Source organism: Pseudomonas sp. FW300-N2F2 (genome assembly GCF_017351655.1).
GTDB classification, from domain to species: Bacteria; Pseudomonadota; Gammaproteobacteria; order Pseudomonadales; family Pseudomonadaceae; genus Aquipseudomonas; species Aquipseudomonas fluorescens_AA.
On record NZ_JACNDQ010000001.1, the window covers coordinates 287,373 to 342,548 of the forward strand.

General features: G+C 61.3%; 54 protein-coding genes, 4 tRNA genes and 1 pseudogene (2 of these 59 running past the window's edge). 36 read left to right on the forward strand and 23 right to left on the reverse strand.

Annotated features, from left to right (window positions below):
* A protein-coding gene (locus J4E63_RS01325; protein ID WP_057451579.1) for a DUF3015 domain-containing protein crosses the window boundary here: on the reverse strand, window positions 1-66 show its 5' end (the start). It extends 423 nt beyond the left edge of the window; the window shows 66 of its 489 coding nt (coding positions 1-66); its start codon is at window positions 64-66; its stop codon lies beyond the left edge, outside the window.
* A gap of 274 nt (window positions 67-340) precedes the next feature.
* On the opposite strand from J4E63_RS01325, the gene J4E63_RS01330 reads away from it, so the two are divergent.
* From J4E63_RS01330 to J4E63_RS01345, 4 genes are all read left to right on the forward strand, one after another.
* A complete protein-coding gene (locus tag J4E63_RS01330) occupies window positions 341-2,779 on the forward strand; it encodes a Lon protease family protein (RefSeq protein ID WP_060740549.1) in 2,439 nt (812 codons plus the stop codon).
* A 327-nt stretch (window positions 2,780-3,106) separates the two neighbouring features.
* Entirely contained in the window at window positions 3,107-3,448 is a 342-nt protein-coding gene (locus J4E63_RS01335) for a hypothetical protein (protein ID WP_013694243.1), read from the forward strand.
* Between the two features lie 132 nt (window positions 3,449-3,580).
* Complete coding sequence (locus tag J4E63_RS01340; protein WP_047230159.1) at window positions 3,581-4,069, forward strand: TIGR00645 family protein; 489 nt, start codon at window positions 3,581-3,583, stop codon at window positions 4,067-4,069.
* A 203-nt stretch (window positions 4,070-4,272) separates the two neighbouring features.
* Complete coding sequence (locus J4E63_RS01345; protein WP_003205746.1) at window positions 4,273-4,890, forward strand: FKBP-type peptidyl-prolyl cis-trans isomerase; 618 nt, start codon at window positions 4,273-4,275, stop codon at window positions 4,888-4,890.
* A gap of 134 nt (window positions 4,891-5,024) precedes the next feature.
* Here the strand turns inward: J4E63_RS01345 and J4E63_RS01350 are convergent, their stop codons facing one another.
* From J4E63_RS01350 to J4E63_RS01360, 3 genes are all read right to left on the reverse strand, one after another.
* Window positions 5,025-5,282 carry a hypothetical protein gene (locus J4E63_RS01350; protein WP_003205743.1) on the reverse strand — a complete coding sequence of 86 codons (258 nt, stop codon included), beginning with the start codon at window positions 5,280-5,282 and terminating at the stop codon, window positions 5,025-5,027.
* 205 nt (window positions 5,283-5,487) lie between these two features.
* Window positions 5,488-5,829: a zinc ribbon domain-containing protein YjdM gene (locus J4E63_RS01355; protein WP_053123983.1), complete on the reverse strand. Its 342-nt coding sequence runs from the start codon at window positions 5,827-5,829 to the stop codon at window positions 5,488-5,490.
* A gap of 197 nt (window positions 5,830-6,026) precedes the next feature.
* Entirely contained in the window at window positions 6,027-6,995 is a 969-nt protein-coding gene (locus tag J4E63_RS01360; RefSeq protein WP_192263799.1) for a polyprenyl synthetase family protein, read from the reverse strand.
* A gap of 239 nt (window positions 6,996-7,234) precedes the next feature.
* Here J4E63_RS01360 and rplU point away from each other — a divergent pair, with 239 nt between their 5' ends.
* From rplU to J4E63_RS01385, 5 genes are all read left to right on the forward strand, one after another.
* Entirely contained in the window at window positions 7,235-7,549 is a 315-nt protein-coding gene (gene rplU, locus J4E63_RS01365) for a 50S ribosomal protein L21 (protein WP_003176051.1), read from the forward strand.
* 35 nt (window positions 7,550-7,584) lie between these two features.
* Window positions 7,585-7,842, forward strand: a complete 258-nt coding sequence (gene rpmA, locus J4E63_RS01370; RefSeq protein WP_003205738.1) for a 50S ribosomal protein L27 — start codon at window positions 7,585-7,587, stop codon at window positions 7,840-7,842.
* Between the two features lie 190 nt (window positions 7,843-8,032).
* The gene (cgtA, locus tag J4E63_RS01375; RefSeq protein WP_060740551.1) at window positions 8,033-9,256 is read left to right on the forward strand and encodes an Obg family GTPase CgtA; all 1,224 of its coding nucleotides are present in this window, start codon (window positions 8,033-8,035) and stop codon (window positions 9,254-9,256) included.
* Window positions 9,257-9,547: 291 nt separating this feature from the next.
* The gene (gene proB / locus J4E63_RS01380) at window positions 9,548-10,666 is read left to right on the forward strand and encodes a glutamate 5-kinase (RefSeq protein ID WP_072411890.1); all 1,119 of its coding nucleotides are present in this window, start codon (window positions 9,548-9,550) and stop codon (window positions 10,664-10,666) included.
* 9 nt (window positions 10,667-10,675) lie between these two features.
* Window positions 10,676-11,140, forward strand: a complete 465-nt coding sequence (locus tag J4E63_RS01385; protein WP_192263796.1) for a CreA family protein — start codon at window positions 10,676-10,678, stop codon at window positions 11,138-11,140.
* 170 nt (window positions 11,141-11,310) lie between these two features.
* Here the strand turns inward: J4E63_RS01385 and rpsT are convergent, their stop codons facing one another.
* The gene (gene rpsT, locus J4E63_RS01390) at window positions 11,311-11,589 is read right to left on the reverse strand and encodes a 30S ribosomal protein S20 (protein WP_003185593.1); all 279 of its coding nucleotides are present in this window, start codon (window positions 11,587-11,589) and stop codon (window positions 11,311-11,313) included.
* Between the two features lie 254 nt (window positions 11,590-11,843).
* On the opposite strand from rpsT, the gene murJ reads away from it, so the two are divergent.
* The 6 genes from murJ (at window position 11,844) to ispH (ending at window position 19,384) form a co-directional block, all read left to right on the forward strand.
* A complete protein-coding gene (gene murJ / locus J4E63_RS01395; RefSeq protein ID WP_207280819.1) occupies window positions 11,844-13,382 on the forward strand; it encodes a murein biosynthesis integral membrane protein MurJ in 1,539 nt (512 codons plus the stop codon).
* Window positions 13,383-13,511: 129 nt separating this feature from the next.
* On the forward strand, window positions 13,512-14,450 hold the full coding sequence (gene ribF, locus J4E63_RS01400; protein WP_207280825.1) for a bifunctional riboflavin kinase/FAD synthetase: 939 nt from the start codon (window positions 13,512-13,514) through the stop codon (window positions 14,448-14,450).
* Between the two features lie 13 nt (window positions 14,451-14,463).
* Window positions 14,464-17,295 (forward strand): isoleucine--tRNA ligase, encoded by a 2,832-nt coding sequence (ileS, locus tag J4E63_RS01405; protein WP_207280831.1) that lies wholly within the window; start codon window positions 14,464-14,466, stop codon window positions 17,293-17,295.
* Complete coding sequence (lspA, locus tag J4E63_RS01410; RefSeq protein WP_207280833.1) at window positions 17,288-17,800, forward strand: signal peptidase II; 513 nt, start codon at window positions 17,288-17,290, stop codon at window positions 17,798-17,800. Before ileS ends, lspA begins: the two co-directional genes overlap by 8 nt.
* Window positions 17,793-18,230, forward strand: coding sequence for an FKBP-type peptidyl-prolyl cis-trans isomerase (fkpB, locus tag J4E63_RS01415; protein WP_060740558.1), 438 nt, complete (start codon window positions 17,793-17,795; stop codon window positions 18,228-18,230). The genes lspA and fkpB overlap by 8 nt, the downstream gene beginning before the upstream one ends.
* Before the next feature lie 206 nt (window positions 18,231-18,436).
* Window positions 18,437-19,384 carry a 4-hydroxy-3-methylbut-2-enyl diphosphate reductase gene (gene ispH, locus J4E63_RS01420; protein ID WP_060740559.1) on the forward strand — a complete coding sequence of 316 codons (948 nt, stop codon included), beginning with the start codon at window positions 18,437-18,439 and terminating at the stop codon, window positions 19,382-19,384.
* On the opposite strand, the gene J4E63_RS01425 is transcribed toward ispH, so the two are convergent.
* On the reverse strand, window positions 19,338-19,877 hold the full coding sequence (locus J4E63_RS01425; protein WP_207280835.1) for a GspH/FimT family pseudopilin: 540 nt from the start codon (window positions 19,875-19,877) through the stop codon (window positions 19,338-19,340). The two genes, ispH and J4E63_RS01425, sit on opposite strands and share 47 nt — an antisense overlap.
* Window positions 19,878-20,096: 219 nt before the next feature.
* Here J4E63_RS01425 and J4E63_RS01430 point away from each other — a divergent pair, with 219 nt between their 5' ends.
* From J4E63_RS01430 to J4E63_RS01465, 8 genes are all read left to right on the forward strand, one after another.
* Window positions 20,097-20,570 carry a GspH/FimT family pseudopilin gene (locus J4E63_RS01430; protein ID WP_207280838.1) on the forward strand — a complete coding sequence of 158 codons (474 nt, stop codon included), beginning with the start codon at window positions 20,097-20,099 and terminating at the stop codon, window positions 20,568-20,570.
* Window positions 20,567-21,028, forward strand: coding sequence for a type IV pilus modification protein PilV (pilV, locus tag J4E63_RS01435; protein ID WP_060740562.1), 462 nt, complete (start codon window positions 20,567-20,569; stop codon window positions 21,026-21,028). Before J4E63_RS01430 ends, pilV begins: the two co-directional genes overlap by 4 nt.
* Window positions 21,025-21,738 (forward strand): PilW family protein, encoded by a 714-nt coding sequence (locus tag J4E63_RS01440; RefSeq protein WP_207280840.1) that lies wholly within the window; start codon window positions 21,025-21,027, stop codon window positions 21,736-21,738. The genes pilV and J4E63_RS01440 overlap by 4 nt, the downstream gene beginning before the upstream one ends.
* A 14-nt stretch (window positions 21,739-21,752) precedes the next feature.
* Entirely contained in the window at window positions 21,753-22,223 is a 471-nt protein-coding gene (locus J4E63_RS01445; protein WP_207280841.1) for a PilX N-terminal domain-containing pilus assembly protein, read from the forward strand.
* The gene (locus J4E63_RS01450) at window positions 22,210-25,308 is read left to right on the forward strand and encodes a pilus assembly protein (RefSeq protein ID WP_207280842.1); all 3,099 of its coding nucleotides are present in this window, start codon (window positions 22,210-22,212) and stop codon (window positions 25,306-25,308) included. Before J4E63_RS01445 ends, J4E63_RS01450 begins: the two co-directional genes overlap by 14 nt.
* Before the next feature lie 9 nt (window positions 25,309-25,317).
* Window positions 25,318-25,719 (forward strand): type IV pilin protein, encoded by a 402-nt coding sequence (locus J4E63_RS01455; RefSeq protein WP_207280843.1) that lies wholly within the window; start codon window positions 25,318-25,320, stop codon window positions 25,717-25,719.
* Between the two features lie 57 nt (window positions 25,720-25,776).
* Entirely contained in the window at window positions 25,777-26,877 is a 1,101-nt protein-coding gene (gene thiO, locus J4E63_RS01460; protein ID WP_207280844.1) for a glycine oxidase ThiO, read from the forward strand.
* Between the two features lie 1,395 nt (window positions 26,878-28,272).
* Complete coding sequence (locus J4E63_RS01465; protein ID WP_207280845.1) at window positions 28,273-28,638, forward strand: DUF6124 family protein; 366 nt, start codon at window positions 28,273-28,275, stop codon at window positions 28,636-28,638.
* Between the two features lie 164 nt (window positions 28,639-28,802).
* On the opposite strand, the gene J4E63_RS01470 is transcribed toward J4E63_RS01465, so the two are convergent.
* From J4E63_RS01470 to J4E63_RS01485, 4 genes are all read right to left on the reverse strand, one after another.
* Window positions 28,803-30,149 carry a sigma-54 dependent transcriptional regulator gene (locus J4E63_RS01470; protein ID WP_207280846.1) on the reverse strand — a complete coding sequence of 449 codons (1,347 nt, stop codon included), beginning with the start codon at window positions 30,147-30,149 and terminating at the stop codon, window positions 28,803-28,805.
* On the reverse strand, window positions 30,146-31,735 hold the full coding sequence (locus tag J4E63_RS01475; RefSeq protein WP_192263762.1) for a nitrogen regulation protein NR(II): 1,590 nt from the start codon (window positions 31,733-31,735) through the stop codon (window positions 30,146-30,148). The genes J4E63_RS01470 and J4E63_RS01475 overlap by 4 nt, the downstream gene beginning before the upstream one ends.
* Complete coding sequence (locus J4E63_RS01480) at window positions 31,725-31,958, reverse strand: PP0621 family protein (protein WP_092172422.1); 234 nt, start codon at window positions 31,956-31,958, stop codon at window positions 31,725-31,727. Before J4E63_RS01480 ends, J4E63_RS01475 begins: the two co-directional genes overlap by 11 nt.
* 125 nt (window positions 31,959-32,083) lie before the next feature.
* On the reverse strand, window positions 32,084-33,100 hold the full coding sequence (locus tag J4E63_RS01485; RefSeq protein WP_046065043.1) for an outer membrane protein assembly factor BamD: 1,017 nt from the start codon (window positions 33,098-33,100) through the stop codon (window positions 32,084-32,086).
* A 150-nt stretch (window positions 33,101-33,250) separates the two neighbouring features.
* Between J4E63_RS01485 and rluD the strand changes: the two genes are divergently transcribed.
* The 9 genes and pseudogenes from rluD to J4E63_RS31130 all read left to right on the forward strand — a co-directional run bounded on the left by rluD (window position 33,251) and on the right by J4E63_RS31130 (window position 40,111).
* On the forward strand, window positions 33,251-34,213 hold the full coding sequence (gene rluD / locus J4E63_RS01490) for a 23S rRNA pseudouridine(1911/1915/1917) synthase RluD (protein WP_192263756.1): 963 nt from the start codon (window positions 33,251-33,253) through the stop codon (window positions 34,211-34,213).
* Window positions 34,210-34,935: a peptidoglycan editing factor PgeF gene (gene pgeF / locus J4E63_RS01495; protein WP_207280850.1), complete on the forward strand. Its 726-nt coding sequence runs from the start codon at window positions 34,210-34,212 to the stop codon at window positions 34,933-34,935. Before rluD ends, pgeF begins: the two co-directional genes overlap by 4 nt.
* Window positions 34,936-35,064: 129 nt before the next feature.
* Complete coding sequence (gene clpB, locus J4E63_RS01500) at window positions 35,065-37,629, forward strand: ATP-dependent chaperone ClpB (protein ID WP_053125348.1); 2,565 nt, start codon at window positions 35,065-35,067, stop codon at window positions 37,627-37,629.
* A gap of 299 nt (window positions 37,630-37,928) precedes the next feature.
* Window positions 37,929-38,004, forward strand: a tRNA-Asn gene (locus J4E63_RS01505).
* A gap of 7 nt (window positions 38,005-38,011) precedes the next feature.
* Window positions 38,012-38,088 (forward strand) — tRNA-Pro (locus tag J4E63_RS01510).
* Between the two features lie 5 nt (window positions 38,089-38,093).
* Window positions 38,094-38,169, forward strand: a tRNA-Lys gene (locus J4E63_RS01515).
* A gap of 93 nt (window positions 38,170-38,262) precedes the next feature.
* Window positions 38,263-38,339 (forward strand) — tRNA-Pro (locus J4E63_RS01520).
* A gap of 146 nt (window positions 38,340-38,485) precedes the next feature.
* Window positions 38,486-39,256, forward strand: a pseudogene (locus J4E63_RS31125) (MCP four helix bundle domain-containing protein); the annotation flags it as partial.
* A complete protein-coding gene (locus J4E63_RS31130) occupies window positions 39,248-40,111 on the forward strand; it encodes a methyl-accepting chemotaxis protein (protein ID WP_371915892.1) in 864 nt (287 codons plus the stop codon). The pseudogene J4E63_RS31125 and the gene J4E63_RS31130, both read left to right, overlap by 9 nt.
* Before the next feature lie 152 nt (window positions 40,112-40,263).
* Here J4E63_RS31130 and J4E63_RS01530 read toward each other — a convergent pair whose 3' ends face one another.
* The 4 genes from J4E63_RS01530 to J4E63_RS01545 are packed head-to-tail and all read right to left on the reverse strand — an operon-like array spanning window position 40,264 to window position 42,999.
* Window positions 40,264-41,562 (reverse strand): NAD(P)/FAD-dependent oxidoreductase, encoded by a 1,299-nt coding sequence (locus J4E63_RS01530; protein ID WP_192263746.1) that lies wholly within the window; start codon window positions 41,560-41,562, stop codon window positions 40,264-40,266.
* A gap of 60 nt (window positions 41,563-41,622) precedes the next feature.
* Window positions 41,623-41,796 carry a DUF3094 family protein gene (locus J4E63_RS01535; RefSeq protein WP_039593877.1) on the reverse strand — a complete coding sequence of 58 codons (174 nt, stop codon included), beginning with the start codon at window positions 41,794-41,796 and terminating at the stop codon, window positions 41,623-41,625.
* Window positions 41,797-41,848: 52 nt separating this feature from the next.
* On the reverse strand, window positions 41,849-42,376 hold the full coding sequence (locus J4E63_RS01540) for an MOSC domain-containing protein (RefSeq protein ID WP_060740575.1): 528 nt from the start codon (window positions 42,374-42,376) through the stop codon (window positions 41,849-41,851).
* Window positions 42,373-42,999, reverse strand: coding sequence for a DUF1780 domain-containing protein (locus tag J4E63_RS01545; RefSeq protein ID WP_025215531.1), 627 nt, complete (start codon window positions 42,997-42,999; stop codon window positions 42,373-42,375). Before J4E63_RS01545 ends, J4E63_RS01540 begins: the two co-directional genes overlap by 4 nt.
* A gap of 133 nt (window positions 43,000-43,132) precedes the next feature.
* Here J4E63_RS01545 and J4E63_RS01550 point away from each other — a divergent pair, with 133 nt between their 5' ends.
* Window positions 43,133-43,819 carry an energy-coupling factor ABC transporter permease gene (locus J4E63_RS01550; protein WP_060740576.1) on the forward strand — a complete coding sequence of 229 codons (687 nt, stop codon included), beginning with the start codon at window positions 43,133-43,135 and terminating at the stop codon, window positions 43,817-43,819.
* 63 nt (window positions 43,820-43,882) lie between these two features.
* On the forward strand, window positions 43,883-44,098 hold the full coding sequence (locus J4E63_RS01555; protein ID WP_053125334.1) for a hypothetical protein: 216 nt from the start codon (window positions 43,883-43,885) through the stop codon (window positions 44,096-44,098).
* Here the strand turns inward: J4E63_RS01555 and yacG are convergent.
* The 5 genes from yacG to pilB are packed head-to-tail and all read right to left on the reverse strand — an operon-like array spanning window position 44,095 to window position 48,712.
* Window positions 44,095-44,301 carry a DNA gyrase inhibitor YacG gene (gene yacG, locus J4E63_RS01560; RefSeq protein WP_057450865.1) on the reverse strand — a complete coding sequence of 69 codons (207 nt, stop codon included), beginning with the start codon at window positions 44,299-44,301 and terminating at the stop codon, window positions 44,095-44,097. The two genes, J4E63_RS01555 and yacG, sit on opposite strands and share 4 nt — an antisense overlap.
* The gene (gene coaE / locus J4E63_RS01565; RefSeq protein ID WP_072411773.1) at window positions 44,298-44,921 is read right to left on the reverse strand and encodes a dephospho-CoA kinase; all 624 of its coding nucleotides are present in this window, start codon (window positions 44,919-44,921) and stop codon (window positions 44,298-44,300) included. The genes yacG and coaE overlap by 4 nt, the downstream gene beginning before the upstream one ends.
* Complete coding sequence (locus J4E63_RS01570; RefSeq protein ID WP_207280852.1) at window positions 44,921-45,790, reverse strand: A24 family peptidase; 870 nt, start codon at window positions 45,788-45,790, stop codon at window positions 44,921-44,923. The genes coaE and J4E63_RS01570 overlap by 1 nt, the downstream gene beginning before the upstream one ends.
* A gap of 1 nt (window position 45,791) precedes the next feature.
* The gene (locus J4E63_RS01575; RefSeq protein ID WP_207280854.1) at window positions 45,792-47,009 is read right to left on the reverse strand and encodes a type II secretion system F family protein; all 1,218 of its coding nucleotides are present in this window, start codon (window positions 47,007-47,009) and stop codon (window positions 45,792-45,794) included.
* Between the two features lie 2 nt (window positions 47,010-47,011).
* Complete coding sequence (gene pilB / locus J4E63_RS01580; protein ID WP_207280856.1) at window positions 47,012-48,712, reverse strand: type IV-A pilus assembly ATPase PilB; 1,701 nt, start codon at window positions 48,710-48,712, stop codon at window positions 47,012-47,014.
* 223 nt (window positions 48,713-48,935) lie between these two features.
* Between pilB and J4E63_RS01585 the strand changes: the two genes are divergently transcribed.
* On the forward strand, window positions 48,936-49,343 hold the full coding sequence (locus tag J4E63_RS01585; protein ID WP_207280857.1) for a pilin: 408 nt from the start codon (window positions 48,936-48,938) through the stop codon (window positions 49,341-49,343).
* 267 nt (window positions 49,344-49,610) lie between these two features.
* The gene (locus tag J4E63_RS01590) at window positions 49,611-49,964 is read left to right on the forward strand and encodes a BON domain-containing protein (RefSeq protein ID WP_103310593.1); all 354 of its coding nucleotides are present in this window, start codon (window positions 49,611-49,613) and stop codon (window positions 49,962-49,964) included.
* 311 nt (window positions 49,965-50,275) lie between these two features.
* On the opposite strand, the gene J4E63_RS01595 is transcribed toward J4E63_RS01590, so the two are convergent.
* The 4 genes from J4E63_RS01595 to acs form a co-directional block, all read right to left on the reverse strand.
* Window positions 50,276-50,572: a DUF2845 domain-containing protein gene (locus J4E63_RS01595; RefSeq protein ID WP_060740581.1), complete on the reverse strand. Its 297-nt coding sequence runs from the start codon at window positions 50,570-50,572 to the stop codon at window positions 50,276-50,278.
* Between the two features lies 1 nt (window position 50,573).
* Complete coding sequence (locus J4E63_RS01600) at window positions 50,574-53,507, reverse strand: DUF748 domain-containing protein (RefSeq protein ID WP_207280859.1); 2,934 nt, start codon at window positions 53,505-53,507, stop codon at window positions 50,574-50,576.
* A gap of 121 nt (window positions 53,508-53,628) precedes the next feature.
* Complete coding sequence (locus tag J4E63_RS01605) at window positions 53,629-54,645, reverse strand: class I SAM-dependent rRNA methyltransferase (protein WP_060740583.1); 1,017 nt, start codon at window positions 54,643-54,645, stop codon at window positions 53,629-53,631.
* Window positions 54,646-54,803: 158 nt separating this feature from the next.
* Window positions 54,804-55,176: the 3' portion of an acetate--CoA ligase gene (gene acs, locus J4E63_RS01610; RefSeq protein ID WP_207280861.1), read on the reverse strand. It continues 1,565 nt past the right edge of the window; the window shows 373 of its 1,938 coding nt (coding positions 1,566-1,938); the start codon falls outside the window, past its right edge — the gene reads right to left on this strand; it ends in the stop codon at window positions 54,804-54,806.

Sequence of the window (55,176 nt, forward strand, 5' to 3'; positions counted from 1 at the left end):
CGGCGCCTGAGCCATGGCGTTGAGGGATACAGCGGTGAAGAGAGTACCGAGAAGAATCCGTTTCATAGCTATGTTCTCTTTATGTGCATACCAATGGACAGGGTCTGGCCCCTACAGCTGCCAGTGGGCCGGTTATTGTTCCAGCCGCGCACTTTGGAGTTTAGGCACGATCCCAGGGTTCCGTGACATTTTGCAAAAACATTACTGGGGATCGCCTGTTTACGGAGCCCCGCCCGGGGTTTTCCCATTGACTATGCTTTGGTCTGAGGCGCTCCTTGCCAGTCAGGTGCAGGCAGCGCCAGAATGCCGCTATCTGCCCCGCCTGATGTAAGGAAGCCCGATGCCTGATCCTGTTGCTGCCAGCTTGCGTCTAGCGCCCGAAGCGCTGACCCGTCCGTTTTCCGCTGAACAGTTCAGCTTCTCTACCACCAATGATCTGGAGCCCTTTCGCGGTGTGCTTGGCCAGGAACGTGCGGTCGAAGCCTTGCAGTTCGGCGTGGCCATGCCGCGCCCCGGTTACAACGTATTCGTCATGGGCGAGCCCGGCACCGGCCGGTTTTCCTTCGTCAAACGCTACCTCAAGGCCGAAGGCAAGCGCCTGCAGACCCCGGCGGACTGGGTCTACGTCAACAATTTCGATGAGCCCCGCGAGCCCCGTGCCCTGGAGCTGCCGTCCGGCACGGCGGGTGCGTTCATCGGTGACATCAACGGCTTGATCGACAACCTGTTGGCGACCTTTCCGGCGGTGTTCGAGCACCCGTCCTACCAGCAGAAAAAAAGCGCCATCGACCGCGCTTTCAACCAGCGCTACGACCGGGCCCTGGATGTGATCGAGCGCCTGGCGCTGGAGAAGGATGTCGCGCTGTACCGTGACAGCAGCAACATCGCCTTCACGCCGATGAGCGAAGGCAAGGCCCTGGACGAGGCGGAATTCGCCCAGTTGCCGGAGGCCGAGCGCGAGCGTTTCCACGAGGACATCTCCGGCCTGGAAGAGCGCTTGAACGAAGAGCTCGCCAGCCTGCCGCAATGGAAGCGCGAGTCCAGCAACCAGTTGCGCCAGCTCAACGAAGAAACCATCACCCTGGCCCTGCAACCGTTGCTGGCGCCGCTGTCGGAAAAGTACGCGGAGAACGCCGCGGTCTGCGGCTACCTGCAAGCCATGCAGGTCTATCTGCTCAAGACCGTGGTCGAGCAACTGGTGGACGACAGCAAGACCGACGCCATTGCCCGCAAGCTGCTGGAGGAGCAATACGCGCCAAGCCTGGTGGTCGGGCATCCGTCCAGCGGTGGCGCGCCGGTGGTGTTCGAGCCGCACCCGACCTACGACAACCTGTTCGGCCGGATTGAATACAGCACCGACCAGGGCGCGCTCTACACCACGTACCGACAGCTGCGTCCGGGTGCCTTGCACCGGGCCAATGGCGGTTTCCTGATCCTTGAAGCGGAAAAAATGCTTGGCGAGCCGTTCGTTTGGGATGCGCTCAAGCGCGCCCTGCAATCGCGCAAGCTGAAGATGGAGTCACCCCTGGGGGAGCTGGGACGGCTGGCCACGGTGACCCTGACGCCGCAGCACATCCCGTTGCAGGTCAAGGTCGTGATCATCGGCGCCCGTCAGCTCTATTACGCCTTGCAGGACCTGGATCCGGACTTCCAGGAAATGTTTCGCGTGCTGGTGGATTTCGACGAAGACATCCCGATGGGCGACGAGAGCCTGGAGCAGTTCGCCCAGTTGCTCAAGACTCGCACTTCAGAAGAAGGCATGGCGCCACTGACCGCCGATGCAGTGGCGCGCCTGGCGACCTACAGTGCCCGGCTGGCCGAACACCAGGGGCGCTTGTCGGCGCGTATCGGCGACCTGTTCCAACTGGTCAGCGAGGCGGACTTCATTCGCCAACTGGCCGGTGACGAGATGACCGATGCCGGCCATATCGAACGCGCCCTAAAGGCCAAGGCCACCCGCACCGGACGCGTCTCGGCGCGGATCCTCGACGACATGCTGGCGGGGATCATCCTGATCGACACCGCGGGTGCGGCCGTGGGCAAATGCAACGGCCTGACGGTGCTGGAGGTCGGCGATTCGGCGTTTGGCGTGCCGGCGCGGATTTCCGCCACGGTGTACCCGGGCGGCAGCGGCATCGTCGACATCGAGCGGGAGGTCAACCTTGGCCAACCGATCCACTCCAAAGGCGTGATGATCCTCACCGGTTACCTGGGCAGCCGTTATGCCCAGGAATTCCCGCTGGCGATCTCGGCCAGCATTGCCCTGGAGCAATCCTACGGCTACGTGGACGGCGACAGTGCATCCCTGGGCGAGGCGTGTACGCTGATCTCGGCCCTGTCGAAGACGCCGCTGAAGCAGTGCTTTGCCATCACCGGCTCGATCAACCAGTTCGGTGAAGTGCAGGCGGTGGGTGGGGTCAACGAGAAGATCGAAGGCTTCTTCCGCCTCTGCGAAGCCCGGGGGTTGACGGGGGAGCAGGGGGCGATCATTCCCCAGGCCAACGTCGCGACGCTGATGCTCGACGAGAAAGTGCTGGCCGCCGTGCGCGCCGGGCAGTTCCACGTCTATGCGGTGCGTCAGGCCGACGAAGCCCTGAGCCTGCTGGTGGGCGAGCCTGCCGGTGAGCCGGATGAAAACGGCGAGTTCCCGGAGGGCAGCGTCAACGCCAGGGTGGTGGAGCGGCTGCGGGTGATCGCGGAAATGATCAGCGAAGACGACATCAAGGAAGCGGAAAAGGAACTGGCGCAGCAGGCCTTGGCGGAGGCCAAGCCGGCTTGATGTTCTCCTGACCGCCGCAAGACCCCTGTGGAAGTTCCTTGTGGGAGCGAGCTTGCTCGCGATAGCGGAGTTTCAGTCACTTATCAGTCGACTGTCACACCGCTATCGCGAGCAAGCTCGCTCCCACAATTTTTGGGGCGGTTTCAAAAAAACGCCGCCACTTTGGCGTCAATATTCACACTATGACCGCTCGGCGTATTCTGGTCTTGAAAGCCCGTGGGACCGGAACTTTTCTTCTATCCTCAGCTCAAGGATAACGAGAGTCATCATTGGATCGAAACAGCCTCTTCCCGAGACTGAATACCGGATCTACCGAGGGGCGCCGCCATGTCGCGCAACCTTTGCCTCACTCGTCAATGCCTGGGCCTTGTCACCCGTATCGAATGCGCCATCCGCCCCCTGGCGGGAGATACCGGTATGTGGACCTTGCTCTTCGCCGCCGGAATGGCTGGCGAACAACCCTCCGCCATCAAGGCCCAGGGGCCATTTCCCGGCCCGACTGCCGCCGAATCCATCCTCGATACCATTGTGCAGAGCCTGACCTTGCACGGCTATGAGCTGGCCGACGACCCGCAGATCTGGTCCTTGCACATGCAGGCCCAACTGCGTGAAATCAATGGAGGCCGTTGTCGCAATGTCGGCGGCTTCGAGTTTCGTCCGCTGCATTGAAGGCCATCGCCGCACGGGCACTCGCAGAAAAATTTTGACACAAGAGCAGGGACCAGGGATGGCCCCGGCATTTGTGGGGCAGGTCGTGGCTGATATACTCGCCGCGATTTTTCAGCCCAGGTGTGAGACTCAATGGAACGCTTTATCGAAAATGCAATGTACGCCTCCCGTTGGCTGCTGGCGCCGATCTATTTCGGGCTGTCCCTGGGCTTGCTGGCCTTGGCGCTGAAATTCTTCCAGGAAGTCTTTCACATCATCCCCAATGTGTTCGCCATGGCCGAGTCCGAGCTGATCCTGGTGCTGCTGTCGCTGATCGACATGGCGCTGGTGGGCGGCCTGCTGGTGATGGTGATGATATCCGGCTACGAGAACTTCGTTTCGCAACTGGACATCGATTCCGACAAGGAAAAGCTCAACTGGCTGGGCACCATGGACTCTTCATCGCTGAAGATGAAAGTCGCCGCCTCGATCGTGGCCATTTCCTCCATCCACCTGCTGCGCATTTTCATGGACGCCAAGAACGTCGATCCCGAGCACCTGATGTGGTACGTGATCATCCACATGACCTTCGTGGTCTCGGCCTTTGCCATGGGGTACCTGGACAAACTGACCAAGCACTGAGGCCCGTTCCTCGCGCTGGCGCAACGCCCGCCTGGCGAACTGCAGGCGGGCGTTGTCGTTTCTGGCGGATTGCTTTGACGTGAGGGCTCGTCACCCGCCGTGGCATCTGTGCTAGTCTGCTCGCCCTTTTGGTTCCGGGCGCTCCGGGAGGCGCTGTGTCACGCACGGCAACTCTCGAGCCGTCCGCACAGCGGAGCAGCATCATGTCCGAAGTTAACCTGTCCACCGACGAAACCCGCGTCAGCTACGGCATTGGCCGTCAGTTGGGCGACCAACTGCGCGACAACCCGCCACCGGGTGTCAGCCTGGATGCCATCCTGGCCGGCCTGACCGACGCGTTCGCCGGCAAGCCAAGCCGCGTGGGCCAGGACGAGATGTCCGCCAGCTTCAAGGTCATTCGTGAAATCATGCAAGCCGAAGCAGCCGCCAAGGCTGAAGCCGCTGCGGGTGAAGGCCGTGCGTTCCTGGCGGAAAACGCCAAGCGTGAAGGCATCACCACCCTGGCTTCCGGCCTGCAGTTCGAAGTGCTGACCCAGGGTGAAGGCGCCAAGCCGACCCGTGAAGACCAGGTGCGTACCCACTACCACGGCACCCTGATCGACGGCACTGTGTTCGACAGCTCCTATGATCGTGGCCAGCCAGCCGAATTCCCGGTAGGCGGCGTGATCCCAGGCTGGACCGAAGCGCTGCAACTGATGAATGCCGGCAGCAAATGGCGCCTGTACGTGCCGAGCGAACTGGCTTACGGCGCTCAAGGCGTTGGCAGCATCCCGCCGCACAGCGTGCTGGTGTTCGACGTCGAGTTGCTGGACGTGCTGTAAGACCCTGTCCGGTTTTACCGCCGGACAAAAAACTGTGGGAGCGAGCTTGCTCGCGAAAGCGGACAGTCAGTCGACATGCTCGTTGCTGACACACCGCCATCGCGAGCAAGCTCGCTCCCACAGGTTATTTTTGCTCATCCGTGAAACCTGCCGCTGAAATCACCCGTAGGGCGCAATGCCCGGGCATAGCAGAACAGGAACAGATTGCGCACCAGCTCCTTGAGCACCAGCGGCTCACTGGAGTTGAGGCTGTTGAGGTCCAGGTCTCCTTGGTCCTGCAGTTCGTTCAAGGCTTCTTCTTCAAGCACCGCACAGACTTCCCCGGTTTCCCGATGCAGGATCCTGAGGTAGGGATGTGGGCGGTCCAGCCAGGCATCGATCAAATAAGTCATGGTTCTCATCTCCTTGATGGGTTCGATGAGAATAATTCTTATTCGCTAAATAGCAAGTCTCTATTGGCGTTGCGATTGTTTTTCTGACGATGGGTTGTGCCAGCTCAAGGCGGTTGGCGCCTGGCTAATGCTCGAGAAATTGGGCTGAAGCGGGGAGGGTGAAGCTCCATCCCACACGCGGGGCATGGGATGGAATACAGCCGAATCAGACTTTTCTGACGAACTCGGATTTGAGTTTCATCGGGCCGATGCCGTCGATCTTGCAATCGATATCGTGGTCGCCATCGCACAGGCGGATATTCTTGACCTTGGTGCCGACCTTGACCACCAGCGAGGTGCCCTTGACCTTGAGGTCCTTGATCACGGTGATGGTGTCGCCGTCCTGCAAGACATTGCCGACCGAATCTTTCTTCACGGTGTCGTCGGACGCCGCTTCAGCTTCGCCGCTGGCGGACCATTCGTGGGCACACTCCGGGCAGACCAGCTGGGTGCCGTCTTCGTAGGTGTATTCGGAATTGCATTTCGGGCAGGGAGGCAACGTGCTCACTAAGGTTCCTTGGGTATCAGGAGGGCAAAAGGGCGCACATTATATAGGGTTTTAGGCCGCAAAGGGCAGGGCGGTGAAATCCCTTGTGGGAGCGAGCTTGCTCGCGATAGCGCTGGATCAGCAACATTGGCGCTGATTGACACACCGCTATCGCGAGCAAGCTCGCTCCCACAGGTTTCCCGCAGGTTTTCATGCAATCAGTGAGTGCGGGCCACCGCAAACTCACTCAGCTCCACCAGGGCATCGCGGTATTCGCTGGGTGGCAGGGCGTCGAGGCATTTGATCGCGCGGGCGACGTAATCCCGGGCCAGTTTCGCGGTGTACTCCAGCGAGCCGGAAGCTTCGACCGCGATACGGATGCTTTCCAGGTCTTCGATCCCGCCTTTCTGGATCGCCTGGCGTACCAGCGCCGCCTGCTCTGGCGTGCCTTCGCGCATGGTGTAGATCAGCGGCAGGGTCGGCTTGCCTTCGGCCAGGTCGTCACCGACGTTCTTGCCCAGGGTCTCGGCGTCGCCCTTGTAGTCGAGCAGGTCGTCGACCAACTGGAAGGCCACGCCCAGGTGATCGCCAAAGGTGCGCAACGCTTCGCTCTGCTCGGTGCTGGCGCCGGCCAGGGCAGCGGCGCTGTGGGTCGAGGCTTCGAAGAGCATCGCGGTCTTGCCGCGGATGACTTCCATGTAGGTCTCTTCGGTGGTGCTGGCATCGCGTACCTTGGACAACTGCAGCACTTCGCCTTCGGCGATGATGCGCGTGGCCTGGGACAGGATCTTCATCACCGGCATCGAGCCCAGCTCGACCATCATTTCGAACGAGCGCGAATACAGGAAGTCGCCTACCAGCACGCTCGGGGCATTGCCCCACATGGCGTTGGCGGTCGAACGGCCACGGCGCATGCCGGACATGTCGACCACGTCGTCGTGCAGCAGGGTTGCGGTGTGCAGGAATTCGATGGTGGCGGCCAGCAGGCGCATGTCGTCGCCTTCGCGACCCAGGGCCTTGCCGCACAGCAGCACCAATAAAGGACGCAGGCGTTTACCGCCCGCCGAAGTGATGTAGTCGCCGATTTTCGATACCAGAGGCACGCGGGAAGTCAGCTGCTTCTTGATGATGCCGTCGACGGCGCTAAAATCGTCCGCCACCGCGCGGTAGAAAGCTTGGGGTTGCATCAGCGACAGGTGCTCCAGAAGGGTTGCGCGGCATGCTAGGACCCACGTCCGCAGGTGTCAAGGCGCGATAGACGGCTACTTGCAAGGCTCTCGTGGCTTGCGTACAATCGCGCACCCTGAACTTCCTGGGCAGCACCTGCCTTACGCAATTGCATCCGGGCCTTCCAGCCCATGCAGCCATGCCAGCCAATACCTCTTCTTATAAAGCGCTGGGTGAGCAGGATTATCGGAGAAATACCATGTCGTACGCAGTAATTGTTACTGGTGGCAAGCAATACAAGGTCGCCCCAGGTGAATACCTGAAGATCGAAAAACTGGAAATCGCTACCGGCGAATCCGTGACTTTTGATCGCGTTCTGTTGGTCGCCAATGGCGATGACGTGAATATCGGCGCTCCAGTCGTTGCTGGCGCTACCGTTGTGGCTGAAGTGATCTCCCAAGGTCGTCACGATAAAGTCCGCATCATCAAGTTCCGTCGTCGTAAGCACCACATGAAGCGTATGGGCCACCGCCAGTGGTACACCGAGATCAAAATCACCGGTATTCAGGCTTAATTTCAGCCTAATTCCTCACTAGGAGAATTGAACTCATGGCACACAAAAAAGCTGGTGGTAGTACCCGTAACGGTCGCGACTCAGAAGCCAAACGCCTTGGCGTGAAGATGTATGGCGGCCAGGCTATCAAAGCAGGCAACATCATCGTGCGTCAGCGCGGCACCCAATTCCACGCTGGCTACGGCGTGGGCATGGGTAAAGATCACACCCTCTTCGCTAAAGTCGAAGGCGTGATCAAGTTCGAAGTAAAAGGCGCCTTCGGTCGTCGTTACGTAAGCGTTATCGCAGCTTAATTGCGAGACCGCTGGAAAAGCCCTGTCTTGCGACGGGGCTTTTTCGTTTGTGGGGTGAGTCTCTTGCAAAACTGTTTGTATGGGCTGTCGGCGCTGCGGTTGGGGCGTGTCATCAGGTCGCTGCGCTCATTTTTGCAAGAGTCTTATGTCTTGTTTTTTTGGCTCGTCCGTATGGCGAGAGGCGTGTGTCATGAAGTTTGTTGATGAAGTATCGATTCGAGTGAAGGCCGGCGACGGCGGCAATGGTTGCATGAGTTTCCGTCGGGAAAAATTCATTGAAAACGGTGGCCCGAACGGCGGTGATGGGGGTGACGGCGGCTCGATCTACATGCTCGCCGACGAAAACCTCAACACCCTGGTGGACTACCGTTACACCCGGCACTTCGATGCCGAGCGTGGCTCCAACGGCGGCAGCACCGACTGCACCGGCAAGAAGGGCGAAGACCTGATCCTGCGCGTGCCAGTCGGCACCACGGTGATCGATTCGGCCACCCAGGAAGTGATTGGCGACCTGACCAAGGCTGGCCAGCGTCTGCTGGTCGCCCATGGCGGCTGGCACGGCCTGGGCAACACCCGTTTCAAGTCCAGTACCAACCGTGCGCCGCGCCAGACCACGCCAGGCAAGCCCGGCGAGCAGCGTGATCTGAAGCTGGAAATGAAAGTGTTGGCCGACGTGGGCCTGCTGGGCCTGCCGAACGCCGGTAAAAGTACTTTCATTCGCTCGGTGTCGGCGGCCAAGCCGAAAGTGGCCGATTACCCGTTCACCACCCTGGTGCCGAACCTGGGCGTGGTCAGCGTCGACCGTTGGAAGAGTTTCGTGATCGCCGACATTCCAGGGCTGATCGAAGGGGCTTCCGAGGGCGCGGGCCTGGGGATTCGTTTCCTCAAGCACTTGTCCCGTACCCGTCTGTTGCTGCACCTCGTCGACATGGCGCCGCTGGATGAAACCGATGCCGCCGATGCTGCCGAAGTCATCGTCAACGAGCTGACCAAGTTCAGCCCGGCCCTGGCCGAGCGTGATCGTTGGCTGGTGCTGAACAAGTGCGACCAGATCCTCGAAGAAGAACACGAAGAGCGGGTCAAGGAAATCGTCGACCGCCTGGAGTGGGAAGGTCCGGTCTATGTGATCTCGGCCATCGCCAAAGAAGGCACCGAGCGCCTGTGCCACGACATCATGCGTTACCTGGAAGATCGGGCCGACCGCCTGGCCAACGATCCGGCCTACAAGGAAGAACTGGCCGAGCTCGACCAGCGCATCGAAGACGAGGCCCGTGCCCAGCTGCAGGCGCTGGATGACCAGCGTGCCCTGCGTCGCAGTGGCGTCAAGTCGGTCCATGACATCGGTGACGATGATTGGGACGAAGAAGATGTGGATGACGAAGACGGTCCGGAAATCATCTACGTTCGCGACTGATCTTGTGCTGATACCACTCAGCTGAAACCAGGGCCTGCAGGGGCCCTGTGGGAGCGAGCTTGCTCGCGAAAGCGATCTGTCAGTTGGCATAGTCGTTAGCTGACACGCCGCTATCGCGAGCAAGCTCGCTCCCACTGGTTCAAGTGTTTCAGCGCAGTGTTATCATCGCCGGCAAGCCGGTTCCCAAGGCGCCGCTCATTCGAGCGGCGTTTTGGTATCTGTAAAACGCAAATACGAATAATCCCATGGGCGGCGCTGGGTCGCGCCGTTCGCTGGCAAAGGTTGAAGATGATGCGGAGCAAGGTGACGGGTGCGCGGCGCTGGGTCGTGAAGATCGGTAGCGCACTGCTGACGGCGGATGGCAAGGGGCTGGATCGCCAGGCAATGGCGGTGTGGGTCGAGCAGATGGTGGCCCTGCATGAGGCTGGCGTCGAGTTGGTGTTGGTCTCTTCGGGGGCTGTGGCAGCCGGTATGAGCCGTTTGGGCTGGACGTCGCGACCCAGCGCGATGCATGAACTGCAGGCGGCCGCCGCCATCGGCCAGATGGGCCTGGTGCAGGCTTGGGAGTCGAGCTTTGCCGAGCACGGTCGCCATACGGCGCAGATTCTGCTGACCCATGACGACCTGTCCGACCGCAAGCGCTACCTCAATGCCCGTAGTACCTTGCGAGCGCTGGTGGAGCTGAAGGTCATCCCGGTGATCAACGAGAACGACACGGTGGTCACCGACGAGATCCGTTTCGGCGATAACGACACCCTGGCCGCGCTGGTGGCGAACCTGGTGGAGGCGGATCTGTTGGTGATCCTCACGGATCGCGACGGCATGTTCGACGCCGATCCGCGCAATAACCCCGATGCCAAGCTGATCTACGAAGCCCGTGCCGACGACCCGGCGCTGGACGCGGTGGCGGGCGGCACGGGTGGTGCGCTGGGGCGCGGCGGCATGCAGACCAAGCTGCGTGCGGCGCGTCTGGCGGCGCGCTCCGGGGCTCACACTATCATTGTCGGCGGTCGGCTGGAGCGGGTGCTGGATCGTCTGAAGGCGGGCGAGCGCATCGGCACTTTGCTGTCCCCTGAGCGCGGCATGCTGGCGGCGCGCAAGCAATGGCTGGCCGGGCACCTGCAAACCCGTGGCACGCTGGTGCTGGATGCGGGTGCCGTGACGGCGTTGTCCCAGGGCAACAAAAGCCTGCTGCCGGTGGGTGTGAAGCTGGTCCAGGGCAGTTTCCGTCGCGGCGAAATGGTCGTGTGCGTGGCGCCGGACGGTCGCGAGATCGCCCGTGGTCTGGCCAACTACAGCGCCCTGGAAGCGCAGAAAATCATCGGTCAATCGTCTGATGCGATTGTCGGTCTGTTGGGTTACATGGCGGAGCCTGAACTGGTCCACCGTGACAACCTGATCCTCGTCTAAGGAAAAATCATGGGTTTGGCAAAAGGATTGATCGGCTTGCTGCTGGCGGTACCGCTGTTGGCGTCGGCCGAGGAAATTGGCCAGGTGTCGACGGTGTTCAAGTTTGTCGGGCCGAACGACCGGATTGTGGTCGAGGCATTCGATGATCCCAAGGTGGATGGCGTGACCTGTTACCTGTCGCGGGCCAAGACCGGCGGTGTGAAGGGCGGCCTGGGCCTTGCCGAGGATCGCGCCGAAGCGTCCATCGCCTGTCGCCAGGTCGGGCCCATCAACTTCAAGGGTGAGCTCAAGGATGGCGAGGAAGTGTTCAAGGAGCGTACTTCCCTGGTGTTCAAGACCATGCAAGTGGTGCGCTTTCTCGACAAGAAGCGCAATACGCTGGTGTACCTGGTCTACAGCGACCGCGTGATCGAGGGCAGCCCGCAGAATGCGGTGACGGCTATCCCGATCTTGCCGTGGGCTCGTACTCAATAATCAACACATAGCCCTGTGGGGACGAGCTTGCTCGCGATGGCGGTATCAGTAACAGCGATTTTTCTGATGCTCCGCCATCGCGAGCAAGCTCGCTCCCACAATGTTCTGAATGAAGAATCCCGGGCAATAAAAAACCGACCCTGAGGTCGGTTTTTTAATGAGCGTGTCGCTTAGGCAGCAGCGGCAACGTTCAGGGCCTTTACGTGGCCATTCAGGCGGCTCTTATGGCGAGCAGCCTTGTTCTTGTGGATGATGCCTTTATCGGCCATACGGTCGATAACTGGCACAGCCAGAACGTAAGCAGCTTGAGCTTTTTCAGCGTCTTTTGCGTCGATGGCCTTGACTACGTTCTTGATGTAGGTACGGACCATGGAACGCAGGCTGGCGTTGTGGCTGCGACGCTTCTCAGCCTGTTTTGCACGTTTTTTGGCGGAAGGTGTGTTGGCCACCGTCGAGCTCCTCGAAAGACTTTTTGGGAAATAGCAAACAAAATAGGCCGCGAATCATGCCGATGAGTTGAAGTCTTGTCAAGGGCGGGTGACGCGTTCCGCTGAATGGCAGGTGCTGCGCACCGAAGGATTTCTTTCCGGCGTGCGACCTGTAAACTCGCGGGCTTTGGCTCTGCACTGTTTAGCGGCGCGGAGTATCGCACAAGTGGGCGCGTTGTTCGCCTGCTGTTTATCGACAGGCAAAAACTCTTTTCATGAATCTGCTCAAATCGTTGGCCGCCGTCAGCTCTATCACGATGCTTTCCCGCATCCTGGGGTTCGTTCGCGATACGCTGATCGCACGGATTTTCGGCGCCGGGATGGCGACGGACGCCTTCTTCATCGCCTTCAAGCTGCCCAACCTGCTGCGGCGGATCTTCGCCGAGGGGGCGTTCTCCCAGGCCTTCGTGCCGATCCTGGCGGAATATAAAAGCCAGAAAGGCGATGAGGCAACCCGCACATTCATTGCCTACGTCACCGGTCTGCTGACCTTGGTGCTGGCGCTGGTCACGGCCGCCGGCATGCTCGCCGCGCCCTGGGTGATCTGGGCCACGGCGCCAGGCTTCACCGACACCCCGGAAAAATTCCAGCTCACCACAGACCTGCTGCGGGTGACCTTTCCTTATATATTGCTGATTTCCCTGTCGTCCCTGGCCGGGGCGATCCTCAATACCTGGAACCGCTTTTCCGTGCCGGCCTTTGTGCCGACCCTGCTCAACGTCAGCATGATCGTCTTCGCCGTGTTCCTGACACCGTACTTCGACCCGCCGGTGATGGCTCTGGGCTGGGCGGTGCTGGTGGGTGGCCTGGCGCAACTGCTCTATCAACTGCCGCACCTGAAAAAGATCGGCATGCTGGTGCTGCCGCGGCTGAACCTGCGCGACAGCGGCGTGTGGCGGGTGATGAAGCAGATGCTGCCGGCGATCCTCGGGGTGTCGGTGAGCCAGATTTCCCTGATCATCAACACCATCTTTGCCTCGTTCCTGGTGGCCGGTTCGGTGTCGTGGATGTACTACGCCGACCGCCTGATGGAGTTGCCGTCCGGCGTGCTGGGCGTGGCCCTGGGCACGATCCTGCTGCCCACCCTGGCCAAGACCTACGCCAGCCAGGACCGCCACGAATACTCGCGAATTCTCGATTGGGGCCTGCGCCTGTGCTTTGTGCTGGTGCTGCCATGTTCCCTGGCGCTGGGGATCCTGGCCGAGCCGTTGACCGTCTCGTTGTTCCAGTACGGCCAGTTCAATGCGTTCGACGCCTTGATGACCCAGCGTGCGCTGATCGCTTACTCGGTGGGCTTGCTCGGGATCATCGTGATCAAGGTGCTGGCGCCAGGGTTCTACGCCCAGCAGAACATCCGCACGCCGGTGAAGATCGCCATTTTTACCCTGGTGATGACCCAGTTGTTCAACCTGTTGCTGATCGGTCCGTTGGCTCATGCCGGCCTGGCCCTGGCGATCAGTGCCGGCGCTTGCCTCAACGCCGGGCTGCTGTTTTATCAACTGCGCAAGCAAAAGATGTATCAGCCACAGCCGGGCTGGGGCAAGTTCGGCCTCAAGCTGCTGGTGGCCGTGGCCGTGATGTCGGCGGTCCTGCTGGGGGCGATGCATTTCATGCCGGCCTGGGGCGAGGGGCAGATGCTCGCGCGTTTCCTGCGCCTGGGTGTGCTGGTGGTTGCCGGTGTGGTGGCGTATTTCGGCATGTTGCTGCTGATGGGGTTCCGCCTGCGCGACTTCAATCGCAAGGCCTTGAGCTGAGGGCGAGCCCTCGATAATCCCGGGCCGGGCAGTGGTTTTGTCGGTTCGATCACTTTGGCGTGCGGTGTTGCCTGTCGTCGGCCGCCGGGTGTGGTTATAATCGGCCACTTTATGAGCAAGAAGCGCGTTATGCAGCTGGTTCGAGGCCTCCACAACCTGCGCCCCCAGCATCGGGGCTGTGTCGCCACTATTGGCAACTTTGACGGTGTTCACCGTGGCCACCAGGCTATCCTGGCGCGGCTGCGCGAGCGTGCGCTGGAATTGGGCGTGCCCAGTTGCGTGGTGATTTTCGAGCCGCAGCCACGGGAGTTTTTCGCCCCGGACACCGCCCCGGCCCGTCTGGCCCGGTTGCGGGACAAACTGCAACTGCTGGCCGCCGAAGGTGTCGACCGGGTTCTGTGCCTGGCCTTCAACCAGCGCCTGAGCAAGCTCAGTGCCGCCGAATTCGTCGATAACATTCTGGTGGACGGTCTCGATGTGAAGCATCTGGAAGTCGGCGATGATTTCCGTTTCGGCTGTGATCGGTCCGGGGATTTCGATTACCTGCAACAGGCCGGTATCGCCCAGGGTTTCACCGTCGAAGCGGCGCAGACCGTCGAGATGGATGGCTTGCGCGTCAGCAGCACCCAGGTCCGCAATGCCCTGGCGGCGGCCGACTTCGAATTGGCCGAGCGCTTGCTCGGCCGGCCGTACCGGATTGCCGGGCGGATCCTGCACGGGCAGAAGTTGGCGCGCCAATTGGGCACGCCGACGGCCAACGTGCAGCTCAAGCGTCGTCGCGTGCCGCTGACCGGGGTGTTCCTGGTGAGTGTCGAGATCGACGGCAAGACCTGGCCCGGCGTCGCCAACATCGGCGTGCGCCCCACGGTCCAGGGCGATGGCAAGGCCCATCTTGAAGTACATGTTCTGGATTTTGCCGGCGATCTGTATGACCGGCGTTTGACGGTGGTTTTCCACCATAAGCTGCGTGAAGAGCAGCGTTTTGCCTCTCTGGAGGCGCTCAAGACGGCGATCCATGCAGATATCGCCGCCGCCCGTGCCCTTGTCGCAACCAGCGCCAATCGCTAATGAAGAGCCTTAAATGACCGACTATAAAGCCACGCTAAACCTTCCGGACACCGCCTTCCCAATGAAGGCCGGCCTGCCTCAGCGCGAACCACAGATTCTGCAGCGTTGGGACAGCATTGGCCTGTACGGAAAGTTGCGCGAAATTGGCAAGGATCGTCCGAAGTTCGTCCTGCACGACGGCCCTCCGTACGCCAACGGCACCATCCACATCGGTCACGCGCTGAACAAGATTCTCAAGGACATGATCATCCGCTCCAAGACCCTGTCGGGTTTTGATGCGCCGTATGTCCCGGGCTGGGACTGCCATGGCCTGCCGATCGAGCACAAGGTCGAAGTGACCCACGGCAAGAACCTGGGCGCGGACAAGACTCGCGAGCTGTGCCGTGCCTACGCCACCGAGCAGATCGAAGGGCAGAAGTCCGAATTCATTCGCCTCGGCGTGCTGGGCGACTTTGCCAACCCGTACAAGACCATGGACTTCAAGAACGAAGCCGGCGAAATCCGTGCCCTGGCGAAAATCGTCGAGGGCGGTTTCGTGTTCAAGGGCCTCAAGCCGGTGAACTGGTGCTTCGATTGCGGTTCGGCCCTGGCGGAGGCGGAAGTCGAGTACGAGAACAAGAAGTCCTCGACCATCGACGTCGCGTTCCCGATCGCCGATGAAGACAAGCTCGCCACCGCGTTCGGCCTGGGCAAGCTGGCCAAGCCGGCGTCGATCGTGATCTGGACCACCACCCCGTGGACGATCCCGGCCAACCAGGCGCTGAACGTCCACCCGGAATTCACCTACGCCCTGGTCGACGTCGGCGACAAGCTGCTGGTGCTGGCCGAAGAGCTGGTCGAAGCCTGCCTGGCCCGCTACAACCTCGAAGGTTCGGTGGTCGCCACCGCCCCGGGTTCGGCGCTGGAATTGATCAATTTCCGTCATCCGTTCTATGACCGCCTGTCGCCGATCTATCTGGCTGACTACGTCGAATTGAGCGCCGGCACCGGCATCGTCCACTGTTCGCCTGCCTATGGCGTAGACGATTTTGTGATCTGCAAGAAATACGGTCTGGTCAACGACGACATTATCAACCCAGTACAAAGCAATGGCGTGTATGCGTCGTCACTGGAGTTCTTCGGCGGCCAGTTCATCTTCAAGGCCAACCCGGCCATCATCGACAAGTTGACCGAAGTGGGCGCGCTGCTGCACACCACCGTCATCGAACACAGCTACATGCACTGCTGGCGCCACAAGACCCCGCTGATCTACCGCGCCACCGCGCAGTGGTTCATCGGCATGGACAAGCAGCCCACCAGCGGCGACACCCTGCGCCAGCGTTCGCTCAAGGCCATCGAAGAGACCCAGTTCGTACCGGCCTGGGGCCAGGCGCGCCTGCACTCGATGATCGCCAATCGTCCAGACTGGTGCATCTCCCGCCAGCGCAACTGGGGCGTGCCGATCCCGTTCTTCCTGAACAAGGAAAGCGGCGAGTTACACCCGCGCACCGTCGAATTGATGGAAGTCGTGGCCAAGCGCGTCGAAGCCGAAGGCATCGAAGCCTGGTTCAAGCTCGATGCCGCTGAGCTGTTGGGCGACGAAGCACCGCTGTACGACAAGATCAGCGACACCCTGGACGTCTGGTTCGACTCCGGCACCACCCATTGGCACGTGCTGCGCGGTTCGCACCCGATGGGCCACGAGAGCGGCCCGCGCGCCGACCTGTACCTGGAGGGCTCCGACCAGCACCGTGGCTGGTTCCACTCGTCGCTGCTGACCGGTTGCGCCATCGACAACCACGCGCCGTACCGCGAGCTGCTGACCCACGGCTTCACCGTCGACGAGTCCGGTCGCAAGATGTCCAAGTCCCTGGGCAACGTGATCGCGCCGCAGAAGGTCAACGACACCCTGGGCGCCGACATCATGCGCCTGTGGGTGGCCTCCACCGACTATTCCGGCGAGATGGCCGTTTCCGAGCAGATCCTGCAGCGCAGCGCGGACGCCTACCGGCGGATCCGTAACACCGCGCGCTTCCTGCTTTCCAACCTGACCGGCTTCAACCCGGCCACCGACCTGCTGCCGGCCGAAGAAATGCTCGCGCTGGACCGTTGGGCCGTGGACCGTACCCTGTTGCTGCAACGCGAATTGCAGGAGCACTACGGCGAATACCGCTTCTGGAACGTCTACTCCAAGATCCACAACTTCTGCGTGCAGGAGCTCGGTGGTTTCTACCTCGACATCATCAAGGACCGCCAATACACCACCGGCGCCAACAGCAAGGCGCGTCGTTCGTGCCAGACCGCGCTGTTCCACATCAGCGAAGCCCTGGTGCGCTGGATCGCGCCGATCCTGGCGTTCACCGCCGATGAGCTGTGGCAATACCTGCCGGGCGAGCGCAACGAGTCGGTGATGCTCAACACCTGGTACGAAGGCCTGACCGAACTGCCGCAAGGCTTCGAGCTGGACCGTGCGTATTGGGACCGCGTCATGGCGGTCAAGGCCGCGGTCAACAAGGAAATGGAGATCCAGCGGGCGGCCAAGGCCGTCGGCGGCAACCTGCAGGCCGAAGTGACCCTCTACGCTGAAGAAGCCCTTAGCGGCGACCTGGCCAAGCTGGGCAACGAGCTGCGCTTCGTGCTGATCACCTCCACTGCCAGTGTCGCGCCGTTGGTGCAGGCGCCGGCCGATGCGGTGACCACCGAAGTCAGCGGCCTGAAGCTGAAGATCGTCAAGTCGAACCACACCAAGTGCGCCCGCTGCTGGCACTGCCGCGAAGACGTCGGCGTGAATCCGGAGCATCCGGAAATCTGTGGTCGTTGCGTCGACAACATCAGCGGTGCTGGCGAGGTTCGCCACTATGCCTAACGCAGCGGGTCGTTTCGGACGGCTGGGCTGGCTCTGGTTGAGCGCGCTGGTACTGGTCATCGACCAGGCCAGCAAGTTCTACTTTGAAAGCTCGTTGACCCTGTACCAGCAGATCGTGATCATCCCGGATTACTTCAGCTGGACCCTGGCCTACAACACCGGGGCGGCATTCAGTTTCCTGGCCGACAGTTCCGGCTGGCAGCGCTGGCTGTTCGCCCTGATTGCCGTCGTGGTCAGTGCCGTGCTGGTGGTCTGGCTCAAGCGCCTGGGGCGCAATGAGACCTGGCTGGCCGTGGCGCTGGCCTTGGTGCTGGGTGGTGCGTTGGGCAATCTCTATGACCGCATCGCCCTGGGCCATGTCATCGATTTCATCCTGGTGCATTGGCAGAACCGCTGGTATTTCCCGGCGTTCAACTTTGCCGACAGTGCCATCAGCGTGGGCGCCGTGATGCTCGCCCTGGACATGTTCAAGAGCAAGAAAACCGGAGAAGCCGTCCATGACTGAGCAGCGTATCGCTCAAAACACCGAAGTGAAGCTTCACTTCGCCCTGCACCTGGAAAACGGCGACACCGTCGACAGCACCTTCGACAAGGCCCCGGCGGTGTTCAAGGTTGGTGATGGCAACCTGCTGCCAGGCTTCGAAGCGGCGATCCTCGGTTTCAAGGCCGGCGACAAGCGCACCGTGGTCGTGCCACCGGAAAACGCCTTTGGTCAGCCCAACCCGCAAAACGTGCAGACCATGCCACGCTCCCAGTTCCAGGACATGGAACTGTCCGAGGGCCTGCTGGTGATCTTCAACGACGCGGCCAATACCGAGCTGCCGGGTGTGGTGAAGGCGTTCGATGACGCCCAGGTGACCGTGGACTTCAATCATCCGCTGGCGGGCAAGACCTTGAACTTCGAAGTGGAAATCCTCGACGTCAAGGCGGTTTAACATTTGACCGGCAGCTTCTGCTGCCACCCGATCCACTGTGGGAGCGAGCTTGCTCGCGATGACGGAGTCACTTTCAATACAGGGGTGACAGACTCACCGCCATCGCGAGCAAGCTCGCTCCCACATGGGATCTCCTTGTTTTCGGGCCTTTCGCTCGATTAACAGGCAAGCATTCAATTTCTTGCGCGCAAGACACGAGGCACAGCATGCAAATCAAACTCGCCAACCCCCGTGGCTTCTGCGCCGGCGTGGACCGGGCGATCGAAATCGTCAACCGCGCCCTGGAAGTCTTCGGGCCGCCGATCTATGTGCGCCACGAAGTGGTCCACAACAAATTCGTCGTCGAGGACCTGCGCAGCCGCGGGGCCATTTTCGTCGAGGAACTGGACCAGGTGCCGGACGACGTCATCGTGATCTTCAGTGCCCACGGGGTTTCCCAGGCCGTGCGCAGTGAAGCCGCTGGCCGCGGCCTGAAGGTGTTCGACGCGACGTGCCCATTGGTGACCAAGGTGCACATCGAAGTGGCGCGCTACAGCCGTGACGGTCGCGAGTGCATCCTGATCGGCCATGAAGGCCACCCGGAAGTCGAAGGCACCATGGGCCAATACGATGCCAGCAACGGCGGTGCGATCTATCTGGTCGAAGACGAGGATGACGTTGCGGCCTTGCAAGTACGCAACCCCGATAGCCTGGCTTTCGTGACCCAGACGACCCTGTCCATGGACGACACCAGCCGTGTGATCGACGCCCTGCGCGCGCGTTTTCCGGCCATCGGCGGCCCGCGCAAGGATGACATCTGCTACGCCACCCAGAACCGTCAGGATGCGGTCAAGCAACTGGCCAATGAATGCGATGTGGTGCTGGTGGTCGGCAGCCCGAACAGTTCCAACTCCAACCGCTTGCGCGAGCTGGCCGAGCGCATGTCCACGCCCGCTTACCTGATCGACGGTGCCGAGGACATGCAACGCAGCTGGTTCGAGGGCATCGAGCGTATCGGCATCACCGCCGGTGCTTCCGCCCCGGAAGTCCTGGTGCGTGGCGTGATCCAGCAATTGCAGGCTTGGGGCGCCACCGGTGCCGATGAACTGGCCGGTCGCGAGGAGAACATCACGTTCTCGATGCCGAAAGAGCTGCGCGTGCGCTCCCTGCTTTAAGTCCTTTTTCGCACAGCGCCTGTTTGGCTTCGACGCTTTCCAGGCGCACGCGACCGGAAGGCGCCAGTATCACTTGATGATGGCTGACCGGCCCGCGTTTGGCGCAGACATGCAGCGTGCCTGCCTGGAATGCGCCATTGGGATGCAGGGCTTCCCCTTGGCTGCCGAACCTCACCCGGCGTTTCACCGGCTGGTTGCCGACCACCCGGGCGCTGGCGCTGCGCTCCATCAGCACGGTCTTCTCCTTATCGTCCAGGGTGATGCGCCAGCCCTGGCCCCAATCGTTGTCTATCCCCCTGAGCACGACCGTCCGGTTGCGCGTGATGGCCTCGCTGCGCGCGCTGCGTAACCCGCTGATCAGCAACTGCGCGGTGTCCTTGCGCTCGATGGATGCGATCAGTTCTTTGTAGCCCGCGTTGGCCCAGGGCAGAACAATTGCGGCAATTGCCAGTCCCATGAGCAGTTCGATCAGGCTGAAGCCCTGTTGGTGCATGACATCTCCTCCCTGGAGAATGTGAAGCGGTGTGATAGTGCAAGCTCTCAATGTGGCAGCAAGCATGCTGTGGCGAGGGAGCTTGCTCCCGCTGGGTTGCGCAGCAGCCCCAAAATAGCGGCCGCTATGCGCCCGGGCGGGAGCAAGCTCCCTCGCCACAGGCGGTGGTTTGTTCTAGCGTGTAGAGGCAGGTATAGCCGACGGCAACGGAGGGCACCGATGGATCTTCGTACAAAAGGTTTCACGCTGATCGAGGTGCTGGTGGCCCTTGGCGTGCTGCTGATCCTGATTACCATGGCGGTGCCGTCATTCACCGGCTCGCTGCAGAGTACCAAGGCCGACACTGAGGTTGACGACTTGCGCCGGGCGCTGAACTTTGCCCGGCTGGAGGCGATCGACCGTGGTATCACCACGCGCATCCGCCCCACGGCTGAGGGCAGCGTCTGGAGCGGCGAACTGAAGGTGTATGACAGTACTGGCACGCCGGCAAATGTATTGCGGGTTGTTCCAGCGATGAGCAGTGGCGCGACTCTGACGCTAACCTCAGCAGTGAACAACATCGATTTCAACAACCTCGGCGGGTTATCGGCACCGGCCACGCCGGTGAGTTTCAATTATGTAAGAGGGGCACAGAGCAGGACGCTGAATGTCTGCCTTAATGGAAGAATCGTATTGGGTGGAAGTTGCGGATGAAGGATTGCAGTAAAAGGGCACAGGAGGGCATGACGCTGATCGAGGTGCTGGTGGCGGTGCTGATTCTCGGTGTCGGCTTGCTGGGGGCGGCGATGATCCAGCTCAACGCGCTCAAGTACACCGACAGTTCGCGCATGACCAGCCAGGCCAGCTTCATTGCCTACGACCTGCTGGACCGCATTCGCGCCAACTCCGGCGCCGACTACACCGTCACACCGCCCAGCTCGCCGAACCTCAACGTGGCCCGGGACCAGGACCTCTACGATTTCAAGACCAACATCATCGCCTTCGGCGGCGCCACGGCCACCGGCACCATCGCCCTGAACCAGCGGGTCTACACCATCACCATTGCCTGGGACGACGCCCGGGCCGCCAACACCACCAACGCGGCCGAGGCGCGGCGCAGCTTCGTACTGACCAGCCGGGTCGCCGTCGATCCGCCGGGGACGCCGCCATGAACAGGCGTTGCCGGGGATTCGGCCTGATTGAATTGATGATTGCCCTGGTGCTCAGCCTGATCGTCATCCTGGGTGTCGTGCAGATTTTCATCGCCGCCAAGAACACCTACATCAGCCAAAGTGCGGCGGCGGTGATGCAGGAGGACGCCCGGTTCGTCCTGAGCAAAATGGTCCAGGAGATTCGCATGGTGGGCATGTTCGGTTGCCTGGGGACCATTACCGATGCTTCCACGGCCAATGATTTCAATGCCAGCCAGATCACCCCGATCCGCTGGGATAACGCCAACCGCAGATTGACCCTGGTTACCGCCGACGTAGGGAATGGCGGTAGCGCTCCGACCTGGACCGTCGTCTCCGATTGCCGCACCTCGGCGACGGCCTATACCAACGCACGGCTACCGGCGGCGGGGCAGTTGGCCTTCCCGATCCGCCGACTGATCTACAGCTTCAACAACAACCAATTGCTGCTGGGCAGCGGCGCCGGCAACCCGACCTTGTCGGTGCTGGTGGACAACGTGCGGGCGTTCGACGTGACGTTCGGCGTGGCCGGCAGCGCGACGGACATCGCGGCGTCGAGCTATACCAGCAATCCGGCGGACCCGGCACTGATCCGCAGCGTGCGCCTGACCCTGACACTTTTTGATCCGAGGAACGCAGTGCGCGAGCAGACCTTCAACGTGGTTGCCGCCTTGCGCAACCGGTTGCTATGAAGGAGATGACTTCGATGGGGCAGGCGCACCGCCAGCGGGGCATGGCATTGCTGGTCAGCCTGGTCTTCCTGTTGCTACTGACGCTGATCGGTCTGTCATCGATGCAGAGCGCCACCCTCCAGGAAAAAATGACCAGCAGCGTCATGCAGCGCAACCAGTCGTTCCAGGTGGCCGAGGCGGCGCTGAGGGTGGGGGAAAGCTCGGTGCAGGTCGAAACCTATTCATTGCCGGTGTGTACCACCACGACCCAGTGCGCGCCGCCGGCCGAGTCGGCGACGCTGACGGGGGCTGGGCGCAATTCGTCATCGGGGGTGCTCTGGGTTGCCGCCGCCGGTGGGTTTTATGGTGTGCAGAACATCGGCACGACGCTCACGGCGGTCAACGTGCCGGTCAATACGTCGGCGACGCTGTACCGGATCACGGCGGTGGCGGTGGTGGGGAATAACCAGCGCAGCGTGGTGGAGAGCATCTATGCCAAATATTAAGGCGTTTCGCGGCGGATGGCAGACGTTGTGGGGGGCGTTGCTCAGCCTTTACCTGGCGGCGCCGGCCTATGCGTTCACGCCTTCGGATTCGCCCTTGCTGAGTGCGGCCGCCGTCACGCCGAACGTGATGCTGCTGATCGATGATTCGGGGAGCATGAACAACATTATCTGGGCGGCGGGGTTTGATCCCAGTGTCTCGCGGCCGGCGGTTCTCAATTGCAATTCCAGCAACAGCTGCTTCGGTGGAACAACTCTCGATCCAGACGATGGCAACGTCTTGCTGGCAAGTCTGTTCCGTGGTGGTTGCTCCAGTGGCTGGTATGGCTTTTACCGGGGCGTCCTGTCACGTGTCTGCCTGCGATTGCCAGACCCGGTGGGTGACGGCAACACGCGCTATACCACCAAATACCTGGCGTACCTGTTGACCCTCGCCAATGGCTCGAACCGGGACTTCACCACAGGCTCCATCCCCACCGACTACCGCATCAACGTGGCGCGGGACGTTTCCAACGACCTGGTCGCCAGCAACCGCGCCCTACGTATCGGCCTTGCTACCTTCAACCCGCCGAACAGCAGTAACTCCGGCCCCGGGGGATATATCGCGCGCGCCATCAGCGATCTGTCACCGGTCAGCGGCAGCGTGACCCAGACCCAAGCCAACAACAACTACAGCGCGCTGATCAGCGCCATCAACGCCTTAGGCGCCGTCGCCAATACCCCGTTGGCCGAGAGCTATTACGAGGTCACCCGCTACTTCAGGGGCATGGCGCCGTACCACAACAGCACGCCAGCTACCTACACCAGCCCGATCCAGTACCGTTGCCAGAAGAATTTCGGCGTGGTGATCACCGACGGCTTGCCCACCTATGACCGGACGTTTCCCACCAACGACCCGCTGGGCTTGGCCCGGTTGCCGAATTGGGATGGCATCAATAACGATGGCGACGATCTCAATGGTGATGGCGAGGGCGACACGCTGTACCTGGACGACATCGCCAAGTTCGCCTTCGACATCGACATGCGCTCCACCGGCACCGACGCCACCGGCAAGAGCTGGAACGCCACGGATTTTCCCCGGCAATACCTCAATACCTATACCGTGGGTTTTACCGCCGCCAACCCGATGTTGTCAGACGCCGCCCGCTATGGTGCCGGCAAGTATTACCAGGCGACCGACAGCGAAGGCCTGAACTCGGCGTTGGCTTCTGCCCTGAGCGACATCACTTCCAAGGCTGGCTCCGGGGGCGGCGGCACCACCAACGCCGCCACATTGTCGAGCACCTCGAGCTACTACCAGACCACGTATGACCCCAAGGACTGGCGCGGCACCATCCGGGCGTTTGGCTTTACCTCGGCGGGCACGGTCAACACAGCCGCGGTGCAATGGACCACCGATACCGCCATCGTGCCCGGCGCCACGGCACCGATCTATCAGTCCTGGAACACCGCGACCAACGTGCCGGTGACCCTGGCCTACGGCAACTTTTCGCCGGCCCAGCAAACCAGCCTCAGCCAGAACCTGCCCACGGGGATCACCGGCAATGACTTGGTGGAGTGGAGCAAGGGCGTCAATAAAACCGGCCTGAAGGTGCGCAGCGCGTTGCTGGGGGACATCATCAACTCGCCGCTGGTGCTGGCATCGCCCAATGACCAGACCGCTGCGGACCTGCTCAACGACACCAGCTATAGCACCTACCTGGCGACCAAGGCGACGAACATGAGCGCCAGCCTGGTGGTGAACGGCAACGATGGTTTTTTCAGTGTCATCAACAGTGCAAACGGCACGCGGCGTTACGCCTACATGCCTTCGAACGTGCTGCCTTCGTTGCAGGACATCGCCGACACCAACTACATCAACGGCGTGAGCCACAAGTTCCTGGTGGATGGACAGGTCGGTGTATACGACGTGCAATCGGGGAGCGCCTGGAAGACCGTGGCCTTGGGCGGAACGGGTGCCGGCGGCAAGACGTTCTTCGCGGTGCAGCTGTTCGATGCGGCGGCGGGCAACGCGTTTCGGGCGCTGTGGGAAATCAGCGCGCCAACCGTTGCCAACACCGCCAACGTCTTCAATGACCTGGGCTACGCCTACGCACGCCCCGAAGTCGCGCGCCTGGCGGACGGTCGCTGGGCGGCGTTCATCGCCAACGGCTATGGCAGCAACAGCGGCGTGGCGGCGTTGTACGTCGTGGATATCCGTGACGGTTCGCTGATCCGCAAAATCGTCATCAACAGCAGTGAGACCGATAACGGACTGTCGTCGGTCAAGTTGCGGGTCAACTCCCAGAATGTGGTGCAAGCCGCGTACGGTGGCGACTTGAAGGGGCGGATGTGGAAATTCGACCTCAGCGGCACCTCGCCCACCGCGTGGGGCCTGGCGTTCGCCGGCCAGCCGTTGTTCACCGCCCCCGGCGGCGCGACCCAGCCGATCACCGTGCAGCCTCTGCTGGCAGACAATCCCCAGGGCGGCACCCAGGTTTTTTTCGGTACCGGTAAGTTCAACGAAGCGGCAGACAAGCTGAACAAGGATCTGCAAGCGTTCTATTCGATCTGGGACGCCACTGGCGGCGGGGGGCAAATCACCGTCTCGAGCCTGCAGGCCCAGTCGATCACGGGGGTGTTTTCAGGCAGCACCGGGCAGTTCGTGACCACCAGCCAGACCGACGTGACGTACCCTGCGAAGAAGGGCTGGTACCTGCCTTTGGTGTACAACAATGTGCTGACCGGGGAACGGGTCATCAACCCGGCCAACCTGGTGCTCGGGCGCGTGATCTTTACCACGGCCGCCGTAGACACCACCGACCCTTGCGCCAGCTTCGGTACCGGCAAACTGATCGAATTGGATGCATTCAACGGTAAGATGCTCAACTATGCGGTACTCGATACCAACAACGATGGTTCGCTCACCAGCCTCGATACGATTTCCGCCGGCGTGGTGTTTACGGGCGGTATTCCGACCCTGAGCGCCGTCGTCAGCGCCAACGGGGCCACCAATATGATCGTGAACGACTCCGGTGGCGGTATCACTGACCTGCTGGGCAAAACCGTCGGCGGCAGCCGCCGCATCATGTGGCGGCAAATACAATGAGGGCAAGGCATGCGCAGATCCAACCGGGGTTTCACCTTGATCGAAATCATGATCGTGATCGCGATCATCGGTATCGTGATCACCATCGGCTATCCGAGCCTGACCGAATACATGAAGAAGGGCCGACGCACTGAAATTGCCGGGCTCTTATCCGAGCAGGCGCAGATTCTCGAGCGCTACTACTCGAAGAACAACGTCTACACCAATGCAACCGGGCTGAGCAGCGGCAACGATTTCTACACCATTACCCAGACGCTGGCGGACCAGAGTTTCACCCTGACCGCCGTACGCAAGAGCGGTTCGTCCATGGCCACGGACAAGTGCGGTGATTTCACTCTCAACAATACCGGCGTACGCAGCATGCTCAACGCCACTGCGGGGCTGACCACCAAGGATTGTTGGGGGCGCTGAGTTTCTTTCCTCCGGGCGCGCTTTTGCGCCCTTTGTTTTAGTGAGTCGAATCAGAACATGACCAGGCAACAGCAAGTGGTGATCGTCGGTGGCGGAGTCATTGGCCTGCTGACGGCGTTCAATCTGGCGTCCGAAGGGCAACGTGTGGTGCTGCTGGACCGCTCCAGTGTCGGCCAGGAATCGTCCTGGGCCGGCGGCGGCATCGTTTCGCCGTTGTACCCTTGGCGCTACAGCCCGGCGGTCACGGCGCTGGCCCATTGGTCGCAGGATTTTTATCCACAGCTGGGTGAGCGCTTGTTCGCGGCCACCGGGATCGATCCTCAAGTGCACGTGACCGGGCTGTATTGGCTGGACCTGGACGACCAGGACGAAGCGCTGGCCTGGGCCGAGCGGGAAGGGCGCCCGCTGCGGGCTGTGGATATCTCGACGGTCCACGACGCCGTGCCGGTACTGGGCGCGGGTTTTTCCCGGGCGATCTACATGGCTGGCGTGGCCAACGTGCGTAACCCTCGGCTGGTGAAATCCCTCAAGGCGGCGTTGCAGGCGTTGCCCAATGTCACGCTTCATGAGCATTGCGAGGTCAGCGGGTTCATCCGCGATGGCGGGCGTGTCGTGGGGGTGGACAGTTCGGCGGGACCGATGCGCGGCGATCAGGTGGTGCTGGCGGCGGGGGCCTGGAGTGGTGAACTGCTCAAGACGCTGGGGCTGAAGTTGCCGGTCGAGCCGGTCAAGGGCCAGATGATTCTGTACAAATGCGCGTCGGATTTCTTGTCGAGTATGGTGCTGGCCAAGGGGCGTTATGCGATCCCGCGTCGTGATGGGCACATTCTGGTTGGCAGTACGCTGGAGCGTGAAGGTTTCGACAAGACCCCGACCGAGGTTGCGTTGGAGAGCCTGAAGACTTCGGCGCAGCAACTGATTCCGGCGCTGGCGGGTGCAGAGGTGGTGGGGCATTGGGCCGGGTTGCGGCCTGGCTCGCCTGAAGGTATTCCCTATATCGGCGAGGTGCCGGGGGTTGCTGGGTTGTGGTTGAACTGTGGGCATTATCGTAATGGACTGGTGTTGGCGCCGGCGTCGTGTCAGTTGTTTACGGATCTGATGTTGGGGCGTGAGCCGGTGATCGATCCTGTGCCGTATGCGCCGGCTGGGCGCTTGTAAGGTCCGGCTTTGATACTGGGCCTGTGCTCAGATCCAATTGTGGGAGCGAGCTTGCTCGCGATGGCGGCCTGATAGCCGGTCGGGATTTTGTTGACCGGGCACATATCCATTGCTGCGGTAACGGCCGCTTAGGGTTCCGCCCTGACGGCGGGTCACTTTCGAAAAGCCGGAATGCCGGCCCAGGCGAAAGTAACCAAAGCGCTTTTGCCCCACCACTTGGCACCTCGCCTAGGCTCGGTGTGCCCTCACTCCGGCATTGCTCCGTGGGCCGCCGCGAAGGGCCATCCATGGCCCAGCGCGGCTATCCCGGCATCCATGCCGGGATGCCCACTCCACAATGCCTGCGTTCGGCCAGCGTGGTTAACGGGGCACCCCAGATCAAGATCAAAAGCGAGGCGGCCTGACAGCCGGCCTGGCTCTCCCGCTCGTACACCTATCAGATCTGTGGGAGCAAAGCTTGCTCGCGAGGCGGCCTTATAGCCGACCTGGCTCTTCCGGTCCTAGTGCGATCCCATTGTGGGAGCGAGCTTGCTCGCGAAGACGGCGGTACATCCAACGCTGATGCAAGCTGATCCACCGCTATCGCGAGCAAGCTTTGCTCCCACAGGGATTTGCAGTGGCCGAAAATCTGTAGATCGTCACCGACCCAATGTGTGCGAGCTTGCTCGCGAAGGCGATGGCACATTCAACGCTGATGCAAGCTGATCCACTGCTATCGCGAGCAAGCTTTGCTCCCACAGGGATTTGCAGTGGCCGCAAATCTGTAGATCGTTCCCGATCCAGTGTGGGAGCGAGCTTGCTCGCGAAGACGGCGGTACATCCAACGCTGATGCAAGCTGATCCACCGCCATCGCGAGCAAGCTCGCTCCCACAGGGGAAACGCGGTCCCCATCAAGAACCAGGTCGGCTATCAGGCCGCCTCGCGGTGGACGTTGATCTCGGAGCCCCGTTAACCACGATGGCCGAACGAAGGTATTGCGCAGTGGGCACCTCGGCATGGATGCCGAGGTAGCCGCGCTGGGCCATGGATGGCCCTTCGCGGCGGCCCACGGAGCAATGCCTTCGTTCGGGCATGCCGAGCCTAGGCGAGGCACCGAGTGGTGGGGCAAAGCGTTTTTGGTTACTTTTGGCGCTCTTCCAAAAGTGACCCGCTGTAAGAGCGGAACCGCCAGCAGCCGTTACCGCAGAAACGGATATACACACCGCCCTCACAGCCGACCAGGCTTTGTGGGAATGGTCGGACAAGGTCCTGATTCGAACCGAATTTTCCGACGAGTTCTGGCGGTTGCCGGGTGGGAAGAACTCTGGCTAACCTTTCCCGGTCGCTGCCAATTCAGCGTCCGGGCGTCGCGGCCCGAAAAACTTGGTAATCCATTCCCTCTTTGGAGTACCGCAATGAGTGACAAACCCCTACCACCTTCAGAAACCAATAACGCTTCTCCTGACTCCAGCCTTAACCCAAAAGGGCTTGATGAAGCCGCCAAACGCGCCCTCGACTATTACCTCGGCCCAAAGCCCGAAGCCAAAAAGAAACCCGCCTCAAACCAGCTATTCACCGTTGTGGACGGCATCGACACCGAATGCATCCTCGCCAACCTCAGCGAAACCCTGGCCTCCGCCAACGCAACGATCAGCGACCTGGCCTTCGAACTTGAAGGCTCGCGACGGCATATTGCCTTGGGGGTACAGCAGTTGATTGAGCTGAGCGAACTACTGGCCAACCGTGTGCTGGACGAGCGGGTACCTGTGCCGGAGGGCTAGAGAGCTGTGGCGAGGGAGCTTGCTCCCGCTGGGCTGCGCAGCAGCCCCAAAAGCAGCGCCTCGATCAACCTGATACACCAAGGTGTCAGGTCGGGGGCCGCTTCGCAGCCCAGCGGGAGCAAGCACCCTCGCCACAGGTTAAGTAGGGGCTTGAGGACCGCGCTTTAATCCAGCCCCAACTTCTTCAACCGATACCGCATCGACCGAAACGACAACTTCAGCCGTTGCGCCGCGGCCGTGCGGTTCCAGCGGGTTTCCTCCAGGGCTTGGAGGATGAGTTTACGTTCGACGTCTTCGAGGTAGTCTTCCAAGTTGTCGACCTGCATCAAGTCGGGGTTGCCCGCCTCAGAGCTGGCATTGCCCTCGGCCAGGCGCAGGTCGTCGGCTTCGATCAGCTGTTGTTCGCACAGGGTGTAGGCCCGTTCGAGCATGTTCTCCAGCTCCCGCACATTGCCCGGGAAACGGTAGTTTTGCAGGGCTTCCAGGGCTTGTGGATGTAGCTTGGCCGCCGGGCTGCCGGTGCTGCTGGCCAGCCGCTGAAGCATGTGATTGGCCAGCGGTTCGATGTCTTCGCGGCGTTCGCGCAAGGGCGGGACGCGCAATTCGATGACATTCAGCCGGTAATACAGATCCTGACGAAAGCGCCCGGCGGCCACTTCACCGTCCAGGTCCTTGTGGGTGGCACAGAGGATTCGCACATCCACCACTTCTTCCTGCTGGCCGCCCACGGCGCGCACGGCCTTTTCCTGGATGGCTCGCAACAGCTTGACCTGCATCGCCAGGGGCAGGTCGGCCACTTCATCGAGGAACAAGGTCCCGCCATGGGCAGCCTGGAACAGTCCGGGCTTGTCTTCGATGGCGCCGCTGAAGCTGCCTTTGCGGTGGCCAAAGAACTCGCTTTCCATCAGTTCCGTGGGAATCGCCCCACAGTTGACCGGCACAAAGCTCTGGTTGGAACGGGGGCCTTGTTCGTGGATCAGCCGGGCGACCAGTTCCTTGCCGCAGCCTGATTCGCCACTGATGTACACCGGTGCCTGGCTGCGGGCGAGCTTTTCGATCTGTTTGCGCACGTTGCGCATTGGCGGCGAGTCGCCCAGCAGGCAGCGCTCGATGGTGCTGCTCGGTGTGGCGACCGGTGGCAGGCGCAGGGCGCTGGTGACCAGCTCCCGCAGCCGGCCCAGGTCGACCGGCTTGGTCAGGAAATCGAAGGCGCCGGCCTTGAGGGCGTCGATGGCGGTTTCCAGGCTGCCATAGGCGGTGATCATCGCCACGGGCAGCTGTGGATAACGTTGCTGGATGTGCTGCACCAGCTCCAGGCCGGTGCCATCGGGCAAGCGCATGTCGGTCAGGCACAGGTCAAAGGCATCCCCCGTCAGCAGGGCTTGGGCCTCGGCAAGGTTCTTGGCGCTGCGGGTGTCGAGTTTCATCCGGCCCAGGGTGATGTCCAGGAGTTCGCGGATGTCCGGTTCGTCATCGACGATCAGGATTCGTTGCCGTGAGCGATTATTCAAAGCTGTTTCCGTCCGTGAGCAAAGGTGATGCGAAAGCAACCGCCGCCTTGGCGTGGTTTGAAGTCTAGGCGGGCTTGATTGCTTTCGCACAGCTCACGGGACAGATAGAGCCCAAGGCCGGTGCCCTGGCTACTGGTGGTAAAGAAGGGTTCGAACAAGTGCGCCTGCTGCTCGGGCGTTACACCGGGGCCGTTGTCGATGATGTCCAGTGTCGACAGCTGGCTGTGGGGGTCGATGAACAGTTTCAACCAGGCCTCGGCCTGTTCATGGACCATTGCGCTGTGGCGCCAGGCGTTGCGCAGCAGGTTGTCGAGTACCTGGGTGAGCTGGTCGGGGTCCATCAGCGTGGTGTAGTCCCCCGGGTCGATGCTCAGGTGCAATTGCTGGTGTTCGGCCATGCTTTCGCGGGCCTGCCGGACGAATTGGTCGAGCCAGGTGCGCAGGTCGAGGCGCTGGGGTGTGGTTTGTTGGCGGCGAGACAGCTGCAGAACATTTTCAATGACGCGATTCATTCGTTGGGAGTGATCTTGAATAATCTGCGTCAGACGCCGATCCGCGTCGTTCAGTTCCTCGGATTCGCGCAGCAATTGCGCCGCGTGACTGATGGCGCCCAAGGGGTTGCGGATTTCATGGGCGATACCGGCGGTGAGGCGCCCGAGGGACGCGAGTTTCAACTGCTGGGCCTGCTGGGCAACCTGGGCCAGGTCTTCAAGGAACACCAGGATCTGCTGCTGATCGTGATGCCCCAGGGCGATGAAGCTCGGTTGCAGGGTCAGGCCCGTGCCGGTAACGGTCAGGCTGGAAGGGCGCAGGCTGGGGTTGTTTCGCCACAATTGCAGGCGTTCGACCAGGGCAGTGGAGTAATCGTCGAGCGGCTGGCCGACCAGATCATGCATGCCCAGCAGGTTCAGCGCGCTCTCGTTGGCCAGTTGCACCCGGCGCTCACGGTCAAGCACCAGGATGCCGGTGCGCATGCGTTGCAGTATCAGGGCGTTGAGCGCTTCCAGGCCGATCACTTCGCTGGCCCGTTGCTCGGCCAGGGTTTCGCTGGCTTCCAAGCGTCGGGTCAGGCCTTGCACCAGCAGCGCGGCGGCAAAGCACAGTGCCCCGAGGGTGCCGGCCTGCAAATAACTGCTGGGACGGTTCGAGTCGCTCAAGCCTAGAAAGAAGCTCGAACCGACGATGCCGAGGGTGGCAACGGCCGCGATCAACAGGCCGATCCGGCCTCGCAGGAGCGTGTTGCCGATGGCCACCGAGACAATGAGCAGGTTGCCGATGGCACTGGGCACGCCGCCGGCGGCGAAAAACAGCCACGAAAGCAACAGCACATCGGTGAGGGCCAGGCCGAACAGCCGGGCAGGGCGCCGCGTGTTCTCAAGGAACACCACCAGCAGGATGTTCAGCACCAGGTACAACCAACTGCCGCTGCGCAGCAGGTCGTCGTTGGCGAACTCCAGCAGGCGGTTGTCCATGTTGCTGGAGATCAGCAGCACCAGGGTAATGCCGATACTCAGGCGGTACAGGTGATAGAGGCGCAGCAGACGCTGCGTCTGTTTGACGCGTGGGCTTGAGGCCTCAGCGCTCACGATTGCCCGGGCCTTGCTCGAGATGAGCCTGGCTGCAATACCATTGTTGTTCCAGGGCCAGCGCCCGGTCACGAGGCAGGTGTACGCCGCATTGGGCGCAACGAACCATGGGCGGTGCGTCCTGCTCCCGGGGAGCGTTCGGCGCGGAGGAGGCGCCCTTGAACTTGCGCCAGAACCATACAGCGGCGGCAATCAGGGCTATCCAGAACAGTAAACGAAGCATGATGGGCGGCTTTTCGGCTAATGATCCGGCAGTTTAGCCAAGGACACGAACGGCGCACAGCGCAATAAAACCCAGGCACAAAAAAGGGAGACCGCTGGGTCTCCCTTTTTACTGAGGCCTTGGCCTCAGTCGAACACGCCGAAGGTCATGTAGCTGAACCAGGAACGGTCGCTGGACTCGTTCTCGGGCTCTTCTTCTTCGATCACGTCGCCATTTTCATCCTTGGGCTTGAGTTCGTTCGGGATGGCTTCCTTGGCATCCTGGAACTGACGCTGCACGTCCTGGTTGGCGCGGGTTTCGCCCGGCGGCAGCGGTGGACGGGACTCGATCAGGCCCAGGGTCGCCTTGCTCAGCCACGAACGGTTGTCGGCTTCGTCGACCCGTGGGGTGAACTGGCCATCGACCAGCGACGGGTGATCCGGGTAGTTCAGCTTGAGGGTTTCCAGGCTGGTGGCCGCCAGGTCGTCCAGGTGCAGGCGCTGGTAGGCTTCGGTCATCACCGCCAGGCCATCACCCACCGAAGGGGTTTCCTGGAAGTTTTCCACCACGTAGCGGCCACGGTTGGCGGCGGCGACGTAGGCCTGACGGGTCAGGTAGTAGTCGGCTACGTGGATTTCGTAGGAGGCCAGCAGGTTGCGCAGGTAGATCATGCGCTGCTTGGCGTCCGGCGAGTAGCGGCTGTTGGGGAAGCGGCTGGTCAGCTGGGCGAACTCGTTGTAGGAGTCGCGCGCGGCACCCGGGTCACGCTTGGTCATGTCCAGCGGCAGGAAGCGCGCCAGCAGGCCGACGTCCTGGTCGAAGGAGGTCAGGCCCTTGAGGTAATAGGCGTAATCGACGTTCGGGTGCTGCGGGTGCAGACGAATGAAGCGCTCGGCGGCGGATTTGGCGGCTTCCGGCTCGGCGTTCTTGTAGTTGGCGTAGATCAGCTCCAATTGGGCCTGATCGGCGTAGCGCCCGAACGGATACCGTGACTCCAGCGCCTTGAGCTTGGCGGTGGCGCTGGTATAGCTGTTGTTATCCAGGTCGTTCTGCGCCTGTTGGTACAGTTCGACTTCGCTCAGGTTTTCGTCTACGACTTCCTTCGACGAGCAAGCAGCAGTCAATGCGAGGATGGCGATCAGCAGCAGGTGTTTCACTTGCATGGCGGCTTGCGTCCCTATGACGGCCGCTGTCTTGGGCGGGGCCGTCCTGTTATGATGAGCGCCCCGTTGAAAGCCTCGGGGCAAAAGACGCCGTATTTAACCACAAGCGCGCAGCCGAAACCAAAGGCTGTGCCGACGCCCAGTCCGAGCATGTCCGATAAAATAGAACTTCGCGCAGAGGTGCCGTCCGAATTGGGCGGCCAACGCCTCGATCAAGTCGCCGCACAACTCTTTGCCGAGCACTCTCGCTCGCGCCTTTCCGCCTGGATCAAGGACGGCCGCCTGACTGTGGATGGGGCGGTGATTCGTCCGCGCGACATCGTCCATGGCGGCGCCATCCTCGAACTGACTGCCGAGCAGGAGGCCCAGGGAGAATGGGTCGCCCAGGACATTGCCCTGGACATCGTCTACGAAGACGATGACATCCTGGTGATCAACAAGCCTGCGGGCCTGGTGGTGCACCCGGCGGCCGGTCATGCCGACGGCACGCTGCTCAACGCCTTGCTGCACCACGTACCGGACATCGTCAATGTGCCCCGTGCCGGCATCGTCCATCGCCTGGACAAGGACACCACCGGCCTGATGGTCGTGGCCAAGACCATCCAGGCGCAGACACAGCTGGTCACACAGCTGCAAAGCCGCAGTGTCAGCCGCATCTATGAATGCATCGTGATCGGGGTCGTCACCGCCGGTGGCAAGATCAACGCTCCGATCGGTCGTCACGGCCAGCAGCGCCAGCGCATGGCGGTGATGGAAGGTGGCAAGCAGGCGGTCAGCCACTATCGTGTGCTCGAGCGTTTCCGTTCCCACACGCATGTGCGGGTCAAGCTGGAAACCGGTCGTACCCACCAGATCCGTGTGCACATGGCCCACATCAACTTCCCGTTGGTGGGCGACCCGGCTTATGGCGGTCGTTTTCGCATTCCGCCAGCCGCCAGCCAGACCATGGTCGAATCGCTGAAGAATTTCCCGCGCCAGGCACTGCATGCGCGTTTCCTGGAGCTTGATCATCCGACGACCGGCAAACGCATGAGCTGGGAATCGCCGCTGCCGGATGATTTCGTCTGGCTGCTGACGTTGCTCAAGCAGGACCGCGAGGCGTTCATCGGATGAGTGCCTGGCTGACACCCGACTGGCCCGCGCCGGCCCGGGTCAAGGCCTGCGTCACCACCCGCGAGGGCGGCGTCAGCCTGGCGCCGTTCGACAGCCTCAACCTGGGCGACCATGTAGGCGACGACCCCACGGCCGTCGCCGAAAACCGCCGTCGTCTCATCGATCAATTCCTCATCACTCCGGCCTGGCTGCAGCAGGTCCACGGCATTGCCGTGGTCGAGGCTGACCCGACCCAGGTGGCGACCGCCGATGCCAGTTGGACCGCCACGCCGGGTATCGCTTGCACGGCGATGACCGCCGATTGCCTGCCGGTGCTGTTCTGCAACCGTGCCGGCACCCGCGTCGCCGCAGCCCATGCCGGTTGGCGTGGGCTGGCGAACGGTGTGCTGGAAGCCACCCTCGACAGTCTTGCCGTACCTGCGAATGAGATCCTGGCCTGGCTCGGCCCGGCCATCGGGCCGCAAGCGTTCGAAGTCGGGCCGGAAGTGCGTGAAGCCTTCATCGCGCAACTGCCTGAAGCGGTAAAAGCCTTTGCCGCGAGCCCCAATGCCGGCAAGTTCCTCGCCGACATCTATCAGTTGGCCCGCTTGCGGCTGTCGGCGCGCGGTATCACCGCGGTGTACGGCGGTGGCCTCTGCACCGTGAACGACCCACGTTTCTTCTCCTACCGGCGCAACCCGCGCACCGGCCGCTTTGCCTCGCTGATCTGGATCGAACGCTAGACTTCCCTGACCTGCATCAAGGCTGCGCTGCTTGAAACTTCCAGAATCGACCACATCTATAAGGGTATCTGGCAGGTTTCTTCATTCAGGATGTGTTTAGGTCCGGCCTGCTCAAAAGGAAGGTGACCCATGCGTATTGATCGTTTAACCAGCAAATTACAATTGGCCCTGTCCGATGCCCAGTCCCTGGCCGTCGGCCTGGACCATCCCGGTATCGAACCGGCGCATTTGATGCAGGCCATGCTCGAACAGCAGGGCGGCTCCATCAAGCCCCTGTTGATGCAGGTCGGCTTTGACGTCAACAGCCTGCGCAAAGAACTGGCCAAGGAGCTCGACCAGTTACCCAAGATCCAGAATCCGACCGGTGACGTGAACATGTCCCAGGATCTGGCGCGACTGCTCAACCAGGCCGACCGCCTGGCCCAGCAGAAGGGCGACCAGTTCATTTCCAGCGAATTGGTGCTGCTCGCCGCCATGGACGAGAACAGCAAGCTCGGCAAGCTGCTGCTCGGCCAAGGGGTGAGCAAGAAAGCATTGGAAAATGCCATCAACAACCTGCGTGGCGGCGAAGCGGTCAACGACGCCAATCACGAGGAGTCACGCCAGGCGCTGGACAAATACACCGTCGACCTGACCAAGCGCGCCGAGGAAGGCAAGCTCGACCCGGTGATCGGTCGTGACGATGAAATCCGCCGCACGATCCAGGTGCTGCAACGCCGCACCAAGAACAACCCGGTGCTGATCGGTGAGCCAGGCGTGGGTAAAACCGCCATCGCCGAGGGCCTGGCCCAGCGCATCATCAACGGCGAAGTGCCGGACGGCCTCAAGGGCAAGCGCCTGTTGTCCCTGGACATGGGGGCCTTGATCGCCGGTGCCAAGTACCGTGGCGAGTTCGAAGAACGGCTCAAGGCTTTGCTCAATGAACTGTCCAAGCAGGAAGGGCAGATCATCCTGTTCATCGACGAACTGCACACCATGGTCGGTGCGGGCAAGGGCGAGGGTTCGATGGACGCCGGCAACATGCTCAAGCCTGCGTTGGCCCGGGGCGAGTTGCACTGCGTCGGCGCGACCACGCTCAACGAGTACCGCCAATATATAGAGAAGGATGCGGCGCTGGAGCGGCGCTTCCAGAAAGTGCTGGTGGAGGAACCGAGCGAAGAAGACACCATTGCCATCCTGCGCGGCCTTAAAGAACGCTATGAAGTTCACCACAAGGTGGCGATCACCGACGGCGCGATCATCGCCGCGGCCAAGCTCAGCCACCGCTACATCACCGACCGTCAATTGCCGGACAAGGCCATCGACCTGATCGACGAGGCGGCCAGCCGCATCCGCATGGAGATCGACTCCAAGCCGGAAGTGCTGGATCGCCTGGAGCGGCGCCTGATCCAGCTCAAGGTCGAGTCCCAGGCCCTGAAGAAAGAAAGCGACGAAGCGGCGAAGAAACGTCTGGAAAGGTTGCAGGAAGAAATCGTTCGTCACGAGCGTGAGTATTCCGACCTCGAGGAAATCTGGAACTCGGAGAAAGCCGAGGTCCAGGGTTCGGCGCAGATCCAGCAAAAGATCGAACAGTCCCGCCAGGAACTGGAAGCGGCTCGCCGCAAAGGCGACCTCAACCGCATGGCCGAGCTGCAGTACGGGGTGATCCCGGACCTGGAGCGCAGCCTGCAGATGGTCGACCAGCACGGCAAGAGCGAAAACCAGTTGCTGCGCAGCAAGGTCACCGAGGAAGAAATCGCCGAAGTGGTGTCCAAGTGGACCGGCATTCCGGTCTCGAAAATGCTCGAGGGCGAGCGCGACAAGCTGCTGAAGATGGAAAGCCTGCTGCACCAGCGCGTGATTGGCCAGGAAGAAGCGGTAGTAGCGGTTTCCAACGCTGTGCGCCGGTCCCGCGCCGGGTTGTCGGACCCTAATCGTCCAAGTGGCTCGTTCATGTTCCTCGGCCCGACCGGCGTCGGTAAAACCGAGCTGTGCAAGGCGCTGGCCGAGTTCCTCTTCGACACCGAAGAGGCCATGGTGCGCATCGACATGTCCGAGTTCATGGAGAAGCATTCCGTGGCACGGCTGATCGGTGCGCCACCGGGTTATGTCGGCTATGAAGAGGGTGGCTACCTGACCGAGGCTGTGCGTCGCAAGCCGTACTCGGTGATCCTGCTCGATGAGGTCGAGAAGGCACACCCGGATGTGTTCAATATCCTGCTGCAAGTGCTGGAGGATGGTCGCCTGACCGACAGCCACGGACGTACGGTGGACTTCCGCAACACGGTGATCGTGATGACCTCCAACCTGGGCTCGACACAGATCCAGGAGTTGGTGGGCGACCGTGAGGCGCAGCGCGCGGCGGTGATGGACGCGATCTCTACCCACTTCCGCCCGGAATTCATCAACCGGGTCGACGAAGTGGTGATCTTCGAGCCGTTGGCCCGGGATCAGATTGCCGGCATTACCGAGATCCAGTTGGGTCGCCTGCGCAGCCGCCTCACCGAGCGCGAGCTCAAGCTGCAATTGAGCGACGAGGCCTTGGACAAGCTGATTGCGGTGGGTTACGACCCGGTCTATGGCGCGCGGCCGCTCAAACGAGCGATCCAGCGCTGGATCGAAAACCCGCTGGCGCAGTTGATTCTGTCCGGTCGCTTCATGCCGGGCGAAACCGTGACCGGTACGGTGGAGAACGACGAAATCGTCTTCAACTGAAGGCCGGCTCTGCCGACGATGGAAATGGCCTTGCCTTGCAAGGCCATTTTTTTCATCAGGCCGTTGAACTCAAAGGAAAAGGCTTGTAAAGTGCGCCCCGCAGTACGTCACCCCAAGGGCGACTTCTCACTGAGAAGGAATCCAAAATAAGTTGCAAATCATTGTCTTGAAAGCAATTTAAGGGGTTGACAGAGGTTTTGAAGATTGTAGAATAGCGCGCCTCAGACACACGAACGCAGCGATGCGTAAGAGTAGAAGAGGTTGAAGCTAGCTTCAACGTTGTAACTTGAAATATCAGTTCCGTGATAGCTCAGTCGGTAGAGCAAATGACTGTTAATCATTGGGTCCCAGGTTCGAGTCCTGGTCACGGAGCCATTTCAATCGGGGTATAGCGCAGTCCGGTAGCGCGCCTGCTTTGGGAGCAGGATGTCAGGAGTTCGAATCCCCTTACCCCGACCATATTTGGGTCGTTAGCTCAGTTGGTAGAGCAGTTGGCTTTTAACCAATTGGTCGTAGGTTCGAATCCCACACGACCCACCATTTTTGAAACCAGTTCGCTGGAATCGAATCTTAAGATCAGAGGCCAAAAGCGCTGATCGAGAAGGCGACTTGCGAAGGTCGCCTTTTTTTTACCGGGGTATAGCGCAGTCCGGTAGCGCGCCTGCTTTGGGAGCAGGATGTCAGGAGTTCGAATCCCCTTACCCCGACCATATTTAAAATCCTCGTATCGAAAGATACGGGGATTTTTTTTGCCTGCAATAAAGTGGACTGACTTAAGTCGTCGTATGACCTGCCGATAACCCAGCGACAGGGGCGTGGCCCCACCTCAGGCCAACAATAAGAAAAGGCACCCTTTATGGTTCTTCGTCAGTTGAATATTGCCCCGCGTGCCGCGTTGGGTTTTGCCTTGATTGCTTTGCTGGTGGCGTTGCTCGGGGTATTCGCGCTGGCGCAGATGTCCAGCATCCGTGACAGTGAAGTCGCCGTGGAAACCCAATGGCTGCCCAGCATCCGTGGAGGTGATGAGATTCGCGAGTGGATGCTGCGTATCCGCACGATTTCCCTGCGCATGGCCTTGGACCAGGACCCGAAGAACATCCCGGTGTACCGCGGACAAATGGACACCCGCGATAAAGAACTGGGCGAAAAAATCGCTGCCTACGAAAAACTCGTCGTCACGCCTGAAGGCAAGGCCCTCTATGACCAGTTCAAGCAGACCTTCGCCGCTTACCGTACCGGTATCGCGCAATCCTTCACCCTGGCGGAGCAGGGGCGTCGGGACGAGCTGATCAAGCTGTTGCTGGTGGACATGAAGACCGTGGTAGACGGATCCGGCAAGCAGCTCAATGACTTGGCGGAGTTGTTCTCCAAACAGGTGTCCATCGAGAGTCAGAAGTCCCAGGAGCACTACGCCAATTCCCGGATGATCGTCAGCCTGTTCGTGGTGCTCGCGGCCCTGGCCACGGTCGTGCTGGCCATGCTGCTCACACGCAGTATCGTCAAACCCTTGGGCGAGGCGCTGAATGCCGCTGAGAGCGTGGCCCGAGGCGACCTGACCCGACCGATCGAGACCCATGGCAACGACGAAGTGAGCCGCTTGCTCAAGGCGCTGGCGACCATGCAGCAGAACCTGCGGGAAACCCTGCAAGGCATCAGCGGCTCGGCTGCACAGCTGGCCACCGCCGCTGATGAGCTTAACGCCGTCACGCTCGACAGCACCCACAGCCTGCAACAACAGAATAACGAAATTGAACAAGCTGCCACGGCGGTCACTGAAATGACCACGGCCGTGGAAGAGGTCGCGCGCAATGCGGTTTCCACCTCCGATGCCACGCGTCAGTCCAGTGAATCGGCGTCCCTGGGGCAGCAGCGGGTCAGCGACACGGTCGATGCCATCGGCGCCCTTGCCAGCGATGTGCAGGTGACGGGTGGGCTGGTGCAATCGTTGGCCAACCAATCGCAGGATATCGGCAAGGTGCTGGATGTGATCCGCGCCATCGCCGAGCAGACCAACCTGCTGGCCCTCAACGCCGCCATTGAAGCGGCCCGGGCGGGTGAGAGCGGACGTGGGTTTGCGGTGGTGGCGGACGAAGTCCGGGCGCTGGCTTATCGCACGCAGCAATCGACCCAGGAAATCGAACAAATGGTCCAGGGCATGCGCAGCGGTGCCACCCAGGCACTCGATTCCATGCAGGCCAGTTCCAGTCGCGCCGCCAGCACCCTGGCCATGGCGGAGCGGGCAGGGGATGCGCTGCAGACCATAACGGCCTCGGTCAATGAAATCCACGAACGCAACCTGGTCATCGCCAGCGCCGCCGAAGAACAGGCGCAAGTGGCCCGCGAGGTGGATCGCAACCTGGTGAACATTCGTGATTTGTCGGTGCGCTCGGCCTCCGGTGCGGACCAGACCAGTGCCTCCAGCCATGAGTTGTCGCAACTGGCGAATTCGCTGCGCACGATGGTGCAGCGGTTTCAGGTTTGATTGAGGGTTAAGCACTGCCTGTGCCGCCCTCATCGCGAGCAAGCTCGCTCCCACAGTTGATCGCGGTCATCCTGTGGGAGCGAGCTTGCTCGCGATGGCGATGGATCATTCAGCCTCGATATTGCTGATCCAGCGCAATCGTCAGTCAGGCCTCAGTGCAACTTCAGCCTAGGCTCGGTCCCGCGCCCGATCTTGCTGCCCAGCATCAGCATGGCCGTGCGGAACATCCCGTACAGCGCCATCTGGTGCATGCGGTACAGCGAGACGTAGAACATCCGCGCCAACCAACCTTCGAGCATTACGCTGCCGGTCAGGTTGCCCATCAGGTTGCCCACCGCGGAGAACCGCGACAGCGAAATCAGCGAGCCGTAGTCGGTGTATTTGTAGTCGGGCAGGGCCTTGCCTTCGATTCGCAGCTTCAGGGATTTGGCCAGCAGCGAGGCCTGCTGGTGCGCGGCCTGGGCGCGGGGCGGAACATTGCGATCGCTGCCGGGTTGCGGGCAGGCGGCGCAATCGCCGAAGGCGAAGATGTTCTCGTCGCGGGTGGTTTGTAGCGTCGGCAGCACTTGCAGCTGGTTGATCCGGTTGGTCTCCAGTCCGTCGATGTCCTTGAGGAAGTCCGGGGCGCGAATCCCGGCGGCCCAGACTTTCAGGCTCGCGTCGATCACTTGGCCGTCCGCGGTAATCAGGCTGTCGGCGGTCACTTGGCTGACGGAAGCGTTGGTCATGACGTTGACCCCGAGTTTCTCCAGGGTCTTGTGCACCGGTCCGCCGATACGCTCCGGCAGCGCTGGCAAGACCCGTGGGCCCGCCTCGATCAGGGTGATGTGCATGTTCTCCGGTTTGATCCGGTCCAGGCCATAGGCGTGCAGTTCGTGAGCGGCATTATGCAGCTCGGCCGCCAGTTCGACACCGGTCGCACCGGCGCCGACGATGGCGACGCTGATGCGTTCGACAATATCGGTCTGTCCGGCGTGGGCACGCAGATAGTGGTGGAGCAATTGCTGATGGAAGCGCTCGGCCTGCTTGCGGGTGTCGAGGAACAGGCAGTGCTGCGCCGCGCCTTCGGTGCCGAAGTCATTGGTGGTGCTGCCGACGGCAATCACCAGGCTGTCGTAGCCCAATTCCCGAGCCGGCAACAGCTCGACGCCCGCCTCGTCATAGGTGGCGGCCAGCTGGATTCTCTTGCGCTCCCGGTCCAGGCCGCTCATGCGCCCAAGCTGGAACTCGAAATGGTTCCATTTTGCCTGGGCGACGTAGTTGAGTTCGTCTTCGGAAGAGTTCAGGGAACCGGCAGCCACTTCATGCAGCAGGGGTTTCCAGATGTGGGTCAGGTTCGCGTCGACCAGCATCACACTGGCCGTACCACGCTTGCCCAGAGTCTTACCCAGACGGGTAGCCAACTCCAGACCGCCGGCGCCGCCGCCAACGATGATAATACGATGAGTCATGGGGATATCTCGCAAGGCTAAAGGAATTCGGTGCCGTTACCCGAGCGAGCGCCAAGCGGCTCATAGCGTCAGGTAACTGATCAGTCGGCTCAACAGGCCCAGGCCAATCGTGATGGCCAGTACCACCACCAGGAGCATCCACGGCCGGAAAGGCCGGCGCTCGACTCGGTGCTGGGACAGTTGCAGGTACTCTTCGACATGCTTCTGGTCATCTGGGTTCAGGCGGCTGGTCATAAAGGCCTCGTCAGGTAGACGTTGCGAAAGGTGAAGGCGTTACAGCGTCCGGCTAGCCGGCATTGAAAGCAGCGTAGCCGCTCGCCGGCACAGGTTCGACGCTCAGGCTGTCGTCCAGGCGAATGATTCCACTTTTTAACACCCGGGCGGTGATTCCGCCATGGCCGCGTACGGCCTGGAACGTACCTTCGCCGAGGTTTCGCTCCAATCGGGCGCAAGGCTGGCACCAGCCGGTGGTTTCGAAGATGGCTTGGCCGATGCGAAAGCGCCGGCCCTTGAGGCTGAACAGATTGATGCCGCTGACCACTATATTGCGTCGCAGCTCCTGTGGCAGCACCGGCTGGTCCTCGGGGCGGCCCATCAGCGAGCCGATCACGGCCAGGTGCTCCCATTGGATCAACGTCACTTGTCGCGCATTGCGCACACCGGGGCGGGCATGATCGCCGGTCAGTCCGGCTTCCAGGCGGGCCTCCACGGCGTCCAGTTCGATCATCGGCGCGTGACCCTGGGGGCGCACGCCAATCCAGCGTACGCGGCCCTGCTGCGGCACGGCGGCGATCAGTTCCTGCAATGGGCTCACAGGCTGATCCCGACGTCGAACACGATGCTGCGCCCCAGGTTGCCTCGCAAAAAGTCCGGCGCGTCGGGGTGGGCGAACAGCACCCGGGCAAACGTCGGCCCCACCAGCGACAGCGAGCGCCAGCCCTGGCGCAGGTATTCGGTCGGCGGTGGAAAGTGACTGTTGAGGTCCAACACTTCGCGCTTGAGGCTGGCGAAGGCGATGATGTCCAGGTCGCCCAGGTCCATGCCGCGCTCGGTGTAGTTGTGGGCTTTCTTGCGCAGGGTCGGGGCCAGGCGCATCAGGAATTCATTGGCCGGGATTCGCCGCGGTTTGGCCTCGCGACGCACCAGTTGGCTCAGGGAAAAGGCGCTGCGGCGACGTTGCAGTTCATCGCGCCATTCGTCATTGAGACGGCGGCCCTCGTCGAGCACGAAAAACACCTCGAAATTGGCATCGCGAAACAACACGTCCGGTGGCTCGCCGGCCGGGGCGAACTCGTCGGCGCGATAAGGCACGTTCAGCCCTTGCAGCAGACGCTGGCAGACCCAACGCTCACGCTCCCATTTGCGGGCATTGGAGAGAAAGGCGTTGGCTTGCTCGGCCGCGATGGTCAGCAGGCGTAAATAATCGGAATCATCCATGAGCCCAAGCTTAGCGTTCAATTGCGACAAGCTGAAAGCGTTGCGTGGATTAATGGACGTTATGGGTGGGGGTGTAGACTGCTGGTTTGAAGTAACCCTTGTTTGAGACAAGGGCAAGCGAAAGGAGTAGTCCATGATCGGTGCTGAACTGCTATCACCGCAAACCCTGGCGGTCGGTTGGCTGGTTTATGTGCCGGTGTTGGCCTGGGCTGTGGCGCGGGCACCGTGGGTCGAGCTGTTCACGGACAGCCGTCGCCAGCATCTGCTGTTCGGCACGGTGCTGGCGTTGTTCATGCTGTGGCTGGTGCGACGGGATTTCGATACGGGTGTCTCGTATCATTTCATCGGCATGACCGCCGTGACGCTGCTGCTGGACTGGCCATTGGCGATCCTGGGTGGCCTGTGCGCGCAGATGGCGCTGGTGCTGCTGGGGCGTCAGGACATGGCGGCGGTCGGGGTCAACGGTGCGCTGCTGATCCTGCTGCCGGTGTTGATCACCGAATGTTGCGCAATCCTGGTGGAGCGCGCCCAGCCGCGTAACCTGTTTGTGTATATCTTTTGTTCGGGGTTCCTGGCCGCCGCGCTTTCGGCATTGGCCTGTCTGCTGCTGGGGCTCGGTTTGCTCTGGTACGACGGCCTGTTTGCCATGCCTTACTGGCTGGAGGACTTCATCGGCTACCTCTGGCTGATCATTTTTCCCGAAGCGTTCATCAACGGCATGGTGATCAGTGCGTTGGTGGTGTTCAGCCCCGAATGGCTGGAAACCTTCAACCGCACGCGCTACCTGTCGGCACCGTGGAACGATGATGACAAGCCTTGATTCACGTCAAGGCTGCCCCACCGCACGCCCTGCATGCTCTGGAAAACTTCCAGGAGTACAACCATGAGTGTTTATGAGTGGGCCAGGCAAGAGATCAGGCGTAGCCACGATGCCGCAATGGAGATCGGTTTCGACCCGGGCTTGAGCCTGCGTGCCTTGCTCAGTGCGATCGTGCAGCAGAGCAAGACAGTACGCAGCGCTGAAGACCTAGCCGACGAGTTGAGTTTCCTGGCGGAAAACCTCGACGACGAACAGGACTACGGTTTCATGCGGCCTTAGTGATGTGAGCGAGGCTCGAAATCTTCGCTGAACAGCTCATCCTCGGCGTCGGGGCTGACCGGGATCTTGTGTTCTTCCGACGCCCAGGCGCCGAGGTCGATCAGTTTGCAGCGATCAGAACAGAACGGCCGGAATGTGCTCTGCGGGCTCCATTCCACAGGGGCGCCACAGGTTGGGCAATCAACGGTTGGGGTTTGGCTCATGAGTGGCCTCCACGCAAAGTAAGGTAAAAGTGATGCAGGCGCTCGACCTCGCTGTGCAGCCAGGCGAGGTCGCGATCATTGACCACCACGTCGTCGGCATGGCTCAGGCGATCCTGGCGGCTGGACTGGGCCTTGAGGATCGCCTGGACCTGCTGTTCGCTGGTCTGGTCGCGCTGCAACGTACGTTCGATCTGCAGTTGTTCCGGCGCATCGATCACCAGGATCCGCTGGGTCATGGCGTACTGCCCTGACTCGATCAGCAGCGGCGACACCAGGATCGCGTAGGACGATTGTGCCTGAGCCAGGTGATGGGCGATTTCCTCGGCGATCAGCGGATGCAGCAGTGCTTCGAGCCAGCGGCGTTCATCGGCATGCTCGAAAATCAGCTTGCGCAGCGCCGCCCGGTCCAGGGCACCGTCGGCCTGCAATACGCCAGGGCCAAAGTGCTCGGCGATTTTCGCCAGCGCCGGGCGCCCGGGTTCGACCACCCAGCGTGCCGCATGATCGGCGTCGATGACGTGCACACCCAGATCGATGAAATGCTGGGCCGCCGCGCTCTTGCCGCTGCCGATGCCACCGGTCAGGCCGAGAATCCAGGGTTTTTCCAGAGGGGTATTCATTAGAAACCGACAGACTGCCAATAGAAGTCGGTTATTTGACCACCCCAGAGCAAGGCAATCCAGCCGGCAATGGCCAGATAAGGTCCGAAGGGGATCTGCGTCGACCCGGGCGCATCACGCAAGCGCAGCACAATGACCCCGATAACGGCGCCCACCAGCGACGACAACAGCAGCGTCAGCGGCAGGACCTGCCAGCCGCCCCAGGCGCCCAGCATCGCCAGCAGCTTGAAGTCCCCGTAGCCCATGCCTTCCTTGCCGGTGATCAACTTGAACACCCAGAACACCGACCACAGCGCCAGGTAGCCGGCCACCGCGCCCCACATCGCCTGGTCCAGGGAAACGAACAGCCCGAAGCTGTTGACGATCAAGCCCAGCCACAACAACGGCAACACCAAGCTATCGGGCAGCAGTTGATGCTCGGCGTCGATCAGGCTCATGGCCAGCAGGCCCCAGGTCAACACCATCACCATCGCGGCGTGCCAGCCAAAGCCAAAATGCCAGGCGACGAACGCCGACAATGCGCCGCAGGCCACTTCGGTCAGGGGGTAACGCTTGCCGATGGGCGCGGCGCAGCTCGAACAGCGGCCACGCAGCATCAGGTAGCTCAACAGCGGAATGTTCTCCCAGGCGCGGATGCGATGGCCGCAGTGCGGGCATTGGGAATGGGGCAGCATGAGGTTGTAGACCGGGCCCGGGGTTTCGGCCGGCAGGCCCAACAGATCGTGGGCTTGCAGGCGCCATTCGCGGTTGAGCATTTTCGGCAGGCGCCACACCAGCACGTTGAGGAAACTGCCGACGATCAGGCCGAGCAATGCCGCAACAAGCACGAAAGCCACGGGATACAGCACGAGAAATTCGCTCAGGGGCATGTCAGATCGCAGAGCCGAGTTGAAAGATGGGCAGGTACATGGCAACCACCAGGCCACCGACGACGACCCCCAGGATCACCATGATGAAGGGTTCCATCAGGCTGGTGAGGTTGTCCACCAGATTGTCCACTTCGGCCTCATAAAAACTCGCCACTTTGTCGAGCATGTCGTCCAGCGCGCCGGATTCCTCGCCGATGGCGGTCATCTGGATGGCCAGGTTCGGAAAGATCCCTGACGCGCGCATGGAAAAATTCAACTGCATGCCAGTGGAGACGTCCTGGCGGATGCGCTGCACGGCGCGCTTGAACACCACGTTGCCGGTGGCGCCCGATACCGAGTCGAGGGCTTCGACCAGCGGCACACCGGCGGCGAATGTCGTCGAGAGCGTGCGGGCGTAGCGGGCCACGGCGGACTTGTACATCAAGGCGCCTATCAGCGGTAGCTTGAGTAGCCATTTATCGCGCCAGTCACGAAAGCGCTCGGAACGCCTGAGGGCGTATTTCACGCCAAAAAATGTCCCCACAAACCCGCCAAGCACCACCCACCACCAATCCTGCAAGAATTCCGACAGGCCGATGACCATTATCGTGAAGGCCGGTAGCTGTGCGCCGAACCCTGAAAAGACCGATTCGAACTGCGGCACCACCTTGACCAGCAGGATGCCGGTGACCACCGCAGCGACGAGTATCACCGCCGTCGGGTAGGTCATGGCTTTCTTGATCTTGGCCTTGAGCGCTTCGCTCTTTTCCTTGTAGGTCGCGACCCGATCCAGCAGCGTATCCAGGGCACCGGCCTGTTCACCGGCATCCACCAGGTTGCAGTACAAATCGTCGAAGTACTGCGGGCATTTGCGCAGCGAGGCGGCGAAGCTGTTGCCGGCGGCGACTTCCTGTTTCACCTGGTCCACCAGCTTGCGCATGTTGGCGTTCTCGAAGCCTTCGCCGATGATGTCGAACGCCTGCAACAGCGGCACGCCAGCCTTGAGCATCGTTGCCATCTGGCGGGTGAAGAGGGCGATGTCCAGCGGCTTGATGCGCTTGCCCTTGCTGAATATCGAGGTGGATTTCTTGCGCACCTTCTCCGGGTTGATGCCTTGTTTGCGCAGTTGTGCCTTGACCAGGGCCGGGCTCTGTCCCGTCAGTTCTCCGGTCATTTTCGCGCCTTTGCGGTCTTTGCCTTCCCACGTATAGACGTCGGTTTTTACTGCCTTGACCGCCATGCTCAATCCTTGGTGACCCGGTTGATTTCCTCGAGGCTGGTGACGCCCTGCATCACTTTGAGCAGCCCCGATGTGCGCAGGTCATTGAAGCCGTCCTTGCGCATTTGCAGATCGATTTCCAGCGAGTTGCCCTCGGCCATGATCAACCGTTGCAGCTCGGGCGTGTTCTTGACCACTTCGTAAACCCCCACGCGCCCTTTGTAACCGAGGTTGCATTGTTGGCAACCGACCGGCTCATAGATCGTGAATGTGCCGATGCGTTCCCGGGGGAAACCTTCCTTGAGCAGGGTTTCCTCGGGAATCTCGATGGCTTTCTTGCAGTGGGCGCAGAGCTTGCGCGCCAACCGTTGGGCGATGATCAGGTGCACGGCGGTGGCGATGTTGAACCCTGGAATGCCCATGTTCTGCAAGCGGATCAGGGTTTCGGCGGCGCTGTTGGTGTGCAGTGTGGAGAGCACCAGGTGCCCGGTCTGGGCGGCCTTGATGGCGATTTCGGCGGTTTCCAGGTCGCGGATCTCGCCGACCATGATCACGTCCGGGTCCTGGCGCAGGAATGAGCGCAGGGCCTGGGCGAAGTCCAGCCCCTGGCGCGGGTTCACGTTGACCTGGTTGATGCCTTCCATGTTGATCTCCACCGGGTCTTCGGCGGTGGAAATATTGATGTCCACGGTATTGAGGATATTCAGCCCGGTGTACAGCGACACGGTCTTGCCCGAGCCGGTCGGGCCGGTGACCAGGATCAGCCCTTGCGGTTGCTTGAGGGCGGCCATGTACAGGTCTTTCTGGTCCGGCTCGTAGCCCAGGGCATCGATACCCATCTGCGCACTGGAGGGGTCGAGGATCCGGATCACCACTTTTTCGCCCCAGAGCGTCGGCAGGGTGTTGACCCGGAAGTCGATGGACTTGGTTTTCGACAGGCGCATTTTCAGCCGGCCGTCCTGGGGTTTGCGCCGTTCGGAAATATCGAGGCTGGCCATGACTTTCAGGCGGGCGGCGATACGGGTCGCCAGTTGGATCGGCGGCCGGGCCACTTCCCGCAGCATGCCGTCGGTGCGCACCCGCACCCGGTAGATTTTTTCGTAAGGCTCGAAGTGCAGGTCGGAAGAGCCGCCCTTGATCGCGTCCAGCAGCATCTTGTTGACGAAACGCACCACGGGCGCGTCGTCGGTGTCCTGGCCGCCGATGGCGTCCTGTTTGGAGTCGTCGATCGATTCGATGTCCAGACCGTCCAGGTCGACATCGCCCATGCCTTCCAGGCCCGTGCTATTGGATTCGAAAAACTTTTCGATGGCGTCGCTGAGCTTGTCGTCCTCCACCAGGATGGCTTCGGTGGTCAGGCCGGTACTGAATTGAATGTCATTGATGGCTTGGTGATTGGTGGGGTCGGAGATGCCCACGAACAACTTGTTGCCGCGTCGCCACAGCGGCAGGACGTGATGTTGGCGCACCAGTTTTTCGCTGACCAGGCCCGTGGGTTGGGTTTCCTTGTCCAGGCTGTTGAGGTCCAGCAGGGCGACGCCGAAATGCTCCGAGGCGATCTCCGCGACCTGGCGGCTCTGGACCAGTTTGTTCTGCACCAGGTAGCTGACCAGGGGGATGCGACTGCGTTGGGCCTGTTGATACGCCTGTTGCGCACTTTGCTCGGTGAGCAGTTCAGCCAGCACCAATTGCTTGGTCAGGCCGCTGAGGGCGATGTCATTCATGGGGATTCCGGCGGCGGACAGTTCATGACTTATAGCCTAGTCAAGCATCGACGCCAAACCAGCGAGCCAGGGTGACAAAAAACGTCAGATAGTGCGGTTGTTGAGGTAGGACGTCGCCGTTGTGCGGGTTCAACCCCTTTATTGATGGCGCTTCAGGGTTGGCATGTGCCCTGCAACGGCCATTTCAGGTCATGAGATTTCGACTCATGCATGGGAGATGTCTATGAGTAAGCAAAAGGGCTTTACGCTGATCGAGCTGCTGATCGTCGTGGCGATCATCGGCATCCTGGCGACTTTTGCGTTGCCGCAGTACTCCAGGTATCAGGCGCGGGCGAAGGCTACCGCCGGGCTGGGGGAAATCTCGGCGCTGAAGGTCGCGTACGAGGATCAGATGAATCAGGGAGTGACTCCAACGTTGACCCTCATGAACGCCCCGACTACAACCAACAACTGCACAATTTCGCTAACAGGTACGGCTACGTCGGCAGGCTCTATCGTTTGTACCCTTCTGAACGCCCCTGCCTCCATAGCAGGGAAAACGATCACCCTCAGCCGTGATGTCAACGGCGCTTGGACATGCGCATCCAACGCACCCAAGGAATACCTGCCGACCGCTTGCCCTGGCACCTGATACTCGTGCGACGAGGGGGGCCGCTCCCTCGCTGTGCAAACCCTTCTTGATTCATCAGCTTAGCGGCAAGGCAGAATCGGCAAGTTGCATGTTGAAAATGGGAGGCTCATGCAATTTGCATGATTGTGAATTTCGCCGCTTCGCTTAACTAATTGATTTATAAAGGATTATTTTATTTACAAAACCTGGCACGGCCTTCGCACTATTCCTGATAACCCTGCCGGGATGCACCTCCGGCAGTTTCTGAGAAAAACAGGAGTTACTCGTATGAAGAAGTTCGCTATCACTGCCGCCGCTGCTACCGCACTGACCCTGACCATGGCTAGCGCATTCGCCGAGACCACTCAAGCAACTCAGGCTCCTATGATGCTGGCCGCAGGCGAAGTGACAGAGGCCAAGGAAGCTACCTCCGATACCTGGATCACCACCAAGGTCAAAGCTGACCTGGTCACCGAAAAAGGTATTCCAGGTACCGACATCAAAGTCGAAACCAATAAAGGCGTTGTTTCGCTGTCGTCCACTGTTGCCGTAACTGACGCTCAGAAAACCACCGCCGTGGCAATCGCCAAGAAAATCAAAGGCGTCAAGGCCGTATCGGCTGACGGCCTGAAAGCCGAGTAAGGCTAAGACTTCTCGCCTGGACTGGGAGAGGGCGCGGCAAGCGGGCTGAGTCATACGTTTGTCGTTGCTTTGGAGTTCATGCGAAAGGCCACAGGGACGTGGCCATTACAGGCCCCCGGCATTCGTGCCGGGGGCCTGTTCTATTCTGGGATGGACCAATCTGTGGGTCAGCGGTTGCGGATTAGTCTCTAGGGTCGAGTTGCCGCCATCGCGAGCAAGCTCGCTCCCACATTGTTTTGGGTGATCTCGACATCAATGTTCACCGCTGTCCTCCTGTGGGAGCGAGCTTGCTCGCGATGGTGGCGGCACATTCAGCGCCCCCGCTTGCTGGTGATCTGCACCAGCCGATTCCCCTCGAAGCGCAGGTACTGATACATGCCGCTGTTGGGCCCGTAGGTCCATTCCTCCACCGGGTATTCTTCCCGGCGATTGACACTGCGTTTATAGCCCAGGTCATCCCGCGCCACAGGCTGCCCGCACTTTTGCAGCACTTCGCTGGAGCGGTCACCGACGCTGATCAACTGGCTGCCGCAGCGCAGCGTATCGGCCGCCGACGCTTGGCCGGCGGCGAGCAATAGACCCAGGCTGAGCCCGTACACACACTTCATGTCATTCAGCGTCCAGGTGCAGAGGAGTGATTACGCGACCGTCGCTTTCGGCCTGGCCAAGGCTGGCGTCGATGAAATACACGCGGTCGTCGGCCAATTGGCCTTTGTCCACCAGGAAGTCCTTGATGCTGCTGGCCCGTTCCTGCCCCAGTTGACGCAATAGCACGTCGCTGCCGCTCCAGAACTTGATCACGCTTTCGCGCAGTTTCTCGATGCGCGCCTTTTTATCCAGTTGCGTCCATTCGGCAGGTGGCTGAGTCTTGAGGCGCGTGCGGTAGATGCCTTCGAGCAGGGGGGGCTTTTCATCCTCGGGCACCTGTATCAGCGAGGCCTGGGCCGGTACTTTGTCGCCCCGACGTTGCAGCATCTTGTAGTAGTTGTACTGGTATTCGCGTTCCAGGCGCTGGGCGGCGAGCAATGGACCGTCGCTGCCTTCGGCGGCGGTGCCTTCAATCTCCAGGCGCAGCTCCGGCCGTTTGGCCAGGGCTTCGGAGAGTTTGAGCAGCGTGCTTTCGTTGTCCTTGCTCAGGTCGCTGGAGCCCGGCGCAAACGCCACGCTGCCCAGGTCTTCCGAGCCGCCCCCGGCCACCAGCCCGCCGATGAGCTTGAATGGCGCCTGGGCCGCGCGGACCACCAGGTTGCGCAGGGTCTGCCAGACGATCGGCATGACACTGAACTGCGGATCGTTGAGGTTGCCACTGACCGGCAGTTCGATGGAAATCTTGCCCTCGGAGTCCTTGAGCAAGGCGATGGCCAGCTTCAGCGGCAGGCTCACGGCGTCCGGGCTGTCGACTTTTTCCCCCAACTGCAATTGTTCGACCACCACCTTGTTCTCCGCCTGGAGCTGGCCCTTGGTGATTCGGTAATGCAGGTCGAGATTGAGCCGGCCCTTGCGGATGCGATAGCCGGCGAACTTGCCGGAGTAGGGCGTCAGGGTCGTCAGCTCGACCCGTTTGAAACTGGTGGCGATGTCGAGGCTGGCCATCGGATCGAAGGGGTTTACCGCCCCCTTGATGGTGACCGGCGCGTAACGGTCGACCTTGCCCTTGACGTCCACGCTGGCCGGTTGGGCCTGGCGGCTGTCGATGGTGCCGATCTGGCCGTTGAGCTGTTGGATGGCCGTGGCGAAATTGGGCGTCAGGCTGAAGTCGGCGAAGTTGGCCGAACCGTCGTTGATGGCGATGCCGCCGATGTGGATGCCCAGCGGTTTTTCCTGGGACTTCGGTTTTGTCGCGGTGCTCTTCGTGCCGCTGTCGGCCGGTTGCGGGATCAGCAGATCATCGACGTTGGTGGTGCGGTCGTCGTTGATCATGAAGCGCACGTAAGGCTGGAACAGGTTGACCTTGTCGATGGACAGGCTGTCGCCGTGCTGATAGTTCAGGCCTTCGAGGATCAGTTTCTGCCATTTGAGGAAATCACGGGTCTTGAGGGTGTCGAGGGTGTGCAACTGCTCGACCTGGGCGCGGCCGGTGACGGCGAATGCCAGTGGCTCGGTGCTCTTGAGGTCGACCGCCAGGTCACTGCCGAGCATCCCGGAGCGCAGTTCCAGGCGAATGAACGGGTTGATATACGACTGGGCGACGCGTAGGTCGATGTCCTGGGTCTTGACCTTGAGCCTGGCGCTGATCGGGTTCAGGTTGACCTCGCCATCGGCCAGGATCTTGCCCTGTTTGCCCAGCCCGGTGTCCAGCTTGAGGGTAAAGGGCGAGCCGTTGAGGGTGTCGTAGTTCTGCAGGTCGAGGTTCAGCGGGCCGACCTCCAGGGCCACGGCGGGCTGCGCCTGGCGGTCGGCCAGGTGCACCTGGTAGTCGCGCAGTTGCACGTCCTTCAAGATCACTTGCCACGGTTTGCTGGGCGGTGCCGGTTCAGGTTTTGGCGAGTCGGCCGCCGCCGGAGCGGATGCCGGTTCTGCCTTGGCTTGCGGTTTGGCTGGCTGGCTGGCGAAGAGCTTCTGCCAGTCCAGTTGCCCGTCCGCCTCGCGAGCGGCCCAGGTTTCCAGCTTCTGGCTGCGGATCTTGCCGACCACCACTTGCTGTTTGGCCAGGTCCACCGTGGTTTCGCTCACGTCCAGGCGTTCGAGTTTCACCAGTGGGCGGCCATCGGGGGCCTTGATGGCCAAGGGCGCGACGCTGACCGCGACGTTGTTGAGCAGCAGTTCGGTGCCCTTGGCCAGGTTGAGCTTGTAGTCGGTGCTGAGGTTCAGGACACCGTTTTCCAGCACCAGCGGTACGGCGTCGCGCACATAGGGCCACCAGGCTTTCATCTGGCCGCCAGTGACTTTGAGCGTGCCTTGGGAGGCAATCGGTGTGAGGCTGAAATTACCGGTCCAGTCGATCTGTCCGCCTTCGGGGCCGGCGGCCACCAGGGTCATGTCGGCATTGTCGTCGGGCAGGGTGCTGAGATTCTTCAGCTCGAAATCGAGGGTGTCGTAGAGAAACTCGATGGGCTCGCTAGGACGCAGGTCCTGGAAATGCACGTAACCGCCGGCCAACTTGATTCGATCGACCCGCAGGGGGAACGGCTTGGCCTCGGGATCGGCGGGTGTCGGTTCGCTGGCCGGCAGCTTGAACAGGCCCAGCAGGTTCAACTGGCCGTCCTTGGCGAACACCACTTCGGTCTTGGGCTTGTCCATCTCGATGTCGACCAGGTGCAGGGCGCCGGACCACAAGCTGTCGAGTTGCAAATTGGCGTACAGCCGTTCGAAGCCGACCTGCTCCTTGCCTGGCTCACCGATATTCAGGCCCCAGAGGGTGACTTCAAGGCTGAAGGGATTGAGTTCCACACGCTGGATCTGCGCCGGCACTGTCGCATGGGCGGCCAATTGCTGGTTGGCGATACGCAAGGCGATGCCTGGCAAAATCAGAAAACCCAACAGGCTGTAGAGGGCCAGTGCGGTCAACAGGGCGCCGAAAGCGCGGATCAATCCTTTGGGCATGTGCGGTTTCATCTTGATGTGAATTCGGAGTGCCTTGGAGTATGGCATGCGTTTACGGTTCCGAAGCCACTGTGATTTATGAGAATTGTCTGGTTTTCTCGGTGAAAATTCCGACGCGGGCCTAGAACTGGAGGATCAGCGTCTTGAGCGGTGGCTGCCGGTCCAGGGAAGGGAAATCGCTGCCGGGCGTCAGCACGCTCCACTCGCGCACCGGGCGACCGGCTTTTTCCGCGCAACGCAAGACCTGATCGCGCCAGTCGTCCATGGACACTTTTGCCAGGTTGTTGCAGCAGATCAGCACGCCATTGTCGGCGGTGGTGAGCAATGCCGGCTTCAGCAGGCTTTGGTAATCGCGCAACAGGTCGACGGTGCCGAACGCACTTTTGGCCCAGGCCGGTGGATCGAGCAGCACCAGGTCGTACTGGCGTTGTTCCAGGCGCACGTAGCTGGGCAGTTTTTGCCCACGGCGTTGGCTGATGGGCAGGCCGGCCAGTTGGCGAATCGCCGGGAAGTAATCCGACTGCACGAACGCCATCGGTGGCAAATCGGGGTTGAGCAGGCCGTTTTCGCGACCCACCGCCAGGTTGCCTTCGGCGAAGTCCAGGTTGCACACCTCCCGCGCGCCACCGGCCGCTGCGCTCAGGCCAACGCCGCAGGTGTAGGCGAACAGGTTCAACACGCTTTTGCCGCGGCTGTGTGCCTTGACCCAGCCCCGGGCGTTGCGCAGGTCGAGAAACAGCAGTGGATCCTGCCCGGCATGGCGGCCGCGAACGCGATAATTCAAGCCCCATTCATGCCCGACCAGGTCTTGCAGGGCGGCCTCGTCAGCCTGATAGACCGTGTCCTGGCGGTCGACGCGCGAATTGCCCCGGGCGCGGTCGTTGTAGACCAACAGGGTTTCCAGGCCCAGCCGTTCGTTGACGATACCGTGCAGTTGCAGCAGGTCGTCTCGCTCCAGCGACTGATGGAAGCTCTGCACCAGCAGTTGCGGGCCGTAGCGGTCGAGGGTCAGGCCGGGCGCGCCTTCCTGGCTGCCGTGGAACAGGCGATAGCAGTCGGTGCCTTGCTGATGCAATTGGCCGAGCAGCTCCTGACGCTGGTCGAGGGCGGCGCGCAGCGCCTGATTCAAGGAAGACATGCCGGGCGCGCCTTAGAGAAATGAGGCGCGGGAGTTTAGCAGTTATGGCTGGTGTGGTCCCTGTGGGAGCGAGCTTGCTCGCGATGGTGGTCTTGCATCCAACATCAATGCAGACTGACAGGGCCCCATCGCGAGCAAGCTCGCTCCCACAGGAAACATCAGCGGTTCAGGCGCTTGTCGATCAGCCCCTCCACCACGCTCGGATCGGCCAGGGTCGAGGTGTCGCCGAGGCTGTCGAGTTCGTTGCAGGCGATCTTGCGCAGGATGCGCCGCATGATCTTGCCCGAGCGGGTCTTGGGCAGCGCGGGTGCCCACTGGATCAGTTCCGGCTTGGCGAAGCTGCCGATTTCCTTACTGACGTGGGCCAGCAATTCCTTCTTCAGCTCGTCATTGGCTTCCACACCGTTCATCGGCGTGACAAAGGCATAGATGCCCTGGCCCTTGAGGTCGTGGGGATAGCCGACGACGGCCGCTTCGGCGATGTTGTCGTGCAGCACCAGGGCGCTCTCCACCTCGGCGGTGCCAATGCGA

What these genes read in the sequence shown, in the direction of transcription:
- J4E63_RS01595 (WP_060740581.1), bottom strand. Translation starts at nt 50,572, where the DNA reads ATGAAGTGTGTGTACGGGCTCAGCCTGGGTCTATTGCTCGCCGCCGGC.
- J4E63_RS01485 (WP_046065043.1), bottom strand. Translation starts at nt 33,100, where the DNA reads ATGCAAGTGAAACACCTGCTGCTGATCGCCATCCTCGCATTGACTGCT.
- J4E63_RS01605 (WP_060740583.1), bottom strand. Translation starts at nt 54,645, where the DNA reads ATGTCTTCCTTGAATCAGGCGCTGCGCGCCGCCCTCGACCAGCGTCAG.
- clpB (WP_053125348.1), top strand. Translation starts at nt 35,065, where the DNA reads ATGCGTATTGATCGTTTAACCAGCAAATTACAATTGGCCCTGTCCGAT.
- rpmA (WP_003205738.1), top strand. Translation starts at nt 7,585, where the DNA reads ATGGCACACAAAAAAGCTGGTGGTAGTACCCGTAACGGTCGCGACTCA.
- J4E63_RS01360 (WP_192263799.1), bottom strand. Translation starts at nt 6,995, where the DNA reads ATGCAACCCCAAGCTTTCTACCGCGCGGTGGCGGACGATTTTAGCGCC.
- J4E63_RS01570 (WP_207280852.1), bottom strand. Translation starts at nt 45,790, where the DNA reads ATGCCCCTGAGCGAATTTCTCGTGCTGTATCCCGTGGCTTTCGTGCTT.
- J4E63_RS01340 (WP_047230159.1), top strand. Translation starts at nt 3,581, where the DNA reads ATGGAACGCTTTATCGAAAATGCAATGTACGCCTCCCGTTGGCTGCTG.
- J4E63_RS01555 (WP_053125334.1), top strand. Translation starts at nt 43,883, where the DNA reads ATGAGTGTTTATGAGTGGGCCAGGCAAGAGATCAGGCGTAGCCACGAT.
- J4E63_RS01590 (WP_103310593.1), top strand. Translation starts at nt 49,611, where the DNA reads ATGAAGAAGTTCGCTATCACTGCCGCCGCTGCTACCGCACTGACCCTG.
- ileS (WP_207280831.1), top strand. Translation starts at nt 14,464, where the DNA reads ATGACCGACTATAAAGCCACGCTAAACCTTCCGGACACCGCCTTCCCA.
- J4E63_RS01430 (WP_207280838.1), top strand. Translation starts at nt 20,097, where the DNA reads ATGGATCTTCGTACAAAAGGTTTCACGCTGATCGAGGTGCTGGTGGCC.
- rplU (WP_003176051.1), top strand. Translation starts at nt 7,235, where the DNA reads ATGTCGTACGCAGTAATTGTTACTGGTGGCAAGCAATACAAGGTCGCC.
- J4E63_RS01530 (WP_192263746.1), bottom strand. Translation starts at nt 41,562, where the DNA reads ATGACTCATCGTATTATCATCGTTGGCGGCGGCGCCGGCGGTCTGGAG.
- J4E63_RS01575 (WP_207280854.1), bottom strand. Translation starts at nt 47,009, where the DNA reads ATGGCGGTCAAGGCAGTAAAAACCGACGTCTATACGTGGGAAGGCAAA.
- pgeF (WP_207280850.1), top strand. Translation starts at nt 34,210, where the DNA reads ATGAGTGCCTGGCTGACACCCGACTGGCCCGCGCCGGCCCGGGTCAAG.
- thiO (WP_207280844.1), top strand. Translation starts at nt 25,777, where the DNA reads ATGACCAGGCAACAGCAAGTGGTGATCGTCGGTGGCGGAGTCATTGGC.
- J4E63_RS01425 (WP_207280835.1), bottom strand. Translation starts at nt 19,877, where the DNA reads ATGCACCAACAGGGCTTCAGCCTGATCGAACTGCTCATGGGACTGGCA.
- J4E63_RS01445 (WP_207280841.1), top strand. Translation starts at nt 21,753, where the DNA reads ATGGGGCAGGCGCACCGCCAGCGGGGCATGGCATTGCTGGTCAGCCTG.
- J4E63_RS31130 (WP_371915892.1), top strand. Translation starts at nt 39,248, where the DNA reads ATGCAGCAGAACCTGCGGGAAACCCTGCAAGGCATCAGCGGCTCGGCT.
- J4E63_RS01345 (WP_003205746.1), top strand. Translation starts at nt 4,273, where the DNA reads ATGTCCGAAGTTAACCTGTCCACCGACGAAACCCGCGTCAGCTACGGC.
- J4E63_RS01385 (WP_192263796.1), top strand. Translation starts at nt 10,676, where the DNA reads ATGGGTTTGGCAAAAGGATTGATCGGCTTGCTGCTGGCGGTACCGCTG.
- pilV (WP_060740562.1), top strand. Translation starts at nt 20,567, where the DNA reads ATGAAGGATTGCAGTAAAAGGGCACAGGAGGGCATGACGCTGATCGAG.
- J4E63_RS01440 (WP_207280840.1), top strand. Translation starts at nt 21,025, where the DNA reads ATGAACAGGCGTTGCCGGGGATTCGGCCTGATTGAATTGATGATTGCC.
- yacG (WP_057450865.1), bottom strand. Translation starts at nt 44,301, where the DNA reads ATGAGCCAAACCCCAACCGTTGATTGCCCAACCTGTGGCGCCCCTGTG.
- J4E63_RS01455 (WP_207280843.1), top strand. Translation starts at nt 25,318, where the DNA reads ATGCGCAGATCCAACCGGGGTTTCACCTTGATCGAAATCATGATCGTG.
- J4E63_RS01550 (WP_060740576.1), top strand. Translation starts at nt 43,133, where the DNA reads ATGATCGGTGCTGAACTGCTATCACCGCAAACCCTGGCGGTCGGTTGG.
- murJ (WP_207280819.1), top strand. Translation starts at nt 11,844, where the DNA reads ATGAATCTGCTCAAATCGTTGGCCGCCGTCAGCTCTATCACGATGCTT.
- proB (WP_072411890.1), top strand. Translation starts at nt 9,548, where the DNA reads ATGCGGAGCAAGGTGACGGGTGCGCGGCGCTGGGTCGTGAAGATCGGT.
- J4E63_RS01465 (WP_207280845.1), top strand. Translation starts at nt 28,273, where the DNA reads ATGAGTGACAAACCCCTACCACCTTCAGAAACCAATAACGCTTCTCCT.
- J4E63_RS01600 (WP_207280859.1), bottom strand. Translation starts at nt 53,507, where the DNA reads ATGCCCAAAGGATTGATCCGCGCTTTCGGCGCCCTGTTGACCGCACTG.
- J4E63_RS01350 (WP_003205743.1), bottom strand. Translation starts at nt 5,282, where the DNA reads ATGACTTATTTGATCGATGCCTGGCTGGACCGCCCACATCCCTACCTC.
- ispH (WP_060740559.1), top strand. Translation starts at nt 18,437, where the DNA reads ATGCAAATCAAACTCGCCAACCCCCGTGGCTTCTGCGCCGGCGTGGAC.
- lspA (WP_207280833.1), top strand. Translation starts at nt 17,288, where the DNA reads ATGCCTAACGCAGCGGGTCGTTTCGGACGGCTGGGCTGGCTCTGGTTG.
- J4E63_RS01330 (WP_060740549.1), top strand. Translation starts at nt 341, where the DNA reads ATGCCTGATCCTGTTGCTGCCAGCTTGCGTCTAGCGCCCGAAGCGCTG.
- cgtA (WP_060740551.1), top strand. Translation starts at nt 8,033, where the DNA reads ATGAAGTTTGTTGATGAAGTATCGATTCGAGTGAAGGCCGGCGACGGC.
- pilB (WP_207280856.1), bottom strand. Translation starts at nt 48,712, where the DNA reads ATGAATGACATCGCCCTCAGCGGCCTGACCAAGCAATTGGTGCTGGCT.
- coaE (WP_072411773.1), bottom strand. Translation starts at nt 44,921, where the DNA reads ATGAATACCCCTCTGGAAAAACCCTGGATTCTCGGCCTGACCGGTGGC.
- J4E63_RS01335 (WP_013694243.1), top strand. Translation starts at nt 3,107, where the DNA reads ATGTCGCGCAACCTTTGCCTCACTCGTCAATGCCTGGGCCTTGTCACC.
- fkpB (WP_060740558.1), top strand. Translation starts at nt 17,793, where the DNA reads ATGACTGAGCAGCGTATCGCTCAAAACACCGAAGTGAAGCTTCACTTC.
- J4E63_RS01585 (WP_207280857.1), top strand. Translation starts at nt 48,936, where the DNA reads ATGAGTAAGCAAAAGGGCTTTACGCTGATCGAGCTGCTGATCGTCGTG.
- rluD (WP_192263756.1), top strand. Translation starts at nt 33,251, where the DNA reads ATGTCCGATAAAATAGAACTTCGCGCAGAGGTGCCGTCCGAATTGGGC.
- J4E63_RS01450 (WP_207280842.1), top strand. Translation starts at nt 22,210, where the DNA reads ATGCCAAATATTAAGGCGTTTCGCGGCGGATGGCAGACGTTGTGGGGG.
- J4E63_RS01545 (WP_025215531.1), bottom strand. Translation starts at nt 42,999, where the DNA reads ATGGATGATTCCGATTATTTACGCCTGCTGACCATCGCGGCCGAGCAA.
- J4E63_RS01480 (WP_092172422.1), bottom strand. Translation starts at nt 31,958, where the DNA reads ATGCTTCGTTTACTGTTCTGGATAGCCCTGATTGCCGCCGCTGTATGG.
- J4E63_RS01535 (WP_039593877.1), bottom strand. Translation starts at nt 41,796, where the DNA reads ATGACCAGCCGCCTGAACCCAGATGACCAGAAGCATGTCGAAGAGTAC.
- ribF (WP_207280825.1), top strand. Translation starts at nt 13,512, where the DNA reads ATGCAGCTGGTTCGAGGCCTCCACAACCTGCGCCCCCAGCATCGGGGC.